Origin of the sequence: Pseudomonas sp. IT-P395 (assembly GCF_949767675.1) — a bacterium.
In the GTDB taxonomy this organism is placed as follows: Bacteria; Pseudomonadota; Gammaproteobacteria; order Pseudomonadales; family Pseudomonadaceae; genus Aquipseudomonas.
In genome coordinates this window covers 1-57,671 of record NZ_CATKPW010000016.1, presented here as the reverse complement: position 1 = coordinate 57,671, position 57,671 = coordinate 1, and the positions used below count along the sequence as shown (strand labels likewise).

The 57,671-nt window shown below is 59.8% G+C and carries 48 protein-coding genes, 2 tRNA genes and 3 pseudogenes (1 of these 53 running past the window's edge); 32 read left to right on the top strand and 21 right to left on the bottom strand.

What is annotated here, in order from left to right:
• The 5 genes in view from ACM6IN_RS14225 to ACM6IN_RS14205 are tightly spaced (at most 53 nt apart) and all read left to right on the top strand, a layout consistent with a single transcriptional unit that may run on beyond the window.
• Positions 1 to 1,173, top strand: partial view of an NAD(P)/FAD-dependent oxidoreductase gene (locus ACM6IN_RS14225; protein WP_414916235.1) — the 3' portion only. Its footprint begins 75 nt before the window's first position; 1,173 of the gene's 1,248 nt are visible here — the last part of the coding sequence; its start codon lies off the left edge, out of view; the stop codon is at positions 1,171 to 1,173.
• Positions 1,170 to 1,985: a DUF1365 domain-containing protein gene (locus tag ACM6IN_RS14220; RefSeq protein ID WP_414893573.1), complete on the top strand. Its 816-nt coding sequence runs from the start codon at positions 1,170 to 1,172 to the stop codon at positions 1,983 to 1,985. The genes ACM6IN_RS14225 and ACM6IN_RS14220 overlap by 4 nt, the downstream gene beginning before the upstream one ends.
• Positions 1,972 to 3,237: a class I SAM-dependent methyltransferase gene (locus ACM6IN_RS14215; protein WP_414893572.1), complete on the top strand. Its 1,266-nt coding sequence runs from the start codon at positions 1,972 to 1,974 to the stop codon at positions 3,235 to 3,237. The genes ACM6IN_RS14220 and ACM6IN_RS14215 overlap by 14 nt, the downstream gene beginning before the upstream one ends.
• The gene (locus ACM6IN_RS14210; protein WP_007912864.1) at positions 3,230 to 3,721 is read left to right on the top strand and encodes a DUF2878 domain-containing protein; all 492 of its coding nucleotides are present in this window, start codon (positions 3,230 to 3,232) and stop codon (positions 3,719 to 3,721) included. The genes ACM6IN_RS14215 and ACM6IN_RS14210 overlap by 8 nt, the downstream gene beginning before the upstream one ends.
• Before the next feature lie 53 nt (positions 3,722 to 3,774).
• Positions 3,775 to 4,080 carry a YkgJ family cysteine cluster protein gene (locus ACM6IN_RS14205; RefSeq protein ID WP_007912865.1) on the top strand — a complete coding sequence of 102 codons (306 nt, stop codon included), beginning with the start codon at positions 3,775 to 3,777 and terminating at the stop codon, positions 4,078 to 4,080.
• Between the two features lie 95 nt (positions 4,081 to 4,175).
• On the opposite strand, the gene ACM6IN_RS14200 is transcribed toward ACM6IN_RS14205, so the two are convergent.
• From ACM6IN_RS14200 to hemA, 6 genes are all read right to left on the bottom strand, one after another.
• Complete coding sequence (locus ACM6IN_RS14200; RefSeq protein ID WP_095114379.1) at positions 4,176 to 4,694, bottom strand: acyloxyacyl hydrolase; 519 nt, start codon at positions 4,692 to 4,694, stop codon at positions 4,176 to 4,178.
• Between the two features lie 112 nt (positions 4,695 to 4,806).
• Positions 4,807 to 5,598: a glutamate racemase gene (murI, locus tag ACM6IN_RS14195; protein WP_414916234.1), complete on the bottom strand. Its 792-nt coding sequence runs from the start codon at positions 5,596 to 5,598 to the stop codon at positions 4,807 to 4,809.
• Positions 5,591 to 6,346 (bottom strand): molybdopterin-synthase adenylyltransferase MoeB, encoded by a 756-nt coding sequence (locus tag ACM6IN_RS14190; protein ID WP_007912884.1) that lies wholly within the window; start codon positions 6,344 to 6,346, stop codon positions 5,591 to 5,593. The genes murI and ACM6IN_RS14190 overlap by 8 nt, the downstream gene beginning before the upstream one ends.
• Positions 6,340 to 7,170 (bottom strand): peptide chain release factor N(5)-glutamine methyltransferase, encoded by an 831-nt coding sequence (prmC, locus tag ACM6IN_RS14185; RefSeq protein WP_007912886.1) that lies wholly within the window; start codon positions 7,168 to 7,170, stop codon positions 6,340 to 6,342. Before prmC ends, ACM6IN_RS14190 begins: the two co-directional genes overlap by 7 nt.
• The gene (prfA, locus tag ACM6IN_RS14180) at positions 7,171 to 8,253 is read right to left on the bottom strand and encodes a peptide chain release factor 1 (RefSeq protein WP_095114376.1); all 1,083 of its coding nucleotides are present in this window, start codon (positions 8,251 to 8,253) and stop codon (positions 7,171 to 7,173) included.
• Positions 8,250 to 9,536 (bottom strand): glutamyl-tRNA reductase, encoded by a 1,287-nt coding sequence (hemA, locus tag ACM6IN_RS14175; RefSeq protein WP_414916233.1) that lies wholly within the window; start codon positions 9,534 to 9,536, stop codon positions 8,250 to 8,252. Before hemA ends, prfA begins: the two co-directional genes overlap by 4 nt.
• Before the next feature lie 182 nt (positions 9,537 to 9,718).
• On the opposite strand from hemA, the gene ACM6IN_RS14170 reads away from it, so the two are divergent.
• The 8 genes from ACM6IN_RS14170 to ychF all read left to right on the top strand — a co-directional run bounded on the left by ACM6IN_RS14170 (position 9,719) and on the right by ychF (position 16,640).
• Complete coding sequence (locus ACM6IN_RS14170; protein ID WP_414916232.1) at positions 9,719 to 11,443, top strand: tetratricopeptide repeat protein; 1,725 nt, start codon at positions 9,719 to 9,721, stop codon at positions 11,441 to 11,443.
• A 3-nt stretch (positions 11,444 to 11,446) separates the two neighbouring features.
• Positions 11,447 to 12,064, top strand: a complete 618-nt coding sequence (lolB, locus tag ACM6IN_RS14165) for a lipoprotein insertase outer membrane protein LolB (protein ID WP_007912895.1) — start codon at positions 11,447 to 11,449, stop codon at positions 12,062 to 12,064.
• 3 nt (positions 12,065 to 12,067) lie between these two features.
• Positions 12,068 to 12,919: a 4-(cytidine 5'-diphospho)-2-C-methyl-D-erythritol kinase gene (gene ispE / locus ACM6IN_RS14160; RefSeq protein WP_414916231.1), complete on the top strand. Its 852-nt coding sequence runs from the start codon at positions 12,068 to 12,070 to the stop codon at positions 12,917 to 12,919.
• A 36-nt stretch (positions 12,920 to 12,955) separates the two neighbouring features.
• Positions 12,956 to 13,030, top strand: a tRNA-Gln gene (locus tag ACM6IN_RS14155).
• Positions 13,031 to 13,075: 45 nt separating this feature from the next.
• Complete coding sequence (locus ACM6IN_RS14150; protein WP_003171603.1) at positions 13,076 to 14,017, top strand: ribose-phosphate pyrophosphokinase; 942 nt, start codon at positions 13,076 to 13,078, stop codon at positions 14,015 to 14,017.
• A gap of 141 nt (positions 14,018 to 14,158) precedes the next feature.
• The gene (locus ACM6IN_RS14145) at positions 14,159 to 14,761 is read left to right on the top strand and encodes a 50S ribosomal protein L25/general stress protein Ctc (RefSeq protein WP_007912900.1); all 603 of its coding nucleotides are present in this window, start codon (positions 14,159 to 14,161) and stop codon (positions 14,759 to 14,761) included.
• A gap of 171 nt (positions 14,762 to 14,932) precedes the next feature.
• Positions 14,933 to 15,517, top strand: a complete 585-nt coding sequence (pth, locus tag ACM6IN_RS14140; protein WP_414916230.1) for an aminoacyl-tRNA hydrolase — start codon at positions 14,933 to 14,935, stop codon at positions 15,515 to 15,517.
• A 22-nt stretch (positions 15,518 to 15,539) separates the two neighbouring features.
• Positions 15,540 to 16,640: a redox-regulated ATPase YchF gene (gene ychF / locus ACM6IN_RS14135; protein WP_007912904.1), complete on the top strand. Its 1,101-nt coding sequence runs from the start codon at positions 15,540 to 15,542 to the stop codon at positions 16,638 to 16,640.
• A gap of 185 nt (positions 16,641 to 16,825) precedes the next feature.
• Here ychF and ACM6IN_RS14130 read toward each other — a convergent pair whose 3' ends face one another.
• Positions 16,826 to 18,043, bottom strand: a complete 1,218-nt coding sequence (locus ACM6IN_RS14130) for an MFS transporter (protein ID WP_414916229.1) — start codon at positions 18,041 to 18,043, stop codon at positions 16,826 to 16,828.
• A gap of 420 nt (positions 18,044 to 18,463) precedes the next feature.
• Here ACM6IN_RS14130 and ACM6IN_RS14125 point away from each other — a divergent pair, with 420 nt between their 5' ends.
• Positions 18,464 to 20,521 carry a methyl-accepting chemotaxis protein gene (locus tag ACM6IN_RS14125; RefSeq protein ID WP_007912908.1) on the top strand — a complete coding sequence of 686 codons (2,058 nt, stop codon included), beginning with the start codon at positions 18,464 to 18,466 and terminating at the stop codon, positions 20,519 to 20,521.
• On the opposite strand, the gene ACM6IN_RS14120 is transcribed toward ACM6IN_RS14125, so the two are convergent.
• Complete coding sequence (locus tag ACM6IN_RS14120; RefSeq protein ID WP_007912910.1) at positions 20,514 to 21,416, bottom strand: LysR substrate-binding domain-containing protein; 903 nt, start codon at positions 21,414 to 21,416, stop codon at positions 20,514 to 20,516. The two genes, ACM6IN_RS14125 and ACM6IN_RS14120, sit on opposite strands and share 8 nt — an antisense overlap.
• 226 nt (positions 21,417 to 21,642) lie before the next feature.
• On the opposite strand from ACM6IN_RS14120, the gene ACM6IN_RS14115 reads away from it, so the two are divergent.
• From ACM6IN_RS14115 to ACM6IN_RS14090, 6 genes are all read left to right on the top strand, one after another.
• Complete coding sequence (locus ACM6IN_RS14115; RefSeq protein ID WP_414916228.1) at positions 21,643 to 22,761, top strand: ABC transporter ATP-binding protein; 1,119 nt, start codon at positions 21,643 to 21,645, stop codon at positions 22,759 to 22,761.
• A 15-nt stretch (positions 22,762 to 22,776) separates the two neighbouring features.
• Positions 22,777 to 23,697: an ABC transporter permease gene (locus tag ACM6IN_RS14110; protein WP_127929764.1), complete on the top strand. Its 921-nt coding sequence runs from the start codon at positions 22,777 to 22,779 to the stop codon at positions 23,695 to 23,697.
• Positions 23,697 to 24,503 (top strand): ABC transporter permease, encoded by an 807-nt coding sequence (locus ACM6IN_RS14105; protein ID WP_150776207.1) that lies wholly within the window; start codon positions 23,697 to 23,699, stop codon positions 24,501 to 24,503. The genes ACM6IN_RS14110 and ACM6IN_RS14105 overlap by 1 nt, the downstream gene beginning before the upstream one ends.
• 27 nt (positions 24,504 to 24,530) lie before the next feature.
• Entirely contained in the window at positions 24,531 to 25,577 is a 1,047-nt protein-coding gene (locus ACM6IN_RS14100; RefSeq protein WP_414916227.1) for an extracellular solute-binding protein, read from the top strand.
• 60 nt (positions 25,578 to 25,637) lie between these two features.
• Complete coding sequence (locus tag ACM6IN_RS14095; RefSeq protein WP_414916226.1) at positions 25,638 to 27,092, top strand: amidase; 1,455 nt, start codon at positions 25,638 to 25,640, stop codon at positions 27,090 to 27,092.
• An 86-nt stretch (positions 27,093 to 27,178) separates the two neighbouring features.
• Positions 27,179 to 27,255 (top strand) — tRNA-Met (locus tag ACM6IN_RS14090).
• Between the two features lie 68 nt (positions 27,256 to 27,323).
• Here the strand turns inward: ACM6IN_RS14090 and ACM6IN_RS14085 are convergent.
• Both ACM6IN_RS14085 and ACM6IN_RS14080 read right to left on the bottom strand, forming a co-directional pair.
• The gene (locus ACM6IN_RS14085) at positions 27,324 to 27,722 is read right to left on the bottom strand and encodes a helix-turn-helix domain-containing protein (RefSeq protein WP_414916225.1); all 399 of its coding nucleotides are present in this window, start codon (positions 27,720 to 27,722) and stop codon (positions 27,324 to 27,326) included.
• A 361-nt stretch (positions 27,723 to 28,083) separates the two neighbouring features.
• Positions 28,084 to 29,181, bottom strand: a pseudogene (locus tag ACM6IN_RS14080) (DUF2817 domain-containing protein); the annotation flags it as partial.
• Positions 29,182 to 29,453: 272 nt separating this feature from the next.
• Here ACM6IN_RS14080 and ggt point away from each other — a divergent pair.
• Positions 29,454 to 31,286 carry a gamma-glutamyltransferase gene (gene ggt, locus ACM6IN_RS14075; protein WP_414916224.1) on the top strand — a complete coding sequence of 611 codons (1,833 nt, stop codon included), beginning with the start codon at positions 29,454 to 29,456 and terminating at the stop codon, positions 31,284 to 31,286.
• Between the two features lie 81 nt (positions 31,287 to 31,367).
• Here ggt and ACM6IN_RS14070 read toward each other — a convergent pair whose 3' ends face one another.
• The 4 genes and pseudogenes from ACM6IN_RS14070 to ACM6IN_RS14055 form a co-directional block, all read right to left on the bottom strand.
• Positions 31,368 to 32,000 carry a LysE family translocator gene (locus ACM6IN_RS14070; protein ID WP_414916223.1) on the bottom strand — a complete coding sequence of 211 codons (633 nt, stop codon included), beginning with the start codon at positions 31,998 to 32,000 and terminating at the stop codon, positions 31,368 to 31,370.
• A gap of 74 nt (positions 32,001 to 32,074) precedes the next feature.
• Positions 32,075 to 32,674, bottom strand: a complete 600-nt coding sequence (locus ACM6IN_RS14065) for a flavin reductase family protein (RefSeq protein ID WP_150693124.1) — start codon at positions 32,672 to 32,674, stop codon at positions 32,075 to 32,077.
• A 182-nt stretch (positions 32,675 to 32,856) separates the two neighbouring features.
• Positions 32,857 to 33,294, bottom strand: a pseudogene (locus tag ACM6IN_RS14060) (methyl-accepting chemotaxis protein); the annotation flags it as partial.
• Between the two features lie 102 nt (positions 33,295 to 33,396).
• Positions 33,397 to 34,173, bottom strand: a pseudogene (locus ACM6IN_RS14055) (PAS domain-containing protein); the annotation flags it as partial.
• Positions 34,174 to 34,411: 238 nt separating this feature from the next.
• On the opposite strand from ACM6IN_RS14055, the gene ACM6IN_RS14050 reads away from it, so the two are divergent.
• Positions 34,412 to 35,782 carry a gluconate:H+ symporter gene (locus ACM6IN_RS14050; RefSeq protein ID WP_007912937.1) on the top strand — a complete coding sequence of 457 codons (1,371 nt, stop codon included), beginning with the start codon at positions 34,412 to 34,414 and terminating at the stop codon, positions 35,780 to 35,782.
• A 39-nt stretch (positions 35,783 to 35,821) separates the two neighbouring features.
• Here the strand turns inward: ACM6IN_RS14050 and ACM6IN_RS14045 are convergent, their stop codons facing one another.
• Positions 35,822 to 37,135, bottom strand: coding sequence for an MFS transporter (locus ACM6IN_RS14045; protein WP_414916222.1), 1,314 nt, complete (start codon positions 37,133 to 37,135; stop codon positions 35,822 to 35,824).
• Positions 37,136 to 37,486: 351 nt separating this feature from the next.
• On the opposite strand from ACM6IN_RS14045, the gene ACM6IN_RS14040 reads away from it, so the two are divergent.
• The 6 genes from ACM6IN_RS14040 (at position 37,487) to ACM6IN_RS14015 (ending at position 46,318) form a co-directional block, all read left to right on the top strand.
• A complete protein-coding gene (locus ACM6IN_RS14040; protein ID WP_007912940.1) occupies positions 37,487 to 38,905 on the top strand; it encodes a short-chain fatty acid transporter in 1,419 nt (472 codons plus the stop codon).
• Between the two features lie 185 nt (positions 38,906 to 39,090).
• Positions 39,091 to 40,788: a molecular chaperone HscC gene (locus ACM6IN_RS14035; RefSeq protein ID WP_007912942.1), complete on the top strand. Its 1,698-nt coding sequence runs from the start codon at positions 39,091 to 39,093 to the stop codon at positions 40,786 to 40,788.
• An 11-nt stretch (positions 40,789 to 40,799) separates the two neighbouring features.
• Entirely contained in the window at positions 40,800 to 42,527 is a 1,728-nt protein-coding gene (locus ACM6IN_RS14030; RefSeq protein WP_414916221.1) for a J domain-containing protein, read from the top strand.
• 98 nt (positions 42,528 to 42,625) lie between these two features.
• Positions 42,626 to 44,320, top strand: a complete 1,695-nt coding sequence (gene acpA / locus ACM6IN_RS14025; RefSeq protein ID WP_414916220.1) for an acid phosphatase — start codon at positions 42,626 to 42,628, stop codon at positions 44,318 to 44,320.
• Positions 44,321 to 44,440: 120 nt separating this feature from the next.
• Positions 44,441 to 45,613 (top strand): hypothetical protein, encoded by a 1,173-nt coding sequence (locus ACM6IN_RS14020; protein ID WP_414916219.1) that lies wholly within the window; start codon positions 44,441 to 44,443, stop codon positions 45,611 to 45,613.
• A 180-nt stretch (positions 45,614 to 45,793) separates the two neighbouring features.
• Positions 45,794 to 46,318, top strand: coding sequence for an SET domain-containing protein-lysine N-methyltransferase (locus ACM6IN_RS14015; RefSeq protein ID WP_007949698.1), 525 nt, complete (start codon positions 45,794 to 45,796; stop codon positions 46,316 to 46,318).
• Positions 46,319 to 46,326: 8 nt separating this feature from the next.
• Here the strand turns inward: ACM6IN_RS14015 and can are convergent, their stop codons facing one another.
• A complete protein-coding gene (can, locus tag ACM6IN_RS14010) occupies positions 46,327 to 46,971 on the bottom strand; it encodes a carbonate dehydratase (protein ID WP_007912954.1) in 645 nt (214 codons plus the stop codon).
• Between the two features lie 141 nt (positions 46,972 to 47,112).
• Here can and ACM6IN_RS14005 point away from each other — a divergent pair, with 141 nt between their 5' ends.
• Complete coding sequence (locus ACM6IN_RS14005) at positions 47,113 to 47,517, top strand: hypothetical protein (RefSeq protein ID WP_007912958.1); 405 nt, start codon at positions 47,113 to 47,115, stop codon at positions 47,515 to 47,517.
• Positions 47,518 to 47,620: 103 nt separating this feature from the next.
• Here ACM6IN_RS14005 and rimI read toward each other — a convergent pair whose 3' ends face one another.
• The gene (rimI, locus tag ACM6IN_RS14000) at positions 47,621 to 48,073 is read right to left on the bottom strand and encodes a ribosomal protein S18-alanine N-acetyltransferase (RefSeq protein WP_007912963.1); all 453 of its coding nucleotides are present in this window, start codon (positions 48,071 to 48,073) and stop codon (positions 47,621 to 47,623) included.
• Complete coding sequence (locus tag ACM6IN_RS13995) at positions 48,066 to 48,812, bottom strand: hypothetical protein (RefSeq protein WP_007912965.1); 747 nt, start codon at positions 48,810 to 48,812, stop codon at positions 48,066 to 48,068. Before ACM6IN_RS13995 ends, rimI begins: the two co-directional genes overlap by 8 nt.
• A gap of 218 nt (positions 48,813 to 49,030) precedes the next feature.
• On the opposite strand from ACM6IN_RS13995, the gene mksB reads away from it, so the two are divergent.
• From mksB to mksF, 3 genes are read left to right on the top strand one after another with little or no spacing between them, the layout of a single operon-like run.
• A complete protein-coding gene (gene mksB, locus ACM6IN_RS13990) occupies positions 49,031 to 50,308 on the top strand; it encodes an Mks condensin complex protein MksB (protein WP_162483039.1) in 1,278 nt (425 codons plus the stop codon).
• Positions 50,298 to 50,999, top strand: coding sequence for an Mks condensin complex protein MksE (gene mksE / locus ACM6IN_RS13985; RefSeq protein WP_095114361.1), 702 nt, complete (start codon positions 50,298 to 50,300; stop codon positions 50,997 to 50,999). The genes mksB and mksE overlap by 11 nt, the downstream gene beginning before the upstream one ends.
• On the top strand, positions 50,996 to 53,836 hold the full coding sequence (mksF, locus tag ACM6IN_RS13980) for an Mks condensin complex protein MksF (RefSeq protein ID WP_414916218.1): 2,841 nt from the start codon (positions 50,996 to 50,998) through the stop codon (positions 53,834 to 53,836). Before mksE ends, mksF begins: the two co-directional genes overlap by 4 nt.
• Before the next feature lie 184 nt (positions 53,837 to 54,020).
• On the opposite strand, the gene ACM6IN_RS13975 is transcribed toward mksF, so the two are convergent.
• The 3 genes from ACM6IN_RS13975 to ACM6IN_RS13965 are packed head-to-tail and all read right to left on the bottom strand — an operon-like array spanning position 54,021 to position 57,586.
• The gene (locus ACM6IN_RS13975; protein ID WP_007912970.1) at positions 54,021 to 56,324 is read right to left on the bottom strand and encodes an intermembrane transport protein PqiB; all 2,304 of its coding nucleotides are present in this window, start codon (positions 56,322 to 56,324) and stop codon (positions 54,021 to 54,023) included.
• Positions 56,317 to 56,940, bottom strand: a complete 624-nt coding sequence (locus tag ACM6IN_RS13970) for a paraquat-inducible protein A (protein ID WP_007912971.1) — start codon at positions 56,938 to 56,940, stop codon at positions 56,317 to 56,319. Before ACM6IN_RS13970 ends, ACM6IN_RS13975 begins: the two co-directional genes overlap by 8 nt.
• The gene (locus ACM6IN_RS13965) at positions 56,927 to 57,586 is read right to left on the bottom strand and encodes a paraquat-inducible protein A (protein WP_007912972.1); all 660 of its coding nucleotides are present in this window, start codon (positions 57,584 to 57,586) and stop codon (positions 56,927 to 56,929) included. Before ACM6IN_RS13965 ends, ACM6IN_RS13970 begins: the two co-directional genes overlap by 14 nt.
• Between the last annotated feature and the right edge of the window lie 85 nt (positions 57,587 to 57,671).

Here is a 57,671-nt window from a genome sequence, read left to right as displayed (position 1 = left end):
ACGGTGTTCGAGGCGGGCGACTGGGTCGGTGGCCACACGCACACCGTGGACGTTACGGTCGCTGGACGGCAGTACGCCGTGGACACCGGTTTCATCGTCTTCAACGACTGGACCTACCCGAATTTCATCCGACTGCTCGGCCAGCTCGGCGTGGCGTTCAAGCCGACGGAAATGAGCTTCTCGGTGACCGACCCGGACACCGGTCTGGAGTACAACGGCAACAACCTCAACAGCCTGTTCGCCCAGCGCAGCAATCTGTTGTCGCCGGGGTTCTGGGGCATGTTGCGCGATATTCTGCGCTTCAATAAAGAAGCCCAGCGCGACCTCGTCGAACTGCGCATCGCCGCCGACACCACCCTCGACGACTACCTCAAGGCCGGCGGTTACGGCGAACGTTTCATCCTGCATTACATCGTGCCGATGGGCTCGGCGATCTGGTCGATGCCGATGGCGGAAATGCTCAACTTTCCGCTGCAGTTTTTTGTACGCTTTTTCAAAAACCATGGCCTGTTATCGGTCAGTGATCGTCCGCAGTGGCAAGTCATCGAAGGCGGTTCCAGCGCCTATATCGCGCCGCTGACGGCAGCGTTCAAAGACAGGATTCGGCTCAATTGCCCGGTCACTCGGGTTGATCGCGATGTGCATGGCGTAGTTACCCACAGCCCGGCAGGCCTTGAGCATTTCGATCGGGTGGTGTTCGCCTGCCACAGCGACCAGGCGCTGAAACTGCTGGCAGTCCCCAGCGATGCCGAACGCGCGATCCTCGGTGCCCTGCCCTACGCCGACAATGAAGTGGTGCTGCACACCGATACGCGTTTGCTGCCGACGCGCAAACTGGCCTGGGCCAGCTGGAATTATCGGCTCAGCGGCGCCGGTCACACCCACGCCGCCGTCACCTATGACATGAACATTCTGCAGGGCATTCAGAGCGACACCACTTTTTGCGTCAGCCTCAATCAGAGTGCCGGCATCAGCCCGGACAAAGTGCTCGCCCGCTACACCTACGCCCACCCACAGTTCAGCCTCGCAGCAGCGGCCGCACAGCAACGCTGGGGCGAACTTGATGGCGCGCAACACACGCATTATTGCGGCGCCTACTGGGCCAATGGTTTTCATGAGGACGGTGTTGTCAGCGCCTTGCGCGTGGCCGCCGCGTTCGGGGAAACCTTATGAACAGCGCCCTCTACAGCGGCTGGATCGGTCATCGGCGCTTCTCGCCGCGCCGCCATGAGTTCCGCTACCGGATCGGTTTGCTCTACCTCGACCTCAGCGAACAGGACGCGGTGCTTGCACTGTCGCCGCTGGCCGGACGCAGTCGCTTTGCGCCCTTCTCGTTTCGCGAGACGGACTATCTCAAGGCATTCACTGGCCGAGGCATACGCCTGATCGATGCCGTGCGTCAGCAGGTCGGCATCGCCATCGGCCACGAACCGCAAGGCTCGATTTGCCTGCTGACCCAGGCGCGCAGTTGGGGATTGTCGTTCAATCCGGTGAGTTTCTTTTACTGCCATGAAGCCGACGGGCAACTGGCGGCGATTGTCTGTGAAGTCACCAACACGCCGTGGCGCGAGCGTTATCACTATGTGCTGCCGGCGCGTGCGCCCGCCAATCTGCAGGATTTTCACCAGCACTTCGCCGTGGCCAAGGCCTTTCACGTTTCGCCGTTTTTGCCGCGCGATCTCGAATACCGCATGAGCTTCAGCCCCGCTGCGCAGAACCTCGGCGTGCACATGGCCGACTGGCAAGGCGAGCACAAACTGTTCGACGCCACGCTCAATCTGCAACGCGAAAGTCTCGATCGTCGCAGCCTGCACCGCTACTTGCGGCGGTTTCCGTGGATGACCGCAAAAACTGCCTTGGCGATTTACTGGCAAGCGCTGCGACTGCTGCTCAAACGCGCACCGATCTTTGCTCATCAGACTGCCGACGGCAGCTTTCAAACCGCCACTGTGCCTCCCAAGGAGCAGCGCCATGAAATCCTCTAGTCTGTCGGTCAGTCGGTTCAGCCCCAACGGTTTGACCGGATCGCTGCTGCGCCGTGGCGTGTTGCGCCAATTGGCTCAACTCAAACACGGGCAATTGCTGGTGGTCGAGGACGGCGAACGGCTGATGTTCGGTACGCCGGGCAGTGCGTTGCTGGGGGAAATCCATGTGACGGATGCGGCCGTCTGGGGCATGGTCGCCGGCAATGGTTCGATTGGTGCCGGCGAGGCGTTTATCCACGGCTATTGGAGTTCGCCGGATCTGACAGCGGTGGTGCGCGTATTCGTCAGCAATCTCGACGTGCTCGACGCCATGGAGGGTGGCCTGGCCCGCCTCGGCCGGCCGTTGGTGCAAGGCCTGCACTGGCTCAACCGCAACACGCGCAAGGGCTCGCAAAAGAACATCGCCGCGCACTACGACCTCGGCAACGATCTGTTCGAGCAATTTCTTGATCCGACCATGATGTATTCGGCGGCGCAGTTCCTTACGCCCGAAGACAGTCTGGAGCAGGCGCAGTTGAACAAACTGGAGCGGATCTGCCAGAAGCTTGCGCTCAAACCCGATGATCATTTGCTGGAGATCGGCACCGGTTGGGGCAGCATGGCGCTTTACGCCGCCCAGAATTACGGTTGCCGGGTCACCACCACGACGCTGTCGAAAGAGCAGTACGCGTTTACCGCGCAACGCATCGAACAACTGGGCTTGCAGGATCAGGTCACGCTGCTGCTCAAGGACTATCGCGACCTGACCGGCGAATACGACAAACTGGTGTCGATCGAAATGATCGAAGCGGTCGGTCACCGCTTCCTGCCGACCTATTTCAAACAATGCGCGCACCTGCTCAAGAGCAACGGTCTGATGCTGATCCAGGCGATCACCATCCGCGAGCAGCGCTATGAACAGGCCAAGCGCGGCGTCGATTTCATCCAGCGTTACATCTTCCCCGGCGGCGCCCTGCCCTGCGTGCAGAAAATGCTCGAAGTGGTCAGCCGCGACACCGACATGAACCTGTTGCACATGGAAGATTTCGGCCTGCACTACGCCCGCACCCTGCGCCTGTGGCACGAGAACTTCCGCCGCGCCCATGGCCGTTTGAGCGAGTTGGGTTACGACGATTATTTCCTGCGGCTGTGGGAGTTTTACCTGTGTTACTGCGAGGGCGGCTTCCTCGAACGCACCATCGGCACTGCGCAGTTGCTGCTGGCCAAACCGGCGGCGATGACCGCGCCGCTGCTCGGACGCTTCGATGCTTGAGCGTGTCGCCAATGCCGTGCTGTTCCAGATCGGCTGGCTGACCTGCGTGCTCGGCGGCAACAGTTTGTGGTTGCTACTGGCGTTGGCGGTGCTGGTGATTCATCTGCGCTGGATCAGCAGTTGGGCGGCTGAGGGTCGCCTGGTGTTGAGCGTGGTGATTGTCGGCACGGCGGTGGACAGCGTTTTGCGCGCGCTGGGTGTATTCGAGTTTCAGGATCTGTCGCCGCTGATTCCGTTGTGGCTGATGCTGCTCTGGGCGTTGCTCGCGACCACGTTGCGTCACTGCCTGGCCTGGAGCGCGCGGCCGTGGTGGCTGGCGAGTTCGCTGGGGGCCGTCGGTGGCGCAATGTCGTACTACGCCGGCGGGCGGCTAGCCGGCGTGCAATTTCCCTATGGTGAACTGCCGACACTGATCGGTATCGGCCTGCTCTGGGCGCTGCTGTTTCCGCTGTTGCATACGATGGCGCGGCGACTGACGCACTGAGCGTCTGTCAGACCTTTCACACGCATGCCGGCCACTGCCTTACACTGCCGGCCATGAAGACCATTCCCCACCAACAAATCACGGAACCGGCGGTCACTTGTTCGACCTGCGCGGCGTGCTGTTGCCAGCTCGAAGTGATGCTGATCACCGACACTGGCGTGCCTGATCGCTTTATCGATACCGATGAGTGGGGCGGCGAAGTGATGCTGCGTCTGGACGACGGCTGGTGCGCGGCGCTGGATCGCGACAGCATGATGTGCACGATCTATGAGAAACGCCCGTTGATCTGCCGCGAATTCGAGATGGGCGCGCCCGAGTGCATTGAAGAGCGCAAAGGCATCACCACGGCTTACCGGTGATCCCAAAAACAAAAGATCGCAGCCTTCGGCAGCTCCTACATGGGAATGTGTTTCACCTGTAGGAGCTGCCGAAGGCTGCGATCTTTTGATCGTGCTTACAACGGCATCGTGTAATGCAGCGAGTAACTTTCTACGCCGTCGTTGTCACTGGCCAAGCCAGCGTTGGAATAGTGCGTCGCACGAATCCCGACTTCATGCCCGCCATTGAAACGCAGACCAAAACCGAAGCGGTCTTCAAACTGGAAAGAACCGCCGAGGTTGTTGGATTCGTACTTGGTATTGGAGAACGCCGCGACGCCGATCCCCGCTTCCACATACGGTTTGACCGATTGACCGGCGAACTCGTAAACAAATACCGGCGAGAACGACAGGCTGTTGTTACTGGAAGTCTTGTCACCTTCCCAGTAGGTGTACGCCCCGCTCCAGTAACCGGTCAGGCGACCGACGTCACTTTGCAGCCAGCTCTTGTCCCAGTCGAAATTCATGCCCAGGCGGTACGTCATGGTCGAGTCGCTGGTGGCCCCCACCGCGAACTCAACACCTGCCGCTTGCGCAGTAATACTTTGCCCCATCAGTGCGGCCGCAATCGCGGCCAAGCAGAATAGTCGCTTCACGTTGAAACTTCCTTTTCCGGAACGATCGTTTGGTTTTCTAGGTAACTCTTCGCTATAGAAGCTAGCGCCTACTCAGAAGTTCAGCTGAAGTTTTAGTTATTTCACAATTTTTTTACAAGCTGAAGTTTTGCACTTCGCCAGCACTTTGCCCCAGTAGCGGCAGGATGTTTTTGAAGTACGCAGGATCGGCGCTGGTCCAGAATCTGACCGGCTGGTTCGGGCCGCCAGCGAGCAAATCGCGCTCCGCCAAAAGCCGCTGAAGTTGCCGTGCTACAGCCGCGCCAGTATCGATCAGACTTATGTCCGCTGGGATCATCGACTTGAGCATCGGCTTGAGAAAGGGATAGTGGGTGCAGCCCAAAATGATCGTGTCGCAACCGCTGACCAACAGTGGCTCGACATACCCTTGCAGCAACTGGCGCAACTCGGCGCTGTGCAGATCGCCGCTTTCAATCAGCTCGACCAGGCCGGGGCATGGCTGGGTAATCACGCGAACGTCGGTGGCAAAGCGATCAAGCAGCGCGGCGAACTTGGCGCTCTGCAACGTGCCAGTGGTGGCGAGCACGCCGACCACACCGCTGCGGGTCGCGGCAGCGGCAGGTTTGACCGCAGGCTCCATACCGACAATCGGCCAGTCGGGAAAATCACGTCGTAAATCGGCAACGCCTGCGACCGTCGCGGTATTGCAGGCCAGCACCAACGCCTTGGCGCCCTGCTCACGGAAAAACCCGGCCATCACGCTGCAGCGCTGACGGATGAATTCAGGGGTTTTCTCACCGTAGGGAATGTGCCCGCAATCGGCGACATAGAGCAGTGATTCATTGGGCAGCAAACGCTGGATTTCCGCCAGCACCGACAAGCCGCCGACGCCGGAGTCGAACACGCCGATCGGCGCTTCACGCATGGCGCGAACCACAGACACTGCAACCCGGATCGCGCTTGACGCGCAACTCACGGAAACGCGAACCAAGGGCATCGATCAGCAACAAGCGGCCCACCAGCGGCTCACCGAAACCGACCAGAACCTTCAAGGCCTCAAGCGCTTGCAGGCTGCCGACCAGCCCCACCAAAGGCCCGACCACACCGGCCTCACTGCAAGTCAGTTCGGCTTCACTGCCATGCCCGTATAAACAGTGGTAGCACGGGCTCTCGGCGCGACGCGGGTCGAACACCGACAATTGCCCTTCCAGCCGAATCGCCGCGCCGCTGACCAACGGTTTACACGCGGCCACGCACGCCGCGTTGACTGCCTCGCGCGTGGAAAAATTATCGGAACAGTCGAGCACCAGATCCACCGCCGCCACGGCTGCGGCGAGAGAATCCTCATCCAGCGCCTGACGGTGAGCGATCAGTTGGATCTCAGGATTGATCGCGCCCAGACGCTTGAGCGCCGAGTCGACCTTGCTCATGCCGACGCTGTCGGTGTCATGGATGATCTGGCGTTGCAGGTTGGTCAGATCGACCGTGTCGAAATCCGCCAGATGCAATTCACCGACACCCGCCGCTGCCAGATACAAGGCAACCGGTGCACCGAGACCGCCAAGGCCGACGATCAGCACGCGACTGTCCTTGAGCTTCAGTTGCCCATCGATGTCGATGTGTTGCAGCAGAATCTGCCGGCTGTAGCGCAGCAATTCCTGATCATTCAGCACGGCAGGCGCCCCAGACTGATGCGTTGATGACCGCCCAGATCGGTGCGGCTGTGGACTTCTTCGAAACCACGCGTCAGCAACAAATCGCGTACGGCTTCGGCTTGATCATAGCCATGTTCGAGCATCAGCCAGCCACCTGCTTGCAGATGATCCGGGGCTTGCGCAACGATCAGACGCAGATCGTCGAGACCGTCTTCACCGGCCACCAGCGCACTCGCCGGCTCGAAGCGCACATCGCCTTCGACCAGATGCGGATCGGCCGCAGCGATGTACGGCGGGTTGCTGATGATCAACTGGAAACGCTGACCTTCCAGCGCGCTGAACCAATGGCTGCTCAGCACGGTGGCGTTGTTCAAATGCAGGCGCTGGCGATTGCGTTCGGCGAGAGCCACGGCTTCGAGTACGCGATCTACGGCGGTGACTTTCCATGCCGGGCGCTCGCTGGCCAGGGCCAATGCGATTGCGCCGCTGCCGGTGCCGAGGTCGAGCACTTTGGCCGGGGTCGCGGGCAGCAATTCCAGCGCCGCTTCCACTAGCAATTCAGTGTCCGGACGCGGGATCAGCGTGTGCGGCGCGACTTCAAGATCGAGTTTCCAGAAGCCCTGCTGCCCGAGAATATAAGCCACCGGTTCACCGCTACGGCGGCGTTGCAGGTATTCAGCAAAGGTTAGCGCCGCTTCACTGGGTACGATGCGTTCGGGCCAGGTGTGCAGAAAGCTGCGTGATTTGCCCAGTGCCGCCGCGAGAAGCAACTCGGCGTCCAGACGCGCGGTGGGCGAGTCCGGCAATTCGGCAGCGCGCAACAGGCTGGCAATGATGGTCATTTATTCACCTATCGCAGCGAGTTGGTCAGCCTGATATTCGGCCAACAACGGCTCGATCACCGCTTCAACGCCACCGGCGAGGATTTCATCCAGCGAGTACAGGGTCAGGTTGACGCGATGGTCGGTAACCCGGCCCTGAGCAAAGTTGTAGGTGCGAATCCGCTCGGAACGGTCACCGGAACCCACCAGCAATTTACGCTCGCTGGCAATCGCATTGGCCGCCGCGGCGGTTTGCTGGTCGTTGAGTTTGGCCGACAGCCAAGCCATCGCCCGGGCACGGTTCTTGTGCTGGGAACGTTCTTCCTGACACTCGACGACGGTGCCGGTCGGTATGTGGGTGATGCGGATCGCCGAGTCGGTGGTGTTGACGTGCTGACCACCGGCCCCGGAGGAGCGGTAAGTGTCGACGCGCAAATCCGCCGGGTTGATCTCGATGGCTTCGCGCTCGTCCGGCTCGGGCAATACCGCCACGGTGCAGGCCGAGGTGTGGATACGGCCCTGGGATTCGGTGGCGGGTACACGCTGTACACGGTGCGCGCCGGATTCGAATTTCAGCTTGCCGTAAACGTTGTCGCCTTCAATGCGCGCGATGACTTCTTTATAACCGCCGTGTTCGCCTTCGTTTGCCGAAAGGATCTCGACACGCCAGCCACGCCGTTCGGCGTAACGCGAGTACATGCGGAACAGGTCGCCGGAGAAGATCGCCGCCTCGTCGCCACCGGTGCCGGCGCGAATTTCGAGATAGACGTTGCGGCCGTCATTCGGATCCTTGGGCAGCAACATGCGTTGCAGATCGCCTTCCAGGGTAATCAGCAATTCCTTGGCTTCACGGACTTCTTCCACGGCCATTTCACGCATGTCCGGGTCGCTGTCCTTGAGCAGCGCCTGGGCGCCTTCAAGATCGCTTTGTACGCTGAGCAGCTTTTTATAGGTTTGCACGACCGGCTCGAGTTCGGCGTATTCCTTGGAATAGGCGCGGAATTTGGTCTGATCGGCAATGACTTCGCCGTCGCCGAGCAGCGCGGTCAGTTCCTCGAAACGGTCCTGGAGGATGTCCAGCTTATTGAGCAGTGACGCTTTCATTGCGATTTTTTATCCGAAAAGCTATCCGGTGAGCCCTCAAGGGCAAAGAGTTCCTGGGCCATGGCCAGCGCATCGAGGCGGCCTTCGGCAGAAAGCTTTTTCAATTGCACGCTGGGCGCGTGCAACAGTTTATTGGTCAGGCCACGGGCCAATTGTCCGAGCACGTCTTCAGCGTTGCCGCCGTTGGCCAGCAGACGCAGGGCTTTTTGCAGCTCTTCGTCGCGCAGGCGTTCGCTCTGTTGGCGATAGGCCTTGAGCACATCGACCGCCGCCAGTTCGCGCAGGCGCACCATGAAATCATCGGCGCCGACCGAAACCATCTCTTCCGCGGCCTGGGCTGCGCCCTGACGACTCTTGAGGTTCTCGGCGACCACTTCGTGGAGATCGTCGACGCTGTAGAGGTAAACGTCGCCCAACTCGCCGACTTCCGGCTCGATATCCCGGGGAACGGCGATGTCGACCATGAAGATCGGCTTGTGCTTGCGCAGCTTCAGCGCGCTTTCCACCGCGCCCTTGCCGAGAATCGGCAACTGACTGGCGGTCGAACTGATCACGATATCGCTGCGCACCAGTTCTGCCGGGATGTCCGAGAGCAACACCGCGTGAGCGCCGAACTGTTCAGCCAACAGACTGGCGCGTTCCAGCGTGCGGTTGGCGACGACGATGCGCTTGACCCCCAGCTCGTGCAAATGGCGGGCGACCAAAGTAATGGTCTCGCCGGCGCCGATCAGCAAAGCCTGACTACGCTGCAAATCGCTGAAAATCTGTTTCGCCAGGCTGACCGCAGCAAATGCCACCGATACCGGGTTTTCACCGATCGCCGTGTCGGTGCGCACCTGTTTGGCGGCATTGAACGTGGCTTGAAACAGTCGTCCCAGCAGCGGACCAATGGTGCCGGCCTCGCGGGCCACGGCGTAGGCCGATTTCATCTGGCCGAGAATTTGCGGTTCGCCGAGCACCAGCGAGTCGAGCCCGGAGGCGACGCGCATCATGTGACGAACTGCCGCATCATCTTCATGCACATAAGCACTCGCGCGCAGCTCATCAAGGCTTAAATGGTGATAGTCGGCCAGCCAGCGCAGCACGATATCGGCAGAAAGCTGATCCTGTTCTATATAAAGCTCACTGCGATTGCAGGTCGAGAGGATCGCAGCTTCGCGGCTGTCGGTCAGTCGGCAGAGCTGCTGCAAGGCTTCCACCAGCTGCTCAGGGGTAAAGGCCACGCGCTCGCGGACGTCTACTGAAGCAGTCTTGTGGTTGATACCGAGTGCAAGGAAGGCCATTCAAGGTCGCTGATGGTGACGTGAAGCCGGCAATTGTCCACCTTCGAAAGATTCAGAACAACTACCGCTGACTATTGTCCCAATCGTCAGCCCCTATAATGGGCACAATTGAGTCTCGGTTATGTTTGGCCGAAGGCTTGTGTCATGATGATCCGACCGCAGGTTAGTCGTCCTCTTCCTATATGAATAGATCTTCCGCGTTGCTCCTCGCTTTTGTCTTCCTCAGCGGCTGCCAGGCCTTGGCTCCCGTTTCGCCGGACGGTACGCCGTCGGTTGAAGACACCACGCCCGCGCCTGAAAAGCCCAAGGTTTACAGCTCGTTCAGCGAGGAAACCGTTTTCAGTCTGTTGAGCGCCGAACTCGCCGGCCAGCGCAATCGTTTCGACATTGCCCTGGACAACTACGTGACCCAGGCCATCAACACCCAGGATCCGGGCGTCTCCGAGCGCGCATTCCGTATCGCCGAATATCTCGGCGCCGATCAACCGGCCCTTGATACCGCGCAGATCTGGGCGAAAAACGCCCCAGACGACCTCGAAGCGCAACGCGCCGCTGCCGTGCAACTGGCGCGCGCCGGGCGTTACGACGACTCGATGGTCTATATGGAGAAAGTCCTGCAGGGCAAGGGCGATACCCATTTCGACTTCCTCGCGCTGTCGGCAGCGGATACCGATCAGGAAACCCGCAACGGCCTGATGAAAAGTTTTGACCGTTTGTTGCAGCGTCATCCGAACAACAGCCAGCTGATTTTCGGCAAGGCCCTGTTGTTGCAACAGGATGGCGACAACAAAGCGGCACTGGCATTGCTTGAAGACCATCCGCCGGAAGAAGGCGAGATTGCGCCGATTCTGCTGCGCGCACGTCTGCTGCAATTGCTCAACCGTGGCGACGAAGCCCTGCCTCTGCTGCAAAAAAGCATCAAGAAGTACCCGGACGACAAACGCTTGCGCCTGACTTACGCACGCATGCTGGTTGAACAGGACCGGATGGACGACGCCAAGGCCGAGTTTTCCAGCCTTGTTCAGCAATATCCTGAAGACGACGAACTGCGTTATTCGCTGGCACTTGTATGCCTGGAAGCCAAGGCCTGGGATGAGGCCAAGGGTTACCTGGAAGACTTGATCGCCCGGGAAAGCCACGTCGATTCGGCGCACCTGAACCTCGGTCGCATCGCCGAAGAACGCAACGACCCGCAAGGCGCGCTCATCGAGTACGCCCAGGTCGGCCCGGGCAACGATTATCTGCCGGCGCAATTGCGTCAGGCCGATATCCTGATGAACAACGGCAAAACCGCTGAAGCGCAAAGCAAACTCGCCGCTCAGCGCGACGAACAACCGGACTACGCGATTCAGTTGTACCTGATCGAATCGGAAACCCTGTCGGCCAACAAACAGGACGACAAGGCCTGGAAAGTCTTGCAGCAAGCCTTGCTGCAATACCCGGACGATCTGAATCTGCTCTATACCCGGGCCATGCTCGCGGAAAAACGCAATGATCTGGCACAGATGGAAAAAGACCTGCGCCTGATCATCAAGCGTGATCCGGACAACGCCATGGCCCTTAACGCGCTGGGCTATACCCTGTCCGACCGCACCACTCGCTACGCTGAAGCCAAAGCGCTGATCGAGCAGGCACACCAGATCAATCCGGAAGACCCGGCCGTACTCGACAGCCTCGGCTGGGTGAATTACCGCCTGGGCAACCTGGATGACGCCGAGAAATATCTGCGTCAGGCGCTGGAGCGTTTCCCTGATCACGAAGTCGCCGCACACCTGGGCGAAGTGTTGTGGACCAAGGGCAACCAGCGTGAAGCCAAACAAATCTGGGGCAAATTCCTCAAGGATCAGCCCGACAGTACCATTCTGCGCAGCACCATCAAGCGCCTGACCGGATCCGAGACTCTTTAACTCATGTTTTTGCGCCACGTTATTGTTTTCAGCTTCATCGCCCTGCTCGCTGGCTGCTCGGGTTTTGGCACTCGCGAATCGGTCGAGGGCCACGGCAGTCCGGCTCAATGGGCCGCGAACAAACAACAACTGACCGGCCTCGATGGCTGGCAGATCGATGGCAAGATCGGCATCCGCGCACCGAAAGATTCCGGTAGCGGCACGCTGTTCTGGCTGCAACGTCAGGACTATTACGACATCCGTCTGTCCGGCCCGCTGGGTCGTGGCGCCGCGCGCCTGACCGGGCGGCCGGGCAAAGTGTCGCTGGAAGTCGCCAATCAGGGTCGCTACGACTCCGAGTCGCCGGAAGCGCTGCTCGAAGAACAGCTCGGCTGGAAACTGCCGGTGTCGAATCTGGCCTGGTGGGTGCGTGGCCTGCCGGCGCCGAACAGCAAAAGCCGCCTGAACCTGGATGCGGACAGTCGTCTGGCCAACCTGGAACAGGATGGCTGGAAAGTCGAATACACCGCCTACACCGAACAAAACGGTTACTGGTTGCCCGAGCGCATCAAGCTGCACGGCACCGACCTCGACGTCACGCTGGTGATCAAGACCTGGCAACCGCGCAAGTTGGGGCAATAACGCATGACCGCTGCACGCCTGACCCTGCCCTCGCCGGCCAAACTCAACCTGATGCTGCACATTCTCGGTCGTCGTGAAGACGGTTATCACGAGTTGCAGACTTTGTTTCAGTTTGTCGATTACGGCGATGAAATCACTTTTGCCGTGCGTGATGACGGCGTGATTCAACTGCACACCGAATTCGTCGGCGTGCCGCATGACAGCAACCTGATCGTGCGCGCGGCAAAAATGCTGCAGCAACAGTCCGGCTGTTCACTCGGCATCGATATCTGGATCGATAAAGTCCTGCCTATGGGTGGCGGCATTGGTGGTGGCAGCTCGAACGCGGCGACCACTTTGCTCGGTCTGAATCATTTGTGGCAGCTGGGTTGGGACGAAGATCGCCTGGCTACTCTGGGCCTGACGCTGGGTGCCGACGTGCCGGTTTTCGTCCGTGGCCATGCGGCGTTTGCCGAGGGCGTGGGCGAGAAACTCACCCCGGTGGATCCCGAAGAACCGTGGTATCTGGTGCTCGTGCCGCAAGTCTCTGTTAGTACGGCAGAAATTTTTTCCGATCCTTTGTTGACACGTAACACGCCGCCCATTAAAGTGCGCCCCGTTCCCGAGGGAAACAGTCGAAATGACTGCTTGTCGGTGGTTGCAAGGCGTTATCCAGAAGTACGTAACGCATTGGATTTGTTAGGTAAATTTACCGAAGCAAAACTCACCGGAACTGGAAGTTGTGTGTTTGGGGGCTTCCCAAGCAAAGCTGAAGCTGATAAAGTCTCGGCCCTTCTGACAGAGACCCTTACAGGGTTTGTAGCCAAAGGCAGCAACGTTTCGATGTTGCACCGAAAACTGCAAAGTCTGCTCTAAAGGAACCAGGTGCTCGGCACTTGATGCAACAGATACAGGGGCGTCGCCAAGCGGTAAGGCAGCAGGTTTTGATCCTGCCATGCGTTGGTTCGAATCCAGCCGCCCCTGCCATTTTCTATACTCATCCAGGTTACCCTCAGCCTCTAGGTACTGCGCGTGTCCAAGATGATGGTCTTTACGGGGAACGCTAACCCCGATCTGGCTCGGCGTGTTGTACGTCAGCTGCATATCCCTCTCGGTGACATCTCTGTCGGTAAGTTTTCCGACGGCGAAATTACAGCCGAGATCAATGAAAACGTTCGCGGTAAAGACGTTTTCATTATTCAGCCGACTTGCGCTCCGACCAACGATAACCTGATGGAACTGGTAGTGATGGCTGATGCCTTCCGCCGCTCCTCGGCTACTCGTATCACTGCTGTTATTCCTTATTTTGGTTATGCCCGTCAGGATCGCCGTCCGCGTTCCGCACGTGTAGCTATCAGCGCGAAAGTCGTTGCTGACATGCTTACCGTAGTCGGCATCGACCGTGTTCTCACGGTTGATCTGCATGCTGACCAGATTCAGGGCTTCTTCGATATTCCGGTAGATAACATCTACGGCTCCCCGGTTCTGGTGGATGACATTGAAGATCAGCGCTTCGAAAACCTGATGATCGTGTCCCCGGACATTGGTGGCGTCGTGCGTGCACGTGCTGTTGCCAAATCCCTGGGCGTGGATCTCGGGATCATCGACAAACGCCGTGAGAAAGCCAATCACTCTGAAGTGATGCATATCATCGGTGATGTCGAAGGGCGTACCTGTATTCTGGTCGATGACATGGTCGATACCGCCGGCACTCTGTGCCACGCGGCGAAGGCCCTGAAAGAGCATGGCGCAGCCAAGGTCTTTGCCTACTGCACACACCCTGTGCTGTCGGGTCGGGCCATCGAGAATATCGAAAATTCCGTGCTGGACGAGCTGGTGGTGACAAATACCATCCCGCTGTCCGCTGCAGCACAAGCCTGTGCACGTATCCGTCAACTGGATATCGCACCGGTTGTTGCCGAAGCGGTTCGCCGCATCAGCAATGAAGAATCGATCAGCGCGATGTTCCGTTAAGGGCCCTGCCCTTCTCGAAATGTCTCGTTGACGAAAAGCGCCCCGCCCCGGCATTCCTGCCGGGGCGGGGCTTTTTTGCCCATACCGTGTTCGGCGCTGGTCGCAAACGCCACTCGGTCATGGCTATTTTGGAGATACAAAATGAACGATTTTACTCTGAATGCTGAAGTGCGTTCCGACCTGGGGAAAGGTGCGAGCCGCCGCCTGCGTCGTCTCGCCGCTCTGGTTCCAGCTGTTGTTTACGGTGGCGAGAAAGCCCCTGAATCCATCAGCATGCTGGCCAAAGAAGTTGCCAAACTGCTCGAAAACGAAGCGGCTTACAGCCACATCATCGAGCTGAACGTTGGCGGCACCAAGCAGAACGTCATCATCAAAGCTCTGCAACGTCACCCAGCCAAAGGCCACGTGCTGCACGCTGACTTCGTACGCGTTGTCGCTGGCCAGAAACTGACCGCTATCGTTCCTGTGCACTTCATCAACGAAGCTGCTCCAGTGAAGAAAGGCGGCGAGATTTCGCACGTTGTTGCTGAAATCGAAGTGACCTGCCTGCCGAAAGATCTGCCTGAGTTCATCGAAGTCGACCTGGCTGACGCTGAAATCGGTTCGATCATTCACCTGTCGGACCTCAAAGCCCCTAAAGGCGTTGAGTTCGTTGCTCTGGCACACGGCGATGACAAGGCTGTTGCCAACGTCCACGCTCCACGTGTTGCTCCAGAAGCTACCGAAGAAGGCGCAGCAGAGTAATTCACTCTGTCATGCCTGAGTGAGCAAGGAACATCGCGGACTGGAACGTAGCGAGAAAGCGGGCGAGAACGCGGAGTTTACATCCATGGTAAATGAGCATTTTTCGTCCACTTTCGCCGCTTTTCCTGATCGCGGCGATGTTACTCACCACTCAAAGGAAGGGCCCCTATCGTGACTGCCATCAAACTGATCGTTGGCCTGGGAAATCCAGGCGCTGAATACGACCAGACCCGGCATAACGCAGGGGCCCTTTTTGTTGAGCGCATCGCTGACGCACAAGGTGTCAACCTTGTCGCCGATCGCAAATATTTCGGCCTGACCGGGCGCTATTCGCATCAGGGTCAGGATGTTCGTCTGCTGATTCCCACCACGTACATGAACCGCAGCGGCCAGGCCGTGGCGGCACTCGCCGGCTTCTTCCGCATCAAGCCTGAAGAAATCCTCGTGGCGCATGACGAACTCGACTTGCCTCCGGGCGTTGCCAAGCTCAAGCAGGGCGGCGGCCATGGCGGTCACAACGGGTTGCGCGACATCATTGCGCAACTGGGCAATCAGAATACGTTCTATCGCCTGCGGCTTGGCATCGGCCACCCGGGCGTAGCCAATATGGTTTCAAATTTCGTCCTGGGTCGTGCGCCACGCGCCGAACAGGAAAAACTCGATGCCAGCATCGACTTTGCCCTCGGCGTGCTGCCGGATATCCTCGCCGGTGAATGGAACCGCGCGATGAAAAACCTGCACAGCCAGAAGGCCTGACTCTACTCCGAGGGGAAACACCATGGGATTCAATTGCGGCATCGTCGGCCTGCCTAACGTCGGCAAGTCCACCCTGTTCAACGCCCTGACCAAATCCGGTATCGCGGCCGAGAACTTCCCCTTCTGCACCATCGAGCCGAACAGCGGCATCGTGCCGATGCCGGATCCGCGTCTGGAAGCACTGGCGGCCATCGTCAATCCGAAGCGCATCCTGCCGACCACCATGGAATTCGTCGACATCGCAGGCCTTGTGGCCGGCGCCTCGAAAGGTGAAGGCCTGGGCAACAAGTTCCTCGCCAACATCCGTGAGACTGACGCGATCGCTCACGTCGTGCGCTGCTTCGAAGATGAAAACGTGATTCACGTTTCCAATAGCGTTGACCCGAAGCGCGACATCGAAATCATCGACCTGGAACTGATCTTCGCCGACCTCGACAGCTGCGAGAAGCAACTGCAGAAAGTCGCGCGTAACGCCAAGGGTGGTGACAAGGACGCTGTGGTTCAGAAGGCATTGCTTGAGCAACTGATCGCACACTTCACCGAAGCCAAGCCGGCGCGCAGCCTGATGAAGAACATGAGCGCTGACGAAAAAGCAGTGATCAAGGGCTTCCACCTGCTGACCACCAAGCCGGTCATGTACATCGCCAACGTCGCTGAAGACGGTTTCGAGAACAACCCGCACCTGGACGTGGTTCGCGCCATTGCCGAGGAAGAAGGCGCGATGGTCGTTCCGGTCTGCAACAAGATCGAAGCGGAAATCGCCGAGCTCGATGACGGCGAAGAGAAAGACATGTTCCTTGAGGCCTTGGGCCTGGAAGAACCTGGCCTGAACCGCGTGATCCGCGCCGGTTACGAAATGCTGCACCTGCAGACCTACTTCACCGCCGGTGTCGAAGAAGTCCGCGCCTGGACCGTCAAAGTCGGTGCCACCGCACCTCAGGCTGCTGGCGTGATCCACACCGACTTCGAGAAAGGTTTTATCCGCGCCGAAGTGATCGCCTACAACGACTTCATCCAGTACAAGGGCGAAGCCGGCACCAAAGAAGCCGGTAAATGGCGTCTGGAAGGCAAGGATTACATCGTCAAGGACGGCGACGTGATGCACTTCCGCTTCAACGTGTAAGCGACACGCCCAAGAAAAAGCCGCGTTTGATACGCGGCTTTTTTGTGCCTGAAATATTTTCCGCCACACCACCAATCCCTTGTAGGAGTGAGCCTGCTCGCGATAGCGGAGTGTCAGTCAATTCAACCGTAACTGACACACCGCTATCGCGAGCAGGCTCACTCCTACAATGGGAAATGTGTGAATCAGGGATTTTTGGTGCGCGGCAAGAAAATCGCCAACACGCCAAACAGCGGCAGGAACGAACACAGGAAATACACGTACTCGATCCCGTGAATATCCGCCAAGTGCCCGAGCAACGCCGCGCCAATCCCGCCGAAACCAAACATCAAACCGAAGAAGATTCCGGCAATCATCCCGACATTGCCCGGCACCAGTTCCTGCGCGTACACCACGATCGCCGAGAACGCCGAAGCCAGAATGAAGCCGATCACCACGCTGAGAACGCTGGTCCAGAACAGATCAACGTGAGGCATAAGCAGCGTAAACGGCGCCACACCGAGGATCGAAAACCAGATCACCGCCTTACGGCCGATCTTGTCGCCAATCGGCCCACCAAAGAACGTCCCCGCCGCTACCGCGCCAAGAAACAGGAACAGGTGCAGTTGCGAACTGGCCACCGACAAGTCGAACTTCTCGATAAGGTAGAACGTGAAATAACTGGTGAGGCTGGCCATGTAGAAATACTTGGAGAACACCAACAGCCCCAGCACCACCAACGCACTGGTCACCCTGCCCTTCGACAGCCCGTGAGTCGCTGCCTGACCGGCCTTGAGCTTGAACAGATTGAGGTGATGGGCGTACCAGCGGCTGATGCGGTACAGCACGAACAGCGCAAACACCGCGAACAAACCGAACCACGCCACGTTGCCCTGACCGAACGGAATGATGATCGCCGCCGCCAGCAACGGACCGAACGCGGAACCGGCGTTACCGCCGACCTGGAAGGTCGATTGCGCCAGACCGAAGCGTCCGCCCGAAGCCAGCCGCGCAATCCGCGAGGCTTCGGGGTGGAACGTCGAGGAACCGATACCGATCAGCGCCGCCGCCAGCAGGATCAGGGGAAAACTGCCAACCATCGACATCATCACGATGCCAATCAGTGTGCAAATCGAACCGGCCGGCAACAACCACGGTTTTGGATGCCGATCGGTGTGATAACCGACCCACGGCTGCAACAGCGACGCGGTCAGTTGAAAGGTCAAAGTGATCAGGCCGACCTGAGTAAAGGTCAGGCCGTAATTGGCCTTGAGCATCGGGTAGATCGACGGCAGCACCGACTGGATCAGGTCGTTGATCAAATGCGCCAGCGCCACCGCGCCGATGATACGCATCACCAATGGACTGCTTTGCGGAGCAGCGGGCGCCGAGGCAGCGGCGGTCTGAACGTTGCTGATAGCCATGGAAGTTTCCGGACAGCAGATGGGTGCACGCAGGCAGGTGCGTCAATGTGCCATTTTTCGGTGCGTCAGCGCCATCCCCTTAGCCAGCTAACTAACTGACCTGACCGAATCATGTAGGAGCTGCCGCAGGCTGCGATCTTTTGATCTTGCCGTTAAAACACAGATCAAAAGATCGCAGCCTTCGGCAGCTCCTACAAGGGATAGGTGATAGCGCAACGCCATGGTCTGAATCTTGCCTTGCTTCTCCCCTTGAACGCGGCGCCCTTACAAAGGGCACCGACAATGGGAAGTTTCGCTACAGAGCCGGCCTACAGAGCGGGCGAGAGTGAACTTTCGAGGCCTTTTAGCAGGGCACAACATCAACGTCGAGCGACCGCGATGCACGCCAATGGTGCGTGGTGTCCAGAGGAGTCATGGGGCATGCAGGCTTTCCTTTCACCGGGGATCAAATTGCTGGGGCGGTTTGGCTTCGCAGGTAAATTCCAGTTGTTGTTTCTGCTGTTCATTCTGCCGTTGGCCGGCAGCCTGTTGATGATCGGCCAGGACTATCGCGACAAGCTCAATCTGATTTCCGGCGAACGTGCCGGCGTGCGTCAGTTGCTCGCGCTGGATGCGCTGGACAACCTGCTCGCCGCGCAACGCGACCGCGCCGCCCGTTGGCGCGCCACGGAAACCAATCGCCAACCGACGCCGGCCACCCTAGCCGCCATGGGTGCATTCGACGCGGTACAACCTGCAGTACTGCAAGCCACCACGGACTTGGGCAATGCCCTGAAGAATGAAGGTGCTGAAGGCGAAACCCTCACGCGCTATCAGGCACTGCAAACCGCACTCAATGGTCTGGACTCGAAAAGCCTCAGCGGCGTCGGCTGGTGGCCGGACGGTTACGACCGTTTCACCAATGCCCTCAGCGCTCTGCAAGCGTTGCGCGAGCAGATCGTCATGGACAATCGCCTGACCCTCGCACCGTGGCTTGAAACCTACCTGCTGACGCAGATATCAACGCAACACGCGCCAGACCTGATCGAACGCGTCGGCCGTCTCGCAGCAGTCGGCCAAGCCTCGGTGGTCTCCGGTCAATTCACCCTGCAAAGCCGTTTGCAGTTGCGCGACTTGCGCAGCCGCATCGGTGATGCCCGCGAGCAACTGGTGAAAACCGCCACGCTACTTGAGGCACGCCTGCCGAACGATCAGCAGAGCTGGGCCAGCCAATACCACGACAGCCTGAAACGCCTTGATAGCGGCCTGAAGGTGCTGGATGACGGCGTGTTCGGCGGCAGCATCACGCTCAAACCGGAAGACTTCGAACGCAACCTTGATGCCCTGCTGACTGACCTCGCCGCCCTGCGCCAACAGTCACTGGTATCGCTGGATCAGCGGCTCGATGCCTACCACAGCTCGGCGATCCGTCAGTTCATCATCGTCGCGGCCATTTTCGGCTGCCTGCTACTCGCGGCGCTGTATCTGTTTGTCTGCCTGCAAGCCTCGATCCGTCGCAGCGCCAGCGGCATCACCCTGCTCGCCGAAGCCCTGCGCGATGGCAACCTCAGTCTGCAAGTACCGGTGGAGGGCCGCGATGAGCTGGCAGCGATCAGCACCGCGCTCAACGTTGCCGTGGTGCAACTGCGCGCGAGCATGCTCGGTGTCGATCACGAAACCTCGCAGTTGAGCCATGCCGTGCGCAGCCTCAACGAACACTCCAGCGGCGCTCTCGGCGAAGTCGAGGCGCAACAGTTGCAGATCAGCCAGATCGCCGCTGCTGCCACGCAACTGGCCGCGACGTCGCAAGGCGTGGCGCAGAGTTGCGAGCAGGCCTCCGGCAGCGCCCAGCACACCCGACGCATCGCGGCCGACAGCAGCCGCGACAGCCAGCGCACCACGGCGAGTATTCAGCAGCTCAATCAGCGTTTGAACGAAACTGCAGCAGCACTGGGCCGGGTCAGTGAACAAGGTCAGCAGATTCAATTGGTCGTCGACACCATTCGCGGTGTTGCCGAACAGACCAATTTGCTTGCACTCAACGCCGCCATTGAAGCTGCGCGTGCCGGTGAACAGGGTCGTGGCTTCGCCGTGGTCGCCGACGAGGTGCGCAGCCTTTCGCAACGCACGCAGTCGTCCACCGCGCAGATCGCCGGCACGGTCGATAGCCTGCGCGCCACGGTCAACGAAGCCGTGACGCTGATGGAGGCCGCGTGCGGCCAGGCGCAAACCGATGCTGAGTCGGTCACTGGCCTCGGTGAACGTTTGGGCGAAATCGCCAGCGCGGTGCAGAGCGTCACTGATACGTTGGCGCAGATCGCCACAGCGGTTGAGGAACAGGCCAGCACCGCCGATGAAGTCAGCGGCAATATCCAGCAGGTCGATCAGGCCGCCGTGCGTTTGCTCGAAGGCGCACGCGCAGTGAATCTCGCCGCAGACACCCTGAGCCAGGGCAGCAAGGCACTGAGCGACAACACCGCACGCTTCCGCCTCAGTTGATCACGGCCTCGGGGAAGTCCGTTTCCAGTTCAGCCTTGAGCCATTGAATGAACCACGCCACATCCGCCGAGAGCTCGGCGGACGGCGTCAGCACTCGATAACTCTCCAGCTTCACCTGAGCGTCGACCGCACGCACCAGTTTGCCGCTGGCGAGTTCATGGCGCACCAGCACCTCGTTGGCCAGTGCGATGCCCTGCCCACTCTCGGCGACTGACAGCGCATGGTCATTGTTGACGTAGAGCATGTCGGAATTGAGATGGATATCGAGGTCGTGGGCGGCGAACCACAGGTTCCACCATTCGCCGTCATCGACGTGGATCAGCTCGTGGCTGACCAGATCGGCCGGGCTGTTGATCGGTGCAATGCTGGCCAGATACGCCGGCGTGCAGATCGGGAAAACCCGAGGACAAATCAGCGCCTCCCGCGAGTCGGCATATTGCCCGTCGAGGCCGTAGACGATGCCCAGATCGGCGCTCTTGCCATCCACTTCGGTGAAGGTCGAATTCGGCTCGATCGCCAGTTTCAATCCCGGGCGCAAATGCCGCAGCGCTTCGATCCGAGGCATCAGCCAGCGCTTGGCGAAACCCGGCACCACCATGATCCGCAACCAACGCTCGGCATCTTTCGGCCGAGCTTCCTTGCCGGCTTCGATGATCAGTTGCAAAGCAGCGCTGATCTTGCGGTGGTACTTCTCCCCCGCCGGCGTCAGGTTGACCCCGCGTGAGGTGCGTTCGAACAGTTGAATGCCCAACCAGTCCTCAAGCAATTTCACGTGACGGCCAATCGCAGGCTGGGTCACGTGAAGGGCTTTCGAGGCTTCGACGTAGCTGCCCAAACGGGCGGCGGCATCAAAGGCGCGCACCGCGTTGAGCGGCGGCAAACGGTGGTCGGGCATGATTCCTGGCACCTTCGGCTGTTAAATTAACTAACACCTGCCATGTTTAAATTGAAGTGTCGCGCCGCGCAACCCCTGGCTGATAATCGAGCCACAGCAGAACAAAAAAACAGCTGGTTTCACACCCGAACGCAATCTCGATCCTGCCCAAAAAAATAATATCCATGGCCCGACGGCAACGCTTTGCAAAGCGAGTCGCAGGCGATGGGGGAATCGGAGGTAACGCATGAATGCCCTGCATTCGCTGCAAACGCTGGCGGTCTCGATCCGCTCAGTGCGCAAGGTTTACGGTGATCCGCAGACCGGTCCGGTGGCGCTGAAAAGCATCGACCTGGACATCCGCGACAACGAATTCTTCACCCTTCTCGGCCCTTCCGGCTGCGGCAAGACCACGCTGCTGCGGATGATCGCCGGTTTCGAATTTCCCACCGAAGGCGAAATTATTCTCTACGGCGAAAACATCGCTGATCGCCCGCCCTTCCAGCGCCCGGTCAACACGGTGTTCCAGCATTACGCGCTGTTCCCGCACATGACCATCGCCGAGAACCTGGCTTTCGGTCTCGAATCGCACCCAATGGGCAAAGTCCTCACCAAGGCGCAAATCGCCGAGCGTGTGCGCGAGATGCTCGCGCTGGTACAGATGGAGCGCTTCGCCAATCGCAAACCGGCGCAGCTGTCGGGCGGTCAGCAACAACGTGTCGCCCTCGCCCGCGCTTTAGCACCGCATCCGAAAGTGCTGCTGCTCGATGAGCCTCTGTCGGCGCTCGATCTCAAGCTGCGCCAGGCGATGCGCGAAGAGTTGAAAACCATCCAGGCCAAGACCGGTATCACCTTCATCTTCGTCACCCACGACCAGGAAGAAGCGCTGACCATGTCCGACCGCATCGCCGTGCTTTCCGAAGGCGAAGTGCAGCAGGTCGGACGCCCGGAAGATATCTACGAACGCCCGCGCAATCGCTTCGTCGCCGACTTCATCGGCGAAACCAATTTCATCGAAGGCACCGTCACTCGCGTGGAAAACGGTCAGGCGTGGTTCGCCGGCCCGGCGGGTCATCCATTGCCGGCGCAACCGTGCAGCGATGTGCAGGTCGGCGCCAACGTCACGCTGTCAGTACGTCCCGAGCGCTTGCATCTGGTATCGGCCGCGACTGAAGCCGCGCTGCCGTGCCGGATCGAAGCGCAGATCTATCTCGGCACCGATCTGCAATATCAGGTCAGCCTCAGCGACGGTTCGCGCCTCACCGTGCGTACGCCCAATTGCGTCGATCAAAGCCTGCGCTTTGCCGTCGGCTCCCAGGCCGGTCTGTTGTTCGACCGCGGAAGCGCCAGCGTCCTGCACGACTGAGCCGGAGAAATTGCCATGCCCGCCTTACCGATTGCCAACACGCTGGAGCGGCGCAAAGCCTTCCAGAGTTTCCTCGGGGTCAGCCCGGCGCTGATCGCCATCTGTTTGTTTCTGCTGGTGCCGATCCTGATCGTCATCGGCTATTCGCTGATGGAGGCCAACCCCTACGGCGGGGTCAACAAAGTCTTCAGCAGCGACGCCTACACCTCACTGCTGTTCGAGCGCCAACTGGACGACAGCCTCGCGTTTGCCGACTCGTATTTGCTCATCGCCCTGCGCTCGATCGGCATTGCCGGGCTGACCACGATCATCACGTTGCTGATCGGTTTTCCGGTGGCGGTGTGGCTGGCCATGCAACCGGCGCATCGCCGTGGCCTGCTGATTTTTCTGATCACCGTGCCGTTCTGGGCCAACCTGCTGATCCGCACGTACGCGTGGATTCTGTTGCTGCGCAACACCGGGGTGATCAACAACAGCCTGATGGGCATGGGCGTTATCCATGAACCATTGCAGTTGTTGTACACCGACGGCGCGGTGCTGCTCGGGCTGGTTTACACCTATGCGCCGTTCGTGGTGTTGCCGATTTACGCGACGCTGGAAAAGATGGATATCCGTCTGCTCGAAGCCGCGCAGGACCTCTATGCCGGACGCGTGCGCACCTTGCGAAAAGTAGTTTTGCCGATCGCCAAACCGGGAATTCTCGCCGGCGCGATCCTCACCTTCGTGCCGTGTCTGGGGGCGATGATCGCCCCGGAACTGCTCGGTGGCGGCACTCGAATGATGCTCGGCAACCTGATCTTCCGGCAGTTCAGCGATGCACGTAACTGGCCGTTCGGCGCAGCGCTGTCGCTAGTGCTGATGGCCGCCGTGATGCTGGTGTTGACCGTGTATGCCCTGCGCGCCGAGCGCCAGCGCATCGCCAAAGGAGGTGCGTGATGATCGGAGTATTCAAACGCAAAGGGCTGGGTGTGCAGGACTTTCCCGGTTTCGGCGGCTTCAGTTTTCTGTTCTACCTTTACCTCTATGCGCCGATCGTGGTGCTGGTGGTGTTCTCCTTCAATGCCAACCAATCGGCGACGGTGTGGACCGGTTTCAGCCTCGACTGGTATCGCGCCGCCTTCGCCAATCAGGCCTTGCGCCAGGCCGCCGGCAACAGCCTGTTGATCGCGGTGTGCGCGAGCATGATCGCCACGGCGATTGCCACCCTCGCCGCCCTCGGCACCTCGCGCGGCGCCAAGTTCAAGGGCCTGCAGTTGTCGATGGGCGCGATCATGTTGCCGCTGGTACTGCCGGAAATTGTCGTCGGTGTGGCGACGCTGGCGCTGTTCTCCACCATCGGCCTGTCGCTGGGTTACGGCAACCTGATCATCGCGCACACGGTGTTCTGCATTCCCTTCGCCTACCTGCCGATTCGTGCACGGCTGAACGACATGGACCTGTCGCTGGAACAAGCCTCGGCCGACCTCTACGCCGGCCCGTGGCGAACCTTTCGCAAAGTGACTTTGCCGCTGCTGATGCCGGGGATTTTCTCCGGGCTGATGCTGGCCTTCATCGTCTCGCTGGATAACTTCGTGATCTCGATGATGGTCTCGCAGGCTGGCACCACGACCCTGCCGATCTTCATTTTCGGCCTGCTGCGCATGGGTGTGACACCCGACGTCAACGCCGTGTCGACGCTGATCCTCGGCGTCTCGGTGCTGTTCGTCAGCCTCTCTTACCTGTTGGGCAAAAAGAACGCCTGAACCTTCTACGACCTGTGGGGAAATAGCATGAGCAAGTGGATAAAAAGCGTTGGCACTTCGTTGTTTCTGACTGTGCCGCTGACCATGGCTGTTAGTGTTCAGGCGGCCGAAAAACTCAACGTGGTCAGTTGGAGCGGCTATTTTTCGCCGGAGATTCTCGCCAAGTTCCAGAAGCAGACCGGCATCGAAGTCACCGTCGATTCCTACGACTCCAACGAAACCTTGTTGGCGAAATTGAAACAGGGCGGCGCCGGTTATGACGTGGCGATTCCGTCGCACCAGTTCGTGCCGATCCTGATCAAGGAAAACCTGCTGGAGCGCTTCGACCCGGTCAAGGAGCCCTACTACGCCAGCGTTGTGGATAACTTGAAAAAACCGAGCTGGGACCCGGAAGGCGCATATTCGGTGCCGTTCATTTGGGGCACCACCAGCGTCGTGTTGGACTCGGCGCGCTACAAAGGCCCGGCCGACAGCTACAAGGTTTTGTATGAGCCGCCAGCCGAGTTGCAGGGGCGCATCAACATGTTCGATTCGGTCAGCGACATGGTCGATATGGCCAGCCTCTATCTGAATATTCCGCTGTGCAGCGAAGACCCGAAACAGATGCAGCAGGTGCTGACACTGCTCAAGGCGCAGAAGCCATTCGTGAAAACCTACAGCTCCAAGGCCGGCTCGATTCGCGAGAACCTTGCCTCAGGTGAAATCGACATGTCGATGTTCTGGGGCGGTTCGTCGATGCGTGCCCGTGAGATGAAACCGACGCTGAAATACCTCTACCCGAAAGAAGGCGTGCTGGCCTGGGTCGATAACATGGTCATCCCTGCCGGCAGCAAAAATCCGGCGAATGCCAAGGCGTTCATCGCCTTCCTCAGCCAGCCAGAAAACTCGGCGATGACGCAGAACTTCCTCAAGCACCAGAGCCCGATCAAAGGCGCCGAACCGTTCCTCGACGCGGCGCTCAAGGACGCGCCGGAACTGCATATTCCCGAAGGGACGAACGTGGTGTTCAGCAAGACTTGCGGCGAAGGTGCGATCCGCCTCGCTGACCGTCTCTGGACCAACCTGATGCGTTGATCGCTACCGCCCCGGCGCACTGGCGGGGCGTTTTTCCAGCCGTCTGAAAGGCCGCTTGCAATGAACTCTAATAACATCAGCGAACTGGTCCTGTTGCAGGCCCACAAGCTCGCCGAACGCATCCGCCTGCGCCAGGTTTCCTGCCGGGAAGTGATGCAGACTTACCTTGCCCATATCGAACATTTCAACCCGATGGTGAATGCGCTGATCAGCCTGCAGTCACCGGAACATCTGCTGGCTCAGGCCGATGAACGCGATGCCGAACTGGCGCGTGGCGAATACCGTGGCTGGATGCATGGCTTGCCTCATGCGATCAAGGATCTGTCGCTGACCCAAGGTATTCGCACCACGCTGGGTTCGCCGCTGTACAAGGACTTTGTGCCTGAGCGCGACGGCATCATGGTCGAGCGAATCAAGGCGGCCGGCGCGATCATTATCGGCAAGACCAACACCCCGGAATTCGGTCTCGGCTCGCAAAGTTACAACCCGTTGTTTGGTGAGACTGCTTGCGCGTATGACCCGAGCAAAACCGCAGGCGGCAGCAGTGGCGGCGCGGCGGCAGCGCTGGCGATGCATCTGGTGCCTGTAGCGGATGGCAGCGACATGATGGGCTCGCTGCGTAATCCGGCGGCGTTCAATAACATCTTTGGGTTTCGTCCTTCGCAGGGGCGTGTGCCGTTCGATGACAGTGCGGATCTGTTTTTCGATCAGCTCGGTTATGAGGGGCCAATGGCGCGCAGTGTGAGGGATGCGGCGTTGCTATTGTCGGTGCAGGCCGGGGGCGATGCGCGTGCGCCATTGTCCATCGCTGAAACCGGCGAGGCTTTTACGGCGCCGTTGGGGCGTGATTTCAAAGGTACACGTTTGGGTTGGCTGGGGGACTTCAGCGGTTATCTGCCGATGGAGCAAGGTGTTCTGTCGCTGTGTGAGAAGACCTTTGCAGATTTTGAGAGCCTTGGCTGCCACGTTGAGTCGGTTGAGCCCGGTTTCGCGCCTGAGCGGCTGTGGAGCAGTTGGCGGACTTTGCGGCACTGGATGGTCGCGGGATCGTTGGGCGCGACGTATGCCGACCCGCAGAGACGTGCGTTGTTGAAACCGGAAGCGATCTGGGAAGTGGAAAACGGCTTGAAGCTGTCGGCCAGCGAAGTGTTCACCGCTTCAGTGGTTCGCAGCGATTGGTATCGGGCGATTTCTCGACTGTTCGAAAAGTACGATTACCTGCTGCTGCCCAGCGCCCAAGTGTTCCCGTTCGATAAAACCCAGCCTTGGCCAACGTCTATCGAAGGCGTGGCGATGGACACGTATCACCGCTGGATGGAGGTGGTCATCCCCGGCACGCTGTCGGGTTGCCCGGTGGCCAATGTTCAGGCCGGATTCAATTCGCACGGTTTACCGATGGGGCTACAGATCATCGGCAAGCACCAGGCTGACTTCGCTGTCCTGCAATTGGCGCACGCGTATGAGCAGGCCAGCCGCTGGTTCCAACGCTGCCCTTCGCCGCTGCTCGGCCAGTGATTTTGATAAACGGTTGAAAGCGTAGAAAAAATTTTTAAATTTACGCTTGACGCTTTTCCATTTCAGGGGAATAATGCGCGCCACTTGGCTACATAGCTCAGTTGGTTAGAGCATAGCATTCATAATGCTGGGGTCCGGGGTTCAAGTCCCTGTGTAGCCACCAAGTACTAAAAACGGCTTACCGAAAGGTAGGCCGTTTTTTTATGCCTCGAGAAAAGTCTCGGTAATCTGTTACTTCAAAATATCCTTCTGTTCGTTGCTCGTTTTGGTCGCTGCCTGTGCGATCAAGGCGTCGATCATCTGCGCAATGACCTTCTGTTGGACCTTCGAGAGCTCATTGATGGACTGCAGCCGTCGATACCACGTCGAGGTCAAGCTGCGTCTGGGCATCTGCGTGTACGAGGGAACCCCGAGCAGATCTTCAACAGGCACGCGAAGCGCAAACGCCATCTTCACCAGTGTCGTGACCGGCATGCTGCGTGTGCCCTCCTCGTAGCCCTGAAAGGTTTGCCGGGAAAGACCTAAAGCCCTTGCAAACCGAGTCTGTGTGATCTCGTGCACTGTGCGTAAGTGCGCAATGCGACTGCCCATCGCCACCAGAAAATCGCGGTCCTCATTGGAAATACTCATGACAATGGCCGACTGAAAATAGAGTTGAATGGCAACGGACTCATCCTTTTCATCTGAAATCCATCCTGGAAAAAACAGCAGAAAACATCCTCAGGTAAAGGCGCGTAAGTTGTCGACCTGAAAGATTTGTAGGAGAAATGCAGAACAACCGCTAGGTCGGGGGCGAGGTACTACAGGCGCGAAATGCCTTTTCATTCGACTAAATCGGTACCGACAGATCAGGTTGAAAAACCGCTGTAGGAAAGGTGTTCGATCCAGGTATGAATTAGATCGCGCAGCACGGATACAAAAAACGGCTTACCGCAAAGTGAGCCGTTTTTTGTGCCCGGAGGAAAGTGCCGGCAGCAAAGACACTGATGATTTACCGCGACCAGTTACCCAACGCCGACAAGCCTTTCGCCCAGATTTGCCGAGTGCGCAAACCGACCATTGCGCGCCAATCCGGATCAGCTGGATAGAACTGCTCGAGCAGATTCAGTTTGATTTCACGTCCTACCGCATCCAGCGGATCGCCATGCAAATGCAGCCACTGGTCATCACGCAAATGCCGATGCACATCCGGCCCCGGATACGTCCCGCACTCGATCACGAGCGGCATCAACTGCACGTCCGGCAAGGCCTTGAGCAACGCCTGCGAGGTGTACCCCGTGGCAGTCGCTGCCACTCCGGTTTCGCTCAAGGTGTCGGCGCCGGTGTGCAGCGTGTAAAGCCATGGGCCATAAATTGCCTGGGCCTGCGCGAGAGCCGGGTAAGGCGCCTGGGTGATGGTCAGCAACATCGGATGACCGTACTCGCCAGCGCCGGTGTGCAGGTCAAAACACATCACGGTTTCAGCGCCAGCCAGATGCGTTTCGATGATTTGATGCAAGGTGCGATTCGACCAGCTCGGCGCACGGCCACCGTAAAACAGTCCGTCGGGATGGCTGTGTTGACCACCCTCGACAATCGACATCACCGCTGGCCAGCCGTGTTCGTTGATCTGCGCGTCGAGCAAGGCATCGGCGCGTTGGCGCTCGGGGCCGTGCAAATCGGTGCAGGCGTAGATCTCATGCAGTGCGGCGTACGCGCGGTTATCCGGTAGCGGCCCGGTGAAGTCGAGGTGATTGCGGTTGAGGTCGATGTTGTCTTCGTTGACCCGGCGTAACCACGCTGTGCCCCATGGGTTGATCAGGTGCACCATCACCACCGCGACATCCTTGGGCAGCGAGCCCGGTACGAATGCCTTCAGCCAATCGATCTGACAGTCCGAGCCGTAATAGCCCTCGACTCCGTGCGTACCGCTGAGCGCTACCAGTCGGCGTTTGGCCTGTGGATCGCCGAGCACGGCGACGTCGGTGCTCAGGGGTTCGCCAAAGGGGCCGCTGCGTGGATGGGCGTACGAGGTGAGCGTGGCACCGGCGGCGTTAGCGGCGGCGATGAACTGTTCGCGTTGGTCGCGGTAGCTGGATTCGGTGGGGAACTAGCTGTGCATATCAGCCTCTTGTTGATCTTGTAATTGTAGGAGTGAGCCTGCTCGCGATAGCGGTGGTTCAGTCAGCAATGATGTTGAATGTGATGACGCTATCGCGAGCAGGCGAAGGCCTACAAGGGGACGTGTGCGGTAGATCGATCGCGGTTGACCCTAGCGAACATCCGCCCCGAAAAGAAAGACAAAAATGCCCATCGGTTTGCGTCGCGACCGAGCGGTCGATAAAGTCCCCGAGACTTTTATCCCACGGACGGAGAGCCCGCGTGTTTTCAGCCTTGCCCTTGAGCCGCTTTCGCCTGCCTGCCCTGACGCTGATCATCAGCGCCCTGACCCTCACTGCGTGCAACGCCCCGCCCTCCTCGACTTTGCCGCTGGCACCTGAAGCTGCTTCCGGTTACCGCACCGATCTGCAAACCCGTCACGCCAGTAAACACATGGCCGCCGCTGCCAATCCACTGGCGGCCGAGGCTGGTCGCGAGATGCTGCGTCAGGGTGGTTCGGCGATTGATGCGGCGATTGCGATGCAAGCGGTGCTGACCTTGGTTGAGCCGCAGTCTTCCGGGATCGGTGGCGGCGCGATGATCGTGTTGTGGGACGGCAAACAGGTGCGCACGTATGACGGTCGCGAAACCGCACCGGCTGGCGCCACCGAGAAGCTGTTCTTGCGCGCTGACGGCCAACCGATGTCGTTCCCGCAGGCGCAGATTGGCGGTCGCTCAGTCGGCACACCGGGCGTACTGCGCGCGCTGGAGATGGCGCATCAACAACACGGTCGCCTGCCATGGGCGAAGCTGTTTGAACCGGCGATCAAACTGTCCGAGCAAGGCTTTGCGATCTCTGCGCGTTTGCACTCGCTGCTGGAATCAGATCCAGTCATCCGCCAGTCGCCGGACATGGCCAAGTATTTCCTCAACGCCGATGGCAGCGTCAAAGCCGTCGGCACGCGTCTGCAAAACCCGGCATTGGCCGCAGTGCTCAAACGCATCGCCAACGAGGGCTCGGACGCGTTGTACAAAGGCCCGGTCGCCGAAGAAATCGTCGCCAAGGTGCAGGGCCACGCCAACCCCGGCAGCCTGTCGCTGAACGATCTGCAGCGCTATCAGGCCAAGGAACGCGCGCCGCTGTGCACCGATTACAAGCGCTGGCAGGTTTGCGGCATGCCGCCACCGTCGTCGGGCGGGATCGCCGTGGCGCAGATTCTTGGTACGTTGCAGGCACTGGAAACTCGCGATCCACGCCTTTCCCTGACGCCGCTGAAACCAGTGAAAACCGACAAACCGGCCGGCATCGAACCGGATCCGCAAGCCGTGCATCTGATCGCCGAAGTCGAACGTCTGGCCTACGCCGACCGTGCGCAATACGTCGCCGACACCGACTTCGTGCCGGTGCCGGTCAAAGGCCTGGTCGATCCCGGTTACCTCGCCAGCCGCGCCAGCCTGATCGGCGAACGCAGCATGGGCAGCGCCAAACCAGGCACGCCACCGGGTGTGCAGGTTGCCTACGCCCCGGACCGCTCGCCGCTGCGCATCTCCACCTCGCAAGTGGTCGCAGTGGATGACCTCGGCGGCGCCGTGTCGATGACCACCACCATCGAGGCCGCGTTCGGCTCGCACCTGATGGTTCAGGGTTTTCTGCTGAACAACCAGATGACCGACTTCTCGTTCATCCCGGAAGAGAACGGCCAGAAAGTCGCCAACCGTGTCGAACCCGGCAAACGCCCGCGCTCGTCGATGGCGCCAACGTTGATCTTTGATCGCCACAGCGGCGAATTCGTCGCCACCGTCGGCTCGCCCGGCGGTTCGCAAATCATCGAATACGTGGCGAAAACCACCGTCGGCCTGCTCGACTGGAACCTCGACCCGCAAAGCGCCATCAGCCTGCCCAACTTCGGCAGCCGCAACGGCCCCACCGAACTGGAACAAGGCCAGTTCAGCCCGGCGCTGATTCAGGCACTGAAAGACAAAGGGCACGCAGTGAATGAAATCGACATGACCAGCGGCACCCAGGCCATCGTGCGGGTCAAGGATGCGCAGAGGAAAGCGTCGCTGCAAGGTGGCGCGGATCCACGGCGGGAAGGCGAAGCATTGGGGGATTGAGGCTAGGACGCAAACAAAAAAGGCTTACCGCGAGGTAGGCCTTTTTTCATGCAACTGATTTAACTTGGAAGATCAGTCGGCTCAGCGATTAGCCAGCAGATGCACCCCAAACAGCAAATAACAACCACCGGCCAAGCGATCCAGCCATTGCCGCGAACGCTCATACACACCAGCAATCCGGCGACTGGCGAAGAACAGCGCTACGCAGCAATACCAACTGAACGACAGCGTCGCCATGGTCAGCACCGCCAGCGCCAGTAACAGTGGCGGGATGTGAGCCGGCATGGCGGTGGCGAAGATTGTCGCGACGAACAGAGCTGACTTAGGATTGGTCATGTTGCCCAGAAAGCCGCGGCCATAAGCGCCGAGCAACGTTTGCTGCGAGTCATCCAGCGTACCCGCGACGATCGGCGCCTTGCGCTTGAACTGCTTGAGCCCGAGGTAGATCAGGTAACAGCCGCCGGCAATCTTGAAGCTCAGGTACAGCGTCGGCGCGGCACTGAACAGCGACTGAATGCCCAAGCCCCCCGCCAGCCCCCACAACACGGTTCCGCTGGCCACACCGAGCGCCGCGACTACGCCATGCTGGCGGGAACGGCTGACCGCGAGTTGCGCGATGTTGAAGAAGTTCGGGCCGGGCGTGACCACGGCCACCGTCCACAACAGGGCCAACGACAGCAGCGGCGCCAGATAACTTGAAAAGGAAAGATCCATGGGGCATGCGCCTGATAGGTTTGACGATGCTCTCCACCTTGCAACATCCGGTAATGTTTTGCCATCAGCCGTATTCAAACCGCTAACGTCTTGCCATCCACCGCGTCACCAATCTTCAGGAAATGCCCGCCCGCCACGTGGTGCAAGGTGCGCAAGCCATCGTGCCCTTCGAAATGCCAGCGTCCGTCGCTGAACACACGCTCATCGGCATGGGCGGCGATGACTTCGGCGAGGAACAGATCGTATTGCTCGTGATTGCGCGGCTCCGGGAGCAAACGGCATTCGAGCCAGGCCACACAGCCGTCGAGCAAAGGTGCTTCGACTTGTTCGCCGGCGAAGGTTTGCAGGCCGTACGCTTGAAACTTGTCTTGCCCTTGGGTTTGGCTGATTTCCAAGCCCGAGGTATTGCCGACTGTTTGCACGATGTCGGCCTGATTGACGCAAGGCACATTGAGCACGAAGGTGCCGGACGCTTCGAGCAGTTGCCGGGTCCAGGTGGATTTATCAAGGACGACGGCGACTTTCGGCGGTTCGAAATCCAGCGGCATGGCCCAAGCGGCGGCCATGATGTTGCGCTGCCCATCGTGGGCGGCGCTGACCAGAACGGTCGGCCCGTGGTTGAGCAAACGGTAGGCTTTGTTCAGGGGCACCGGGCGGCGGTGGGAATCGCTCATGGGAATCTGCTCCGGGGAAAAGGAGCCGATTGTAGCGCCAGCATCGAAATACAGGCAGGTGAAAACTCTGTAGGAGCTGCGGCACGCTGCGATCTTTTGATCTTGATGTTGATCCTCGGAATCAAGATCAAAAGATCGCAGCCTCGTTTCACTCGACAGCTCCTGCAGGGGTTGGGTGCAGGTCAGTGGGAGAGTTGATTGGCGAACTGGCCGACGGCATTCACGACTTTCTGCGCACCGTCCTGAATCTCGACAATCACCGTGCCCGCCTCGGCCGCCAGCGCCAGCCCTTGTTCGGCCTGAAGCTTGCCGTCGGTCATCAGCGCCACGGCGTTGCGCGCCATTTCCTGGTTCTGCCGCACCACAGTGACGATCTCTTCGGTCGCCTGACTGGTGCGCGAGGCCAGTTGTCGCACTTCGTCGGCCACCACCGCAAAGCCTCGGCCCTGCTCGCCGGCACGGGCCGCTTCGATGGCAGCGTTGAGCGCCAGCAGGTTGGTCTGTTCGGCAATGCCGCTGATGGTTTTGACGATGGTACCGATCACCTGCGACTGCTCGTTCAGCGCCTCGATGCCCTCACCGGCAGCCTGCATGTGCCGCGACAGATCACGCATTACGTTGACCGCTTCAGTCACCACTGTGGTACCGCGCTGGGCGGTGCTGTCGGTTTGCTGCGAGGTGCTGTAGGCGATGCTGGCTGCGTCGGCGACGGCTTGCTCGCGGTTGACCTGATCGGTGATCACCGTGGCGAACTTCACCACTTTGTACAGTTTGTCGTTGGCATCGACGACCGGGTTGTAGGACGCCTCCAGCCAGACCGTACGACCGTGGCTGTCGACACGCTTGAAGCGATCAGCCACGAACTCACCGTTGTTCAAACGGCGCCAGAAGTTTTGGTACTCGGCGCTGTTGTACTCCTCCGGCGTGCAGAACATGCGGTGATGTTTGCCCTTGATCTGCGCCAGGCTGTAACCCATGCCGCTGAGGAAGCGATCGTTGGCGTTCAGCACATTGCCGTTGAGGTCGAACTCGATTACCGCGGTCGAACGCACAAGCGCACCGATCAGGTTTTCGTGTTCACGAGAAGCTTCGATGGTGCGGGTCAGGTCGCTGGCGAACAGCGAAATGTGCTTGATGCGCCCATCCGAGGAACGCACCGGTTGCACGATCGAACGCAGCCACGCTTCTTCACCATTGCCGCGCAGCAGGCGCACGGCACCGGCGAAATGTTCGCCGCGGTTCATGGCGTTTTTGAAGCGGTGATGGAACTCGTCAGTCTTCACATGCGCCGGGACGATGTCTTCAATCGCCCGCCCGATCAGGTCCTGACTCTTGTAGAGCATCTCGGTGAGGAAGTTCTGGTTGACCGATTGAATGCGCCCGTCGGGCTCAAGGTTCAGCACCAGCATCTCGCTTTCCAGGCTTTCCTTCACCTGCACGAGGCTGGAGAGTTCTTCACGAAGAGCGGCCAGCTCTTGCTTCAGGCGTTTGTTGAACATGGGAAAGTACCGATGGGCAGGATAGAAAGCGGGATGCAGCCTAGCCATCGGCCTTGAAAATCTTTTCTGAAGAGCGTTTGCGACCGGTCAGTCAAAAATAATCTCGATAGGCCACTGGTCTGTTCTGTTCCCCACCGAGCGACTGCAAAACCCAGCGCTCTGGCCCGGCCATATCGGGTATCCTCAAGGCAAATTGCAACAATATGTTGCAGCTATCCGCCCGATAAGGAGTTCCGTTTTGGATTTATCGACCGCTGCCTGGATGGTTCACGACACCCGCCTGATTCTCTGCTGTCTGCTGGCCATTGCGACGATTATCGTGTTGATCAGCGCGACTAAACTGCCGCCGTTTCTATCGATCCTGATCGGTACTTTCATTGCCGGTGTCGGCGCTGGTTTACCGCCCGAAGACGTGGCCAAGGCGTTCAGCAAGGGCGCCGGGGCGATTCTCGGTGAAGCGGGGATCATCATTGCGCTGGGGTCGATGCTCGGTGCGCTGATGGCCGAATCCGGCGCCGCCGACCGCATTGCGTCGACCTTGCTCGGGCTGGGCAAAGGCAAGTCGTTGCCGTGGGTCATGGCGCTGGTGGCGATGGTGATCGGCCTGCCGCTGTTCTTTGAAGTGGGCCTGGTGATGATGGTGCCGATCATTTTCGTCATGGCTCGCCGTTCGGGTCAGCCGCTGTTGAAAATCGCGATTCCAGCGCTGGCCGGGATGACCACGCTGCATGCTCTTATGCCTCCGCATCCCGGGCCGTTGATTGCTGTCAGCGCGTTGCATGCCGACCTTGGGCTGACCATGCTGCTGGGTTTCAGCATCGCCATCCCTGCGGTGATTCTGGCCGGGCCGCTGTACGGCAATTGGCTGTCGAAACGCATGCACATTGATGAGCCGGCAGAACTCGGCGCGTTGTTCAGTGCGCCGCCGAAAGCGCCGCGCCAGCCGAGTTTCGCCATGTCGCTGCTGATCATTCTGCTGCCGGTGCTGCTGATGCTCGGCAGCACCCTGGCGAAAGTCGCGATGAGCCCGCAAAGCAGCGTCGCCCTGAGCCTGAAGTTTCTCGGCGAACCGTTGGTGGCGCTAAGCATTGCGGTGATGGCGGCGGTGATCTGCCTCGGTTGGGCCAACGGCATGCCCCGTGAAGACGTCGGCGGCACCCTGCGTAAAAGTCTGGCGCCGATTGCCGTGCTGTTGCTGACCATCGGCGCCGGCGGCGGCTTGAAGCAGACATTGCTGGATGCCGGCGTCAGTCAGACCATCAGCAAAGTCGCCGAAGGCGCGCATATGCCGTACCTGTTGCTGGCCTGGTTGATCGCTGTGGCATTGCGTCAGGCCACAGGCTCGGCGACGGTGGCCACGACCACGACGGCGGGGATTCTGGCGCCGATGATGGCGGGCCTCGCCGCGACGCAAAGTTCGTTGGTGGCATTGGCGATTGGTGCCGGCTCGGTGTTCTTCTGCCACGTCAACGACGCCGGCTTCTGGATGGTTCGCGAGTATTTTGGCTTGCAACTGAAACAGACGATCTGGGTCTGGTCGATCCTGCAAACCATCGTCTCGGTGGTAGGCCTGGCGGGGACGTTACTGTGGTGGCACTGGCTGACGTAACGGCCTCCGCGGGTTTGCGCTGAGGCCGTTAACTCGCCTTCAGGAACAAGGCGCCACGGATTGGCTGCCGACTCGGGGCATGCGCGCGCCGAAATACGCCGCGCTGACGATGCCGACCATGCCCATCACCGCGCAGAACATCACACAAATCCACGGGCTCCACGGCATCAGACCGATCAGCAGCAGCGGTGTGATGCTTGCCCACGCGGCGTAGGCGATGTTGTAGGTGAAGGAAATGCCTGACACGCGGATACGCGCAGGGAACAACCCGACCATCACCGACGGCACCGCACCGACCACACCGCACGCCAGACCGGCGACGGCGTAAGCCAGGCCAATCCATCCGCCGCCCATGATCAAACAGCCATACAGCACGCCGATGCCCAACGGTAGCAGCAGGCTATACAGCATGACCGTGCGCCAAGCGCCAATACGATCGACCAGCAACCCGGCGATCACGCAGCCGATATTGAGAAACACGATGCCCAACGCGCTCAGGGCAAAGGTGTGGCTGGCGGTCATGCCGAAAGTTTTCTGCATCATGGTTGGGGTGATCACTACGAACACCACCACCGCCGAGGTCAGCACGCAGGTCAGCAACATCGCCGGCAACATCGCCAGCCGGTGCTCGCGCAGCACCGTGCGCAGCGGCAGCTCGACCCGTGCCTCGCGCTGCGCTTCCATGGCCATGAACACCGGGGTTTCGCTCAGCCAGCGGCGCAGATAAACGCCAATCACGCCGAACACACCGCCGAGCAGGAACGGATAGCGCCAGGCGTAATCAAGGATTTCAGCAGGTGTGAAGACTTGCGCGAGAAACGTCGCCGTCAATGCGCCGATCAAGTAACCGAACGTCAGCCCGGCCTGCAAAAATCCCAAGGCATACCCGCGATGACCGGCCGGCGCGTGCTCGGCGACGAACACCCAGGCGCTCGGCACTTCACCGCCGACTGCCGCGCCTTGCAGGATGCGTAGCGCCAGCAGCAACAATGGTGCGAAATAACCGATCTGTGCATAAGTCGGCATGATGCCGATCAGCAGGCACGGCAGCGCCATCATCAGGATGCTCAGGCTGAAGACTTTCTTGCGCCCGAGTTTGTCGGCGAAATGCGCCATCAGAATCCCGCCCAGCGGCCGCGCCAGATAACCGGTGACGAAGATGCCGAAGCTTTGCAGCAGACGCAGCCATTCGGGCATTTCCGGCGGGAAGAACAACTGGCTGAGGGTCAGGGCGAAGAACACGAAGATGATGAAATCGTAGATTTCCAGCGCGCCGCCCAGGGCCGCAAGGCCGAGGGTCTTGTAGTCGGAACGGCTGAACGGCGCAGGTTTGGCCGGGGATTGGGCAGTCATGGCAAAGAACTCGGAAACAGGCAAAAAACCAAGGCGCCCATGGTCTACGCAAATGGGCTGGTGGACAACCCGTTAGACCATAGTCCCGGTTTTGCAAAACCTGCTCACAAAGCATCGGCAGTTGAATTACTGTTAATGCCTGTCCAGCGGGACCACGCCAACGCCGGCCAACCGCCGTAAACCCCATGTGGGAGCGAGCCTGCTCGCGAAAGCGTCAGTTCAGGCAACCTCAATGTTGAATGTGCCGACCTCTTCGCGAGCAGGCTCGCTCCCACAGGGATCTCTGTGTTGTCGAGATCGGCGAGCGTTCCCGCGGACCACAATAACCATAAAAAATCCGAGGTACTCCCTGTGGCCGTTGATATCGAAGATAGCCGCTCCGCACGCTTTGCCCTGCGCTGTTCAAGTTTTGCCGAACGCTGGTTTCCCGACTCCTGGGTATTCGCCGCGCTGGCGGTGATCATCGTCGCCCTGGCCACACTGGCCATGGGCGCCAAACCCACCGATGCGGCGATGGCCTTCGGGGACGGCTTCTGGAGTCTGATTCCGTTCACCATGCAGATGGCCTTCGTGGTGATCGGCGGCTACGTGGTCGCCAGTTCGCCGCCCGCTGTAAAACTGATTGATCGCTTGGCACGCATCCCGAAAAACGGCCGTTCCGCCGTGGCGTGGGTGGCGCTGATCTCGATGGTCGCGTCCCTGCTCAACTGGGGCTTGTCCTTGGTATTCGGCGGTTTGCTGGTGCGCGCCCTCGCCCGCCGCACCGATCTGAAAATGGATTACCGCGCTGCCGGCGCCGCTGCCTATCTGGGCCTTGGCGCGGTGTGGGCGCTGGGCTTGTCGTCGTCGGCTGCGCAATTGCAGGCCAACCCCGCCAGCCTGCCGCCGTCGATCCTGTCGATCACCGGGGTGATTCCGTTCACCGAAACGATTTTCCTCTGGCAGTCCGGCGTCATGCTGCTGGCGCTGATCGTGATCTCGATCATCATTGCCTACGCCACCGCTCCCGGGCCGAACTCGGCTCGCGATGCCAAGGCCTGCGGCATCGACCCGGCCTTCAACCTGCCTCCGCTGCAACCGCGCACGCGGCCGGGCGAATGGCTCGAACACAGTCCGCTGCTGATCATCGTGCTGGTGCTGCTGGCGGCGGGATGGCTGTTCCATGAGTTTTCGACCAAACCGGCGATCACCGCGATTTCCGGGCTCAATACTTACAACTTCCTGTTCATCATGCTCGGCGCATTGCTGCACTGGCGTCCGCGCAGTTTCCTCGATGCCGTGGCCCGGGCGGTGCCGACCACCACGGGCGTGTTGATTCAGTTCCCGCTGTATGGCTCGATTGCCGCGCTGATGACCACGGTCAAAGGCACCGACGCGCAAACCCTGGCGCACCACATCTCGACGTTCTTCGTCAGCATCGCCTCCCACGACACCTATGCGCTGCTGATGGGCGTGTATTCAGCGATTCTCGGTTTCTTCATTCCGTCGGGTGGCGGCAAGTGGATCATCGAAGCGCCGTACGTGATGCAGGTCGCCAATGATCTGCAATATCACCTCGGCTGGGCGGTACAGATCTACAACGCCGCCGAAGCGTTGCCGAACCTGATCAACCCGTTCTACATGCTGCCGCTGCTGGGCGTGCTGGGGTTGAAGGCGCGGGATCTGATTGGTTTCTCCTTCGTGCAACTGCTGGTGCACACGCCGCTGGTGCTGCTGTTGTTGTGGGCGCTGGGGACGACACTGGCGTATACGCCGCCAGTGATGCCGTAACAAAGCGGGCGCGGTCATGCTGGCCGCGCCCGCATTTTTCTCCTGAAACAGCCGTGTGTCGGGCTGCCTGTCGCAAATAATGGCTCAGAGCCATCATCCTGCTTTACCGCATCGCACCCTCGGTAATATTCTGCGCGCCCATAAATGTTTCCATTTTTTACCAAGCGCAAAGGGAGTTCGTTGCAATGATCGTAGGGATTGACCTGGGAACCACCAACAGCCTGGTCGCCGTCTGGCGGGGCGATGCCACCGAGTTGGTGCCCAATGCCCTGGGCCAGTTCCTGACACCAAGCGTCGTCGGCCTGGATGATCAAGGCCGGATTCTGGTGGGTCAGGCGGCGCGCGAGCGTCTGCACACGCATCCGCGCCTGACCGCTTCGCTGTTCAAGCGCCACATGGGCAGCGCTACGCAAACGTACTTGGCTGACAAGGCGTTTCGCCCGGAAGAACTCTCCGCCTTGGTGCTCAAGAGTCTGAAAGAAGACGTCGAGCGCGCATTTGGCGAAACCGTCACCGAAGCCGTGATCAGCGTCCCGGCCTACTTCAGCGACGCTCAACGCAAAGCCACGCGCATCGCCGGCGAACTGGCCGGGCTGAAGGTCGAGAAGCTGATCAACGAGCCGACCGCCGCCGCCCTCGCCTATGGACTGCATCAACGCGACAAGGAAACTTCGTTCCTGGTGTTCGACCTCGGTGGCGGCACGTTCGACGTGTCGATTCTGGAGTTGTTCGAAGGCGTGATGGAGGTCCGCGCCAGTGCCGGTGACAACTTCCTCGGCGGCGAAGACTTCGACACCGTGCTGCTGGAGCACTTCATCAGCCAGCACCGTTCCGCCGCAGACTTCCCGGAGCGCAGCAGCGTCATCCAGCCGCTGCGTCGCGAGGCCGAGCGCGTGCGCAAGGCGCTGGGTCAGGACGACAGCGCCGAATTCCGCTTGCAACTCGGTGAGCGGCAGTGGACGCACACCATTACTCAGCAACAGTTGGCGACGCTGTACATGCCGCTGCTCGAACGTCTGCGCGCGCCGATTGAACGGGCGCTGCGCGATGCGCGCATCCGCGTCAGCGATCTCGACGAGATTCTGCTGGTCGGCGGTACCACGCGCATGCCGCTGGTACGCAAACTCGCTGCCGGGCTGTTCGGCCGGTTCCCGTCGATCACCCTCGACCCGGATCAGGTTGTGGCCCAGGGCGCGGCCATTCAGGCGGCACTCAAGGCCCGCGCCGCAGCGCTGGAAGAAGTGGTGTTGACCGATGTCTGCTCTTACACGCTGGGCATCGAGACCTCCACGCAGGTCGGCCGCAACTATGAGAGCGGCCACTACCTGCCGATCATCGAGCGCAACAGCATCGTGCCGGTCAGTCGGGTGAAAACCGTGTACACCCTGCACGACAATCAGGAACAGGTGGTCGTGCGCATCTTTCAGGGCGAAAGCCGTCTGGTCAAAGACAACGTGGCACTCGGCGAACTGGACATCAAGGTGCCGAAACGCAAGGCCGGCGAAGTTGCCCTCGACGTGCGTTTCACCTACGACAACAACGGTCTGCTCGAAGCCCAGGTGAAAATCCCCCTGACCGGGCAACAGCATTCGCTGGTCATCGAGAACAACCCCGGCGTGCTGTCACCCGAGGAGATCCAGCAACGCCTGGCGAACCTCGCACAACTGAAGATTCATCCGCGCGAGCAGCAGGTCAACACGCTGCTCAGTGCACGTCTGGAGCGCCTCTATCAGGAAAGCCTGGGCGATCTGCGTGATCTGATGGGCGATTGGGCCAAGCAATTCCAGATCGCGCTCGACTCTCAGGATGAGCGCCAGATCCGCGAAGTGCGCACCGATTTGAGCCGACGCCTGAGCGAACTCGACCGCACCCCGTGGCAATAAGGAGTCTGGCCATGGATTGCTGGTCGGTGCTGCACCTGCACGATGACGCCGAAGCCCGCGACATCAAGCGCGCCTATGCGCGGCTGCTGAAAACCTTCCGCCCCGATGAGGATGCCGAAGGCTTCCAACGCCTGCGCGAAGCCTACGAGCAAGCGCTGGCGATTGCCCGGTGGCGCCTTGAAAACGCCGAACCCGAGGAGGAACAAGACACCGACGTCGCCACGGCGTCCAGCGCCTTTGCCGCGCTGGCGTTCGATGCTGCGCTGGCAAACAAACACAGCCACCGGCAAAACCAGCCGTGGGAATTTGCCGATCTCGACTTTCCGCCCGTCAACCCGGCAGCCCCAGAGCCTTTTGCACCGCCGGCGAAGGATGATGTTTTGCCTGTCGAGCCACTGACGGCGGCCCCGGACACAGAAGCGTATGTGCTTGAAGCGCAGGCCGCACGGCAACTGCTTGAGGGACTGTCGCCAGAAAATCTCGGCGAGCGTTGGGATCAGGCGCAACAGCAAGGCTGCGCCAAGGCTTACGAAAGGCTGTTGCTGCAACGGTGTTTTGACCAGCCACATCTGCGCAGCCCAGTGCTGCACTGGGCCGTCGAACACCTCGGATGGCTAGGGCCGTGGCAAGACGTGCTGATGAATGATCGCCAGCGCGACCTGCTCGCCGAAAGCCTGATGGCCGATTATCGAAACGCCCTGCAAGCGCTGCTCGAAAGCCAGAGCGAACGCGAATTTCTCAACGTGCTCAAACGCTACAGCGCTCAACCGTGGCTGCAGGTATTCGATCGCCGCGAACAATGGCAGCAAACCCTGCTGCACGTGCTCAATGACACTGAGTGGAGCGTGCCGCTGTTCGACCGCATCGGCCAACTGTTCGGCTGGGATCACAACAAAGGCCTGCACCCGCAACCGGACTGGCTCTGGGACACCTTGATCGAACGCTGCGAGCAGGAAAGTTTCTACGACAATCTGCGCGCCAAGGCTGAAAGCGACCGCACGTGGGCGGCCGATGTTCAGGCGGCGCACTTGTTGATCAACCCGCTCAAGCCTCTGCAGCAAAAGAAAATCATCGACGGCTTTGGCCAGAATGAATGGCAGGCCTGCCATGACTTGTCGGAAAAGCTTACGTGGCGCTTCCCCGAGCTGCTCGCACGTTTGCCTTATGCCGATGTTTTTTACTGGCGACGGTTCTTTCCACGACCAATTGCCGCCGAAACCTGGGTGTGGGTATGGACAGCGATTGCCTTGGCGCTGTTCCTGCAACATCTGTCCTCCCAAGAAAAAACGGCCATGCACCTCGTCTTCATGCCGATGTTGTTTGCGTGCGTACCGGTTTTGTTTTTTCGCTTTGCCCTGAGTTGGTGGGTGGTGCTCACGTCCTATGTCATCGTGCCGGACCTGTGGCTCACCGAATGGCTGATACCGCGCAAATGGAACCCTGACACGCGCTGGCTGCTGATACGCCACGGAGTACCGCAAGGGATGATGGTGCTGCTGTTTTCGCTGATGCTCGGGCCGCTGGGCGCGCTCACTTATGTCGGCACGCTCCTGATCGGGCTGGTGCACAAACGCCGTATCGGTTCGCTCGATCCGGAACTGAGCAGCCGCCGCCCATGGCTGACCGCATTGCACTGGGCGCACTTCAGTCCGCTGCAATTGCTGTTTCTGGTGGTCATGACCGCCGTAACAGCGGCCAGCAGGCTCGGCTATTCGCTCACCCAGCTCATGCCCGGCTAGGAGCGCAACGACAAAACGCTCTGTCACCCAACCGTCATATTCCCTTGCTAGCGTCCGCCCGAAACATACTGAAACAATTAAGCAAAACGGGCTGAACGATGAAAGACGACACAGACGGCACTGACGCAGCTGAATCCAATCAACCCACCGACACCAGTCGCCGCCGCTTCCTCGGCGGCGTCGCGGTGCTCGGTGTCGGAGCCACACTGGCCGGGTGTGGCAGCGCAGGTGATCAACCGGGCAAACCGGCCGAGCGCCCGCTGACGCCCGCCGAACTGGACAAGTCCCTGCGCGATCAGGTGAAAACCGTGGTGGTGATCTACGCCGAGAACCGCAGTTTCAATAATCTGTTCGGTGATTTCCCCGGTGTCGAAAAGCCGCTGGCCGCACTCAAGCCCGGCGACTATCAACAACGTGACCGCGACGGCTCGCTGCTGCAAACCCTGCCACCCGTTTGGGGCGGCGTCCTGCAGATCGGCCCGCAAACCCTCGATGGCGTGTCTTACCCCAGCGCCACGCAGTTTCAGGAAAACCTGCCCAATGCACCGTTCGCCCTCAAAGGCCCGAATGGCGAAGACTTGCCATTCGGTCTGGTGACCCGCGATTTGTGGCACGTGTTCTATCAGAACCAGATGCAGATCAATGGTGGCAAGAACGACGGCTTCGTCGCTTGGGCCGACTCCGGTGGTTTGACCATGGGTCATTACGCGCAGAGCCGTTATTCCCTGCGCCTGTGGGACGTCGCTCAGGAGTTCGTGCTGTGCGACAACTTCTTTCAGGGCGCCTTCGGTGGCTCGTTCCTCAACCACCAGTACCTGATCAGCGCCACCGCGCCGTTCTATCCGGACGCAGCCAATTCGGTGGCCAAGTCGCAGATCGCCGCGCTGCAAAGCGATGATCCGGCCGATCCGCGCCTCAAGCCGCTGGACGCATCGCCGGCCAGCGCCATGAGCGGCCCGCCGCAGTTCGGCCCGAGTGCGCTGACCCCGGAAGGTTTTGGCGTCAACACCCTCGCCCCGCCCTATTGGCCCACCTGGATTCGCGACCCCGAGCGCCCGGCGTATTCGAAAGCGGATCTGCCCAACGTCATGGTGCCGCAGACCCACGAGCATATCGGCGACAAGTTGTCGAAAAAGAACATTGACTGGGCGTGGTATGCCGGTGCGTGGCAGGCGACGCTGGATCAGTACAAGGATTCCGGCGGCATTCCGAAAATCCCCAACTTCCAGTATCACCATCAGCCGTTCAACTACTTCAAGCAGCAAGGCCCGGAGAATCCCGCCGAACGCAATAAACGCCTGCGCGATGCCGGTCTGGGGGATGAGTCGAGCACCAACAGGTTTTTCGCCGATGCCGAAGCGGGCAAGTTGCCGGCGGTGAGCTTCTACAAACCGCAAGGCAACCTGAACATGCACGCCGGTTACGCCGACGTGGCCTCCGGGGATCGGCATATCGTGCGTGCGTTGAAAGTGCTGCGCGAAAGCCCCCAGTGGAAAAACATGGTGGTCATCGTCACGGTCGATGAGAACGGCGGTTGGTGGGATCACGTCGCGCCGCCCAAGGGCGACCGCTGGGGTCCGGGGTCACGCGTGCCGGCGCTGGTAGTGTCGCCGTTCGCGCGCAAAGGCACGGTGGATCACACGGTCTACGACACCGCGTCGATCCTGCGGCTGATCACCCGTGTCTTCCAGTTGGAGACCCTTGACGGCCTCAAGCAACGGGACGAGGCGATGATTGCCCGGGGTCAGAAACCCATGGGCGATCTGACCAACGCCCTGCATTTTCAGGCTTGAAAACCCGCCCTGCGAGTTTGCGCAAAAATCTGCCGATGACGGCTTCTCTGTCAAACGCGGCTGATCCACTATGAGGCGCCCCCGATACGCGGGGGAACCCACGCTGAAAAGGATCTGAGCATGTTCAAACTCGCAGGATTCACCCTCGCCGCGCTCACACTGAGCGCTGCCGCCCACGCCGATGTCGATCTGAAACTGGGCAGCACCGAACGCGTCACCCGTCTCTTCGCTTACCCCAACAATTGCAGCGTGATCTGCTTCCGCAACTGGACGCTGGAACAGACCGTCGCCCATTACCTGAGCCAGAGCGTGCAACGCGATGGTTATGCCGATGCCAAGGTGTTGGTAAAAACCGACAACGGCCAGCTCTACGCCGAAATCACCGGCGTGCCAAAGGATTACGACAAACCGCTGTCGGCGCTGCTGGACGCCGGGGATCTGGCCTACACCGGCGCCAGCAAGCTCAACGCCGATGGCAAATGGGCCTACAGCTGGTACCTGTTCCTGCCGCTGGGCATGGCTCTGGAAAACCGCAAAAGTGTCGAGTTGCTGCATTTCCCGCCGGATTACTCGCTGACGCAAGCGCAGGATTATCTGCGTTCGAACACCACCGATCGTTGGGCGACTCTGTTGACCGACAACGGCATCCCCGCCACCCAGACACCAGCGTTCCAGACCATTATCGACATCGCCCCGATCGCGGCACCGTCCAACGCCGGCAGTGATCTGGAAGGCGTGTATGACTATTTCAAGGACTACCAGACCACCCTGGTCAAACAGTTCAGCCAGACCGCCAGCGGCACGACGCTGCCAATGGTCGCGTTCGGCGCACCGGTGCGTAACTGGATCAAGCAACAATACGGGCCAACCGTGAATGTCTTGGGCCTGGCGACGATCAGCCCAAGCGAAGGCGTGAAAGTGCCGGTGCTGGGTTCCAACCATCCGAGCTATATCTGGTATGCCGCTGACCCGAAAAGCTACACCGGCGACGACGCCCAGGCCAAGGCTGATGCTGCGGGTCTGAAAGTCATGGGTCAGGATTTGAGCGCGGCCTGCTGGCAGGCTGGCATGGGCAGCAAACCGGGCAGCGATGCGCAGGCCACCCTCAACAGTTGCACACAGACGTGGCAGGTGACGCAGAAGGTCAAAACCTGCGAGTTGTTCTACACCTCGATCCGCAACCTGACCCCGGATCAGGCCGTCGCCAAGTGCGCGACCACCCCGATCAAGGCGCAACTGAAGCAATTGCAGGCACCGCTGCCGGCCACCGCCGTTCCCGCCCCGCACCTGTAATCGCCGAAAGCGCTCCCGTGTCAGCCAATGCTGACGCGGGAAAGCGTCTAAATCGCCTGTCAGATCTGACAGTAGACCGGCTATACCTAATACGACACGATTGGATCCAAACAGAAGTGTTGCAGTGCTGACAGGACGTCAACCCAAAGAAGTCGCAAAATCTTTGCGACAAGGACTGTTATGAATATCCACGCCATGGCGCAATCGGCGCCACGCGATACTGAGGGTATTTACCCCTTCGCCGGTTTGCCCGTGCGACTGGGGTTTCCCGCCAGTGCCGATTTCGAAATCATCCACGATGCGCACGGCAGCCCTATGGCGGTCGCAGCGCGAAGCGAGTTTGTGCAAAGTCATCGGATATGCCGGGTGTCCGGGCAACTACTGCCCTATCGCTGCCGACAGACCCGACAAATGCTGACGGGCATCCACATTTACGATCCGCGCTTTTGCGGTTTGATCGAACACGCGTGCGACCCCAACGTATTTCTCGACATGAGCGAGCTGTGGTTGTGGGCGTTAAAAGATATCCACAGGGGGGAGCGATTGACCATGGACTACGCCGCCACCGAAGACAAACTGCTGCATCAGTTTGCCTGCGGCTGCGCAGCCAAACGCTGTCGAGGGTGGATCACCGGTCACGACGAGCCACCCAGTATCGAGGGCCAGCACTTTTTACAGCGCTGGCGGCTCTCGGGTTTGCGCTGACAGCCCGGTTACAAAGCGCCAACCGGACGCAAACGATACTGCGGCGGCAATTGCTCAAAACCGCTGATGGTGGTGTTCAGGCTTTTCCAGCGACCATCCTTGATGCCGTAGATGCAACCGTGGATCGACAGGCTCTGCCCACGATGCCAGGCGTTCTGGATGATGCTGGTGTGCGCGACGTTGGCCACTTGCTGGATCACGTTGAGTTCGCACATCCGATCAACCTGCTCTTCTTCGGTCGGCAGCTTGGCCAGTTCTTCGCGTTTCTCGTAGTACAGATCGCGAATCGAACGCAGCCAGCCATCAATCAGGCCAAACTGACGATCCTGCATTGACGCGCGCACACCGCCACAGCCGTAGTGGCCAGTGACGAGGATGTGTTTGACCTTGAGTACGTCGACCGCGTACTGGATCACCGACAGGCAGTTGAGGTCGGTGTGTAGCACCACGTTGGCAACGTTGCGGTGCACGAACAGATCGCCCGGCAGCATGCCGACGATTTCGTTGGCCGGCACACGCGCATCGGAGCAGCCGATCCACAGATATTCCGGCGTTTGCTGGCGCGCCAGTTTGGCGAAGAAATCCGGGTCTTCCTTGGTGATCGCGTCAGCCCAACGCTCGTTGTTATCAATCAGGTCTTGTAAGTCATGCATGCTGTAAGGCCTCAAGAAAGATGCGCTGGTATGACAGACGACCGCCCGTCGGGGTCACGCCGCCAACGCAAGTGATTTCATTGGAATTCTCGTGTGCCCGGCGAGTCCACCTAAGTAAGGCCCACAGTATGAGGAATTGCCATGACTGATTCACGACGCCCTTACGATGCGGTGCAACCAGAACCCATTGATGATAACGAAGACCGCATGGGTTCGGTGCATGAGCTGGATTTCGATGAAGACCAGCCCAGCGCGAAAATCGGTGATGAGATCCCGGAGCGTGAGCGCGAGCAGTTGATGCCGCGTGAGCGGGTGCGCGAGGCCGGTTTTACCGGTGCATCGACCGCTGACCATGAACCCACCGACGATGACTTGAGCCCGGAAACGCTGATTCACGAAGACGGTGCGCGGGATGCCGAAGAGGCCGGGGAAGGCAATCAGGCGGATTGGGATTTGAGCATTGTCGACGAGGATGACATTGGCGGTGGCAATGGGCTGGATGAGGCGGAACTGGCGCGGCGTGATCCGCTGGATGGCAACCGCTAGCAGACGTGCCCCCCTGTAGGAGCTGCCGAAGGCTGCGATCTTTTGATCTTGGTCGTAACATCAAAATCAAAAGATCGCAGCCTTCGGCAGCTCCTACAGGTCATCAGTCAACCAGGGTGCAGGCCATGACCACGGCATCCTCGCGCCCGCCCACCGCCGGATAATAATCCCGACGCCGGCCAATCTCATTGAAGCCATAACGCTCATACAACTTGAACGCGCCCGTATTGCTGTCACGCACTTCCAGAAAACATTCCCGCGCCGAAGCCGCATACGCCCGCGACATCAAGTGCTCAAGCAACGTCAGCCCCAGCCCACGCCCCTGATTCTCAGGTTTGACGGTAATGTTGAGCAGATGCGCCTCATCCAGAATGATCTGCACCACCCCGTGACCAACCTGCTGCTCACCCTCGAACATCAGCCAGATCTGGTACTTGCCCAGCCCATCAAGAAAAATCCCGCGAGTCCACGGGTGGCTGTAAGCGGCGTACTCGATTTTCAGCACGGTTTCCAGATCCGCCTCGGTCATCGGGCGGAACGATACAGCGTCACTCATTCGATTCTTTCCAACGCGCCATCAGCCGACGCATGGCTTGCCACACAGCGGCTTTGCGCTGTGGCTCTTCCATTAACAATTCCAGACCGGGAATGGCCCAGGCCGAGCCCAGACCTTCGATCTGCAATTCACGATTGAATGCTTCGGCATCCGCTTCACCGGCAAAACGTACCGCCGGCAGGCCGATCAGCCACAGGCAGGCGCACGGAGCGGCTTCCATTTGCACCGAAAGGAAACCCTGAACGAAGTCGCGCGCCGCGTCCGGGCCCTGATCCATGGTGCCGCGATTGAGCCAAGGCCAACGCACCGGTTCGCCGACGATTTGCGGTGCATCCGGCAGACCGGCGGCGCGCAGCATGTCCTTGAGCAACAGATAAGCCGGATCACGGCTCTGGAACGGTTCACCTGTGGGTAACTCGACCAACAACAGGCAGCGCCCGGCACGAAGCAATTGCAGAGCAAAACGTGGCGGTGGCACTGGCGCCGGTTTGGCGACAACCGGCGTGTCGTCGGCCTCTTCCACCGGTTTGGCGTTGGTCCGGGTGCTGGCCAACGAAGGACGCGGCACTTCGATCTTCGGCCGTTCGGCCGGACGAGCAGCAGGCTGCGCGGGCGCTTCGACCGCAGGCGCAAGCACCACCGGCGCCTCTACCTCGGGCTCGGGCATGTCCAACAGCTCGGGCCGTGAAGGCGCGGCGAAAGGCAATTCGGTGCGCGGCAGCCAGTTGACCACCTGCATGGCGTTCAAATAGGCGCGGCGGCGGGACTCGATTAGCAAGGGTCGGCCACTTGTGGATAACTGAAGTGCGCTGATTCTACCGCCGTTCGCTCAAGATCGCCCGTTGTTGATCGATAGACTTGGTCTAAAGAAAGCGACAGTCCGTCCCGAGAGTGAATCGCATCCTTCGTGATGCAGTACAATCGCCGCTTTTCATTGCCAACCAGCCGGGCATTCCGATGATCGAACCCAAGCGCGTCTTGCGCGCCCTCGCTGAACACTGGGCATTGCTTGAGCCACTGTGTGAGCATTTCGACCAAGGCACATTGAGCCTCAACGAACTGCGCTCGCAACTGGCCGCCCAACAACTGGACAGCACACCGCAGGACATCACCAGCCTGCTCGACGTGTGGATTCGCCTCGATATTCTGATTCCGGTGGCGAAAAGCCCGAACCGTTTCGAGCTGAATGCGCAGATTCACGACTTCCTCGCTTACCTGCGTCGTGAGCACCGGCTGGGCCTGTGCCTGGAAATCGAAGCCTATCTGCGTCACCTCGAGCGTCTGGCCGGTTACATCCAGGACGCGTTCGAAGTCCGTGACGGCCACGACCTTGCCCGCCAGTTGCGCCTGCTCGACATGCGCGTGCGCGATGTGCTGAAGAAGCTCGACAACGACGAACAGGCCCTGGTCGCCGTCGCCGAGCGCGCGAAGACCAGCGATCGGCAGATTCCATTGCGTCAGCGTTACGCTGAAGTATTGGCGACCTGGGACGAATACGTCGAGCCGATGATCGATCTGGTGAACGCCGACGGCGCCTTCGAACAAGGCGTGCGCAAGGTCGAAACCGTGCTGCTGAAGATGCTCAGCGAACAGCAGCGCCTCGGCCATCTGGTCGATGACGACATGCTGCTGCGCACCCACGCGCGCATCCTCGAAATGCAGACCAGTGCCCAGCTGACTTTGCGTCATGCCCGTGAACTGCTGCTGCCGCTGCGTGAAGAAGCGCGTCGGCACAACGCCGTGACCCGTGGCGCCGCGTTGGCGTTGGCAGCGATTCGCCGCAAAGGCATCGACGCCGTGCCGCAAGCGGCGATGCCGCTGTTTACCCGCCCGCAGAGCACCTTCCTCGGCAGCGCCAGTCAGGTCGAAGCCTACGTTTATGCCTTGGCGCGATTCGAGCCGAAACCGGCGCGCTTCCCGAAAGCGCACAAAACGCAGAAAGGCGAAGCCCCACGCGCGCCACGCACCGTTCGCGAGATGGTCGACCGCTGCGAAGAAGCCCTGCCGATGCCGGATCTGATGACCTGGCTGTTGGAACAGGAACCGGACGGCGCCACCGACGAATTGCTCTACTGGTTCTCGCGCCTGTCGCGGGAAAAACGCTTCAAGCGCGAGCGTCTGGAACGCCGCGAATACCACACTCACGAGCACCAGGTCAGCCTGCGCTCCTTCGCCCTGCTCTCGGCCAGCGATAACGCCGCCGAGAATTCTGCGAGCATCCCCAATGCATCTTGATCTTTCCGAACTGTCGCAACTCGCGCCGATTTTCCGCGAGCTGTTCAAGGGTTACCACGTCAGCCGCCGCGACCCGGAGCTGTACACGCAACTGTCGAACTTCCAGGATCAATACCGCACGCTGTTCAAGGCGCTGGGCTTTGAACTGGTCTGCGATACCCGTGGTTTCTACTACTTTGTGCCGGACATGGCCGCCGCGGCGGTGAACAAGACTGCCCAGCGTCTGGCGCTGTTCACCTTCATCCTCGTCGAGCACTTGGCCGATCAGGGCCGCGACCCGATTGCCGTGCTCGATGGCGGCAGCCTCGGCCGCGAAGAGTTGCCGTCGCTGCTGGAGAAATACCGCGACCTGTTCATTCAGGCCGAAGTGCAGACCGTTGAAGAACTCGAAGAAAAGATCATGCGCCGCATGACTCAGCTCGGTTTTGCGAGCGAAGAAAACGGCGTGTACCGCTTCCTGCCGCCGATGCACCGCTTCCTCGACGTCTGCCTGTCGGTACAGCAGGACCGTGATCTGGCGGCCAGCGTGCACAGCGTGCTGCCGTTGCCAGCACCGGTGCTGATCGACGAAGCGGCCGAAGCCAAATTCCTCGAAACCGACGACCCGCTCGATCTTTCCGAATTTGAAGAAGAGAGCGAAGAAGACGCACTGGCCCGCGCCATTGCCGAAGAACAGGAGTCCGACGCATGAGCCAGGAACGCTACGGCATCCGCCGCTTTGCCCTTTTGAACACCGCCGGTTACAGCCTCGGTCTGTTCCCGCTGGAAGAACCGCTGTCAGTTTACGGCGCAAACAACCTCGGTAAATCGGCGTCGATCAACGCCTTGCAGTTCCCGATTCTGGCGCGCATGTCGGACATGAGTTTCGGCAAATACAGCCTGGAACAATCGCGGCGCTTCTACTTCGCTTCCGACACCAGCTACATCCTTGTCGAAGTGAATCTGCCCCACGGCCCGCACGTGATCGGCGTGGTTGGTCGCGGCCCGGGCGGCGGTTTCGGTCACCAGTTCTTTGCTTACGCCGGCAAGCTCGATCTGGCGCATTACCAGAAGAACGACACCTGCCTGCGCCAGAAAGAGCTGTTCAGCAACCTTGAAAAAGAAGGCCTGAAAGCCTACGAACTCAAGCCTGATGAACTGCGTCGCTTGCTGGTAGGCGGTCACACGTCGATCCCGCTGGATCTGACTTTGATTCCGCTGCGCTCCACCAGCGAGCAGAGCCTGAAGACCTTCCGTGCGCTGTTCATCAACCTGCTGCACATGCGCGAAATCACCGCGGCCAAGCTCAAGCAGTTGTTCCTCGATGCCTTCGAACATAGCCTGCGTTCCGGCAGCGTCGATTACATCGCCGCCTGCGAAGAAGCCTTCCGCGACGTGCGCCGGATGGAACAGGACTACAACTCGCTGGTCGCTGCCGGCCCGTTGGTTGAAGCCTTGGCCAACGGCGTGAAACAGCGCGACGTGCTGCGCGGCAAACTGCATCGCCTGTCGCCACTTCTGGATTCGTTGCTCGGCACCTGGTCGGACTACGCCAGTGCGCGCAAAGAAGAGCTGACGATTCAGGCCGACCACTACCGTGGCGAGCAGGACAGTCTGCAAAACGATCAGCGCGGCGGCACTCAGGAACTGATGCGTCTGGAGCGGGAAATTTCCGGTATCCAGCGCTGGCTCGGCGAATTGTCGGTGCTGAAAAATCGCTTCGCCCTGGTCGATGACGTCAAAGTGCTTGAGCAACAATTGCTCGCCGCCAAAGACGCCCACGACGAACTGGCCGGTGCCTTGGCGCAATCGCGTCAATTCAGTGCGGAAGATCTGGAAGAGCGCGTACGCGATCTGGAAAAACGCCTGAAGTCGGTGAAGCAGCAACTCGATCACGCCGACAACAACAGCTACGCCCGTCTGCGCGAGGAGTTCTCGCAACAGGACGTCGAGCGCTTGATGCGTCTGTTCAACAGCGCGCTGTTCAGCCTGCCGCTGGGCGAACACGGCATCACCCTCGACGACGATGGTGCGTGGGTCAAATCGGTCGAGCTGATTCTCGATGGTTTCAAAGGCGAGCGCTTCGAAGTGCCGGGCCTGTCCATCGACATCTCGCACATCGAGCCGCCGGCCCTGCAAGCACTGGCCGACCGTGCCGCGTTGCGCGATCAGAAAGAGCGTCTGGAAAAAGAGCTGAAACAGCTCAAGACCCAACAGGCCGTTGCTGCTGACCGCGCCGCGAGCAAGACCCAGACCGAAGCGCTGTACCAGCAAGTGCTGGACGCGCAGAAAGCCTTGGAAGATTTCCGCCGCACGCAGACTTTGAGCGCTGAAGAAAGCGACAAGCTCGAGCAACTGGCGCAGATGGAAGGCGCGCAGGACGAACTCAAGCGTTCCAGTGACGCCTTCACCGAACGTGTCCAGCAACTGTCGGCCAAGCTGCAACTGGTCGGCCGCCAGATCGCCGATATGGAAGCCAAGCAACGCACCCTCGACGATGCGCTGCGTCGCCGTCAGTTGCTGCCGGCGGATCTGCCGTTCGGTACGCCGTTCATGGATCCGGTCGACGATTCGATGGACAACCTGCTGCCGCTGCTCAATGACTATCAGGACAGCTGGCAAGGTCTGCTGCGCGCCGACGGCCAGATTGAAGCGCTGTACGCACAGGTGCGCCTCAAAGGTGTGGCCAAGTTCGACAGCGAAGACGACATGGAGCGCCGCCTGTCACTGCTGATCAACGCTTACGCGCACCGCACCGATGAAGCGCTGACACTGGGCAAGGCCCGTCGTGCGGCGGTCACCGATATCGCCCGGACCCTGCGCAACATTCGCAGCGACTACGACAGCCTCGAACATCAACTGGCGCTGTTCAACCGCGAGATCAACAAGCGTCAAGTGTCCAACCTGCAGAGCTTCCGCATCGTCCTTGCGCCGAACAAGGAAGCCCTCAAGCACATCGACCAGATCATCCACAGCGCCGGTCAGTACGAAGAAGGCGAAACCCTGTCGGTGTTCGACCTCAGCCAAAGTGCCGAGCAGGACAACAAGAACGAAGAGGCCAAGGAATACCTGGCGCGGCTGGTGGCGGCAAACCACAACCAGCTCGGCCTCAAGGACTTGTTCGAACTGGCCTTCGAGATCACCAAGGTCAACGGCCAGCCGGTGATCCACACCGACATCGATGGCGCGGCGTCCAACGGTACGACCATGACCATCAAGGCGCTGACCAACATGTACTTGTTGTTGCACTTGATGGATCGCGATCTGGCCGGTCGCGTGCGTCTGCCGTACTACCTCGACGAGGCCGCAGACATCGACGAGAAAAACCAGGCTGCACTGCTGGAAACCAGTCTGCAACTGGGCTTCGTGCCGATTCTGGCGAGTGTGAAGCCGCAGGTCTGCGCCAGTGTCGCGATCGACCTGGAAGGTGGCAGCGGCCCGGCGGGGATCTACATTGATGAGGCGGACTGGAAGTACATCCGTCGCCATGATGTGGTGAAGGCTACGGTCAATGTTGAAGCGGATGAGCCGGAGCTGGATGCGGTTTGATCGGCATTAACTGAAGGCAAAAAAAGGGCCGCGATCTGTTTGGATCGCGGCCCTTTTTTATGGCTTGGGATTTGTGCTGATTTTGCGGGCCCTATCGCTAGAGCAGGCTCACTCCTACAGTTGGAATGCGCTCCCCTGTGGGAGTGAGCCTGCTCGCGATGGCGCCACTTCAGACACCATAGAATCACTTACCGAGTGAAATCTTCGGCGCCCAGGTCAGCCACTCATCCTCAAACTTGTCGAACAGCGGGAACGTCTGCTCCGCCCGTGCCGGGTTACCCATGCGCTCGCCATCCGGCGTGGCGAAGGCAATCCCTCCCTGAATCGCCGTCTCCAGCGACTCGGTGCGCACCGTCAGCCCGTTGAACAAACCGATATCAAACCCGACACCGCTGGTGTTCCAGAACCGGCTACCGCTGCGCACCAACGGCGCGTATTTCGGCTCGATCAGAATGTGCACCAACACCCGATCAGCTGTCTGGCCCAGTTCATAACCGGTGACCTTACCCACGGTAATTTCACGGTAAGTCACCGGCACACCCGGCTTCAGCGAACCACGACGGGCCGCGCTCAAGACCAGACTCAGACCGGCCTCTTGCTTGGTCACTTCCGGCGCATTGGCCAAGGCCACAAAGTTCTTCTGCGGGCCGAGGTTCTTCGCCGCCGGTTGCACTTCGATGTACTTCCCGGTCACCAGGGTTTCCAGATTTTCTGTCTTGATCAGGCCGAGCTCCGGTTTTACCACCCAGAACTGGCTACCAACCCGGGCGATCTTCTCCGGCACTTCAGTGATGCGCGCCGTGAGGATCACCGATTGCAGATCGTCAGTCAGATCAACGCTTTCAATCTTGCCGACATCCAGGCCCTTGAAGCGAACTGGCGTGCCGCTGCGCAAACCATCGGCGCGATCGACCTTGATCGTGACCACGGCACCCTTCTGATTAGCGTCATCGTGGTTGGCGAACAAACGGAAGCGCGGAATGCGCTTCTGTAACGGCGCCTTGGCTTGCGGTGTTTCGAAAGCGATACCGCCGGCCATCAGGGTTTGCAGCGACTCGCTCTTCACTTGGATTCCGCCGGTCAACCCGCCGGTCAGCGTGACACCGCTGACGTTCCAGAAGCGTGTCGAGGCGTTGACCAGGTTTTCGTACTCCTTCTCGATGTGCACACCGATGACTATCTGCTTGCGAGTCTTGGAGAACTGGTAGCTCTGAACCGAACCGACCTTGACCTGTTTGAACAGAATCGGACTGCCGACATCAATCGAGCCAAGTGTGTCGGTGAACAACACCAGGTGCAGGCCCGGCGAACGCAGATCCAGCGGCGGCGCCTTCGGCCGTGCCTCGAACTCGCGTTTCGGCGGCGCGCCTTTATCACCCGGACGCACAGCGATGTAGTTACCTTTCACCAAGGCTTCCAGACCGGTAATGCCCGCCAGGGAAATCGACGGCTTCACTACCCAGAACTGCGTGCCGTCCACCAGATAGTCTTCAGCCAACGGATCAAGAGTCAGTTCGGCAGTGGCGCTGTTCAGGTCCGGATCGACCTTCAGCGCCTTCAGGTTGCCGACCTGAATACCTTTGTACATCACTGGTGTACGGCCAGCCTGCAGACCTTCGAAATCGCTGAGTTTGACCTTCACACGGATCCCGGCAGCGGCCGCGTCGAAGTCTTCGTACAGACGAAATGGCAGGCTTGGATCGGTCGGCGGGCTGTCCTTGCGGTTTTCGGGTGTGGCGAAAGCGATACCACCGGCGACGATGCTGGCCAGCGATTCGCTGCGCACTTTCACCCCGGACAGGTTGGCGTCGATGCTGATGCCGCTGGCGTTCCAGAAACGCGTGTGTTTGCGCACCAGTTTGGCGTAGGTCGGCTCGATGAAAACCTTGAGCTCGACGGTACTCTGGTCTTCCGAGAGCAGGTAGCTTTTGACCTGGCCGACCTTGATCTGCTTGTAGAACACGGGGCTGCCACGGTTCAGTGATCCGAGACGATCCGCCTTGATAGTCAGGTGCAGACCGGGCTTGGCGTCCGACAACGGCGGCTCTTCGGCCAGCGCCTTGAACTTGCGCGTCGGTTCGCCTTCGCCGGGGCTGATAGCCACGTAGTTACCCGAAACCAGAGTTTCCAGGCCGGTGATACCGGCCAGGGTCACGCTCGGTTTGACCAGCCAGAAGCGCGTGCTGGTCTTGAGGTATTGCTCGACGTCTTTGTTCATCTCAACGGTGGCGATCACACCTTTTGAGTTGCCTTCATCGTCGAGCTTAAGCGCCTTGACCTTACCGACCGGCATGCCTTTGTACATGACCTCGGTCTTGTTGGCCTGGATGCCTTCACCGCTTTCAAAGCGGATCTGAATCTCGATACCAGTTTCGGAATAGGCACGCCAGCCGAGCCAGCCGCCGATGATCAGCGCGATCAGAGGCAGAACCCAAATGGCAGACCAGTTCGAAGCCGGTCGGGTTTTCGCTACGGGCAAATCAGTCATGGTCGTCGTCCGACTCCGTGTTATCCCAAATCAGTCGGGGATCGAAAGTTACTGCGGCGAGCATCGTCAGAATCACCACACTGGCGAAGGCGATGGCGCCAAGATTGGCTTCGACACTGGCAAGCCGGCCGAAGTTGACGACCGCCACGAGAATGGCGATCACAAAAATATCGAGCATCGACCAGCGGCCGATGAACTCGATAAAGCGGTACATCCAGATACGCTGACGCGCGGACAACGGTTGGCGTCGTTGTACCGAAAACAGCAGCAGCGCAATACCCACCAGTTTGAAGGTGGGCACGAGAATACTGGCGATAAACACCACAGCCGCGATCGGAATCATGCCGTGCTGCACCAACTGGATCACGCCGGACATGATAGTGCTCGGATCACCCTGGCCCAAAGAACTGACAGTCATGATCGGCAGCACGTTGGCTGGAATATAGATAATCGCTGCCGTGATCAGCAGTGCCCAGGTACGGGTGAGGCTGTCAGGCCTGCGAGCGTGCACCAATGCACCGCAGCGGGTGCAGGTCTGCTCGTCGGTGTCCGCTTCCTGCCTGTTCAACTCATGACATTCAGTACACACCAGAATGCCCGCATCAATCGCCCGCATGAGCGTCCTCTCCTGATAACGCCTGCCAGATCTGGTGCGGTGACATCACCACTTCCAGCCAGACCTGAACCAACAACAAGCCGATGAAACACGCCAAACCCAGGCCTACGGTAATGGCTGCCATGTCTGCCAGTTTGACGATCGCCACCAGTACGCCCATGAGGTAGACCTCGAGCATTCCCCAGTCTTTGAGGTGGTGATAAATGCGATAGAGCAGCAAGCCATAGCTGCGTCCGACATTGAAGCGGATCGTCAGTAACACGAACAACTGGCACAGCAACTTGAGCAGCGGTATGGCCATGCTGCACAGAAATACGACAATCGAAACGCCCTGCATGTCCGTATTGAACAGGCCGAGCACACCACTCCAGACCGTATCCTGCGAGGATTGTCCGAGGATATTGAGTTGCATGATGGGTAAAAAGTTTGCCGGGATGTACAGCAATAAGGCTGCGATCACCAAGGCGAGGCTGCGCTGCACCACGTTGTGACGGTGAGCGTACAACTCGTAACCGCAGCGTGGGCAGAGCGCTTTTTCGCCGTGGGCAAGTGTGGGCTTGCGCATCAGCAGGTCGCACTCGTGACAGGCCACCAAGTCTTCCAGCGGTAAATCTGACAGCCCGGGGGCGTCAACCGACTCTGACATAAAGGCTCTGGCTCCGAATAAGGTGGGGCTATTCTAGTGTTCTGATTCGAAAATAACTGTGCAAATTTGTTCGCTGTCGCGAGTA

Coding starts and splice junctions, on each gene's coding strand:
- ACM6IN_RS14170 (WP_414916232.1), top strand. CDS start 9,719: ATGAATAGATCTTCCGCGTTGCTCCTCGCTTTTGTCTTCCTCAGCGGC.
- ACM6IN_RS14210 (WP_007912864.1), top strand. CDS start 3,230: ATGCTTGAGCGTGTCGCCAATGCCGTGCTGTTCCAGATCGGCTGGCTG.
- ACM6IN_RS13970 (WP_007912971.1), bottom strand. CDS start 56,940: ATGCGGGCGATTGATGCGGGCATTCTGGTGTGTACTGAATGTCATGAG.
- ACM6IN_RS14145 (WP_007912900.1), top strand. CDS start 14,159: ATGAACGATTTTACTCTGAATGCTGAAGTGCGTTCCGACCTGGGGAAA.
- ACM6IN_RS14110 (WP_127929764.1), top strand. CDS start 22,777: ATGCCCGCCTTACCGATTGCCAACACGCTGGAGCGGCGCAAAGCCTTC.
- mksE (WP_095114361.1), top strand. CDS start 50,298: ATGCATCTTGATCTTTCCGAACTGTCGCAACTCGCGCCGATTTTCCGC.
- ACM6IN_RS14215 (WP_414893572.1), top strand. CDS start 1,972: ATGAAATCCTCTAGTCTGTCGGTCAGTCGGTTCAGCCCCAACGGTTTG.
- ispE (WP_414916231.1), top strand. CDS start 12,068: ATGACCGCTGCACGCCTGACCCTGCCCTCGCCGGCCAAACTCAACCTG.
- ACM6IN_RS14115 (WP_414916228.1), top strand. CDS start 21,643: ATGAATGCCCTGCATTCGCTGCAAACGCTGGCGGTCTCGATCCGCTCA.
- ACM6IN_RS14030 (WP_414916221.1), top strand. CDS start 40,800: ATGGATTGCTGGTCGGTGCTGCACCTGCACGATGACGCCGAAGCCCGC.
- rimI (WP_007912963.1), bottom strand. CDS start 48,073: ATGAGTGACGCTGTATCGTTCCGCCCGATGACCGAGGCGGATCTGGAA.
- ACM6IN_RS13975 (WP_007912970.1), bottom strand. CDS start 56,324: ATGACTGATTTGCCCGTAGCGAAAACCCGACCGGCTTCGAACTGGTCT.
- ACM6IN_RS14095 (WP_414916226.1), top strand. CDS start 25,638: ATGAACTCTAATAACATCAGCGAACTGGTCCTGTTGCAGGCCCACAAG.
- prmC (WP_007912886.1), bottom strand. CDS start 7,170: ATGACCATCATTGCCAGCCTGTTGCGCGCTGCCGAATTGCCGGACTCG.
- ACM6IN_RS14105 (WP_150776207.1), top strand. CDS start 23,697: ATGATCGGAGTATTCAAACGCAAAGGGCTGGGTGTGCAGGACTTTCCC.
- ACM6IN_RS14045 (WP_414916222.1), bottom strand. CDS start 37,135: ATGACTGCCCAATCCCCGGCCAAACCTGCGCCGTTCAGCCGTTCCGAC.
- ACM6IN_RS14015 (WP_007949698.1), top strand. CDS start 45,794: ATGAATATCCACGCCATGGCGCAATCGGCGCCACGCGATACTGAGGGT.
- ychF (WP_007912904.1), top strand. CDS start 15,540: ATGGGATTCAATTGCGGCATCGTCGGCCTGCCTAACGTCGGCAAGTCC.
- ACM6IN_RS14005 (WP_007912958.1), top strand. CDS start 47,113: ATGACTGATTCACGACGCCCTTACGATGCGGTGCAACCAGAACCCATT.
- can (WP_007912954.1), bottom strand. CDS start 46,971: ATGCATGACTTACAAGACCTGATTGATAACAACGAGCGTTGGGCTGAC.
- ACM6IN_RS13995 (WP_007912965.1), bottom strand. CDS start 48,812: ATGCAGGTGGTCAACTGGCTGCCGCGCACCGAATTGCCTTTCGCCGCG.
- lolB (WP_007912895.1), top strand. CDS start 11,447: ATGTTTTTGCGCCACGTTATTGTTTTCAGCTTCATCGCCCTGCTCGCT.
- mksF (WP_414916218.1), top strand. CDS start 50,996: ATGAGCCAGGAACGCTACGGCATCCGCCGCTTTGCCCTTTTGAACACC.
- ACM6IN_RS14085 (WP_414916225.1), bottom strand. CDS start 27,722: ATGAGTATTTCCAATGAGGACCGCGATTTTCTGGTGGCGATGGGCAGT.
- ACM6IN_RS14070 (WP_414916223.1), bottom strand. CDS start 32,000: ATGGATCTTTCCTTTTCAAGTTATCTGGCGCCGCTGCTGTCGTTGGCC.
- ACM6IN_RS14065 (WP_150693124.1), bottom strand. CDS start 32,674: ATGAGCGATTCCCACCGCCGCCCGGTGCCCCTGAACAAAGCCTACCGT.
- acpA (WP_414916220.1), top strand. CDS start 42,626: ATGAAAGACGACACAGACGGCACTGACGCAGCTGAATCCAATCAACCC.
- ACM6IN_RS14125 (WP_007912908.1), top strand. CDS start 18,464: ATGCAGGCTTTCCTTTCACCGGGGATCAAATTGCTGGGGCGGTTTGGC.
- ACM6IN_RS14130 (WP_414916229.1), bottom strand. CDS start 18,043: ATGGCTATCAGCAACGTTCAGACCGCCGCTGCCTCGGCGCCCGCTGCT.
- ACM6IN_RS14100 (WP_414916227.1), top strand. CDS start 24,531: ATGAGCAAGTGGATAAAAAGCGTTGGCACTTCGTTGTTTCTGACTGTG.
- ACM6IN_RS14035 (WP_007912942.1), top strand. CDS start 39,091: ATGATCGTAGGGATTGACCTGGGAACCACCAACAGCCTGGTCGCCGTC.
- ACM6IN_RS14020 (WP_414916219.1), top strand. CDS start 44,441: ATGTTCAAACTCGCAGGATTCACCCTCGCCGCGCTCACACTGAGCGCT.
- hemA (WP_414916233.1), bottom strand. CDS start 9,536: ATGGCCTTCCTTGCACTCGGTATCAACCACAAGACTGCTTCAGTAGAC.
- murI (WP_414916234.1), bottom strand. CDS start 5,598: ATGCGTGAAGCGCCGATCGGCGTGTTCGACTCCGGCGTCGGCGGCTTG.
- ACM6IN_RS14220 (WP_414893573.1), top strand. CDS start 1,170: ATGAACAGCGCCCTCTACAGCGGCTGGATCGGTCATCGGCGCTTCTCG.
- ACM6IN_RS13965 (WP_007912972.1), bottom strand. CDS start 57,586: ATGTCAGAGTCGGTTGACGCCCCCGGGCTGTCAGATTTACCGCTGGAA.
- prfA (WP_095114376.1), bottom strand. CDS start 8,253: ATGAAAGCGTCACTGCTCAATAAGCTGGACATCCTCCAGGACCGTTTC.
- mksB (WP_162483039.1), top strand. CDS start 49,031: ATGATCGAACCCAAGCGCGTCTTGCGCGCCCTCGCTGAACACTGGGCA.
- ACM6IN_RS14120 (WP_007912910.1), bottom strand. CDS start 21,416: ATGCCCGACCACCGTTTGCCGCCGCTCAACGCGGTGCGCGCCTTTGAT.
- ACM6IN_RS14205 (WP_007912865.1), top strand. CDS start 3,775: ATGAAGACCATTCCCCACCAACAAATCACGGAACCGGCGGTCACTTGT.